The organism is Candidatus Kosakonia sp. 282A-S69 (genome assembly GCF_029433855.1).
GTDB classification, from domain to species: domain Bacteria; phylum Pseudomonadota; class Gammaproteobacteria; order Enterobacterales; family Enterobacteriaceae; genus Kosakonia; species Kosakonia cowanii_A.
The window spans coordinates 1143938-1201047 of record NZ_JAROAU010000003.1 but is presented as its reverse complement, the minus strand read 5'-3'; the positions used below and the strand labels follow the sequence as shown (position 1 = coordinate 1201047).

Here is a 57110-nt window from a genome sequence, read left to right as displayed (position 1 = left end):
GCGGCCTGCTGTTCGGTTTTGGTATTGTGCTGGCGGGCGGGTGTGAAACCGGCTGGATGTACCGTGCCGTCGAAGGTCAGGTGCACTACTGGTGGGTCGGTCTGGGTAACGTAATTGGCTCAACTCTCCTTGCCTACTTCTGGGACGATCTCGCCCCGACGCTTGCCACCCGCTGGGACAAAATCAATCTGCTTAACACCTTCGGGCCGCTCGGCGGTCTGCTGGTCACCTATCTTCTGTTACTGGCCGCGTTTCTCTTTGTCATCGGCTGGGAGAAGCACTTCTTCCGCCGTCAGAAACCAGCCGTCAACCCTGCGAAGGAGCCTGCATGAGCATTGTGCCTGATTACCGTCTCGATATGAGCGGCGAACCCTGCCCCTACCCGGCGGTAGCAACGCTTGAAGCGCTGCCGCAGTTGAAAAAAGGGGAGATCCTCGAAGTGATCAGCGACTGTCCGCAGTCGATTAACAACATTCCGCTGGATGCGCGCAACCACGGCTATACGGTGCTGGATATTCAGCAGGATGGGCCAACCCTCCGCTATCTGATCCAGAAGTAGCCCATTTTTGCGCCGCAGCACGCGGCGCAAGCAATAAAAAAACCAGGCGGGATCGCTCCGGCCTGGTTTTTTTATCTCTGCGGCTGTGAACTACAGCTGCATATTCATAATGTCCTGGTAAGCAGCAACCAGTTTGTTACGCACCTGGATGCCCATCTGCAGCGAGATCGATGATTTCTGCAAATCGGTCATCACATCATTAAGCGCCACGCCCGGCTCGCCAAGCGTAAATTTCTCCGCCTGTACACGTGCGGCGTTCTGCGTGTCGCTGATGCGATCCAGCGCCGCGTGCAGTTGCCCGGCGAAGCTGATAGACGGTTCGCTCTCCACGCTCTGAGCACGCGCAATACCTGCAGTTGCCTGCAGCTGACTGACAACGCTCTCAATGCCCTGTATAGCCATTGTTATTCCCCGGATGGATTGATACCTGACAAGGCTAACAGTTTGTCAATGAGATGATGGCGGTAAATAGCATCAAAAAACCAGGTTATTTGAGGCATAGAAAAATCCATTTCATCAAATAATGACATCGCCATCTTAATGGTCATTTGTCGAGTTTGCCGACCCGGGAGTCCGTTTTGTTTCTCAACTCACATAACAACATCCACCCAGAGTCACGAGGTGCACAATGAGTGCGACTGCAACAACTGCACCGCAGAATAAGTCTCTTGAGTGGCTGAACCGCTTACGCGCGAACCCAAAAATTCCGTTGATGGTGGCCGCTGCCGCAGCCTGCGCCATTGTTGTCGCTATGGTGCTGTGGGCGAAATCGCCGGATTACCGCACCCTTTATAGCAACCTGTCCGATCAGGACGGCGGTGCCATCGTTACGCAGTTAACGCAGATGAATATCCCCTACCGCTTTGCTGAGGGTAGCGGCGCGATTGAAGTGCCCGCTGACAAGGTGCACGAGCTGCGCCTGCGTCTCGCCCAGCAGGGTCTGCCGAAAGGCGGCGCGGCGGGTTTTGAACTGCTGGATCAAGAGAAGTTCGGCATTAGCCAGTTCAGCGAGCAGGTTAACTACCAGCGCGCGCTGGAAGGCGAACTGGCCCGCACGATTGAAACACTCGGTCCGGTGAAAAGCGCGCGTATCCACCTGGCGATGCCAAAACCGTCACTGTTCGTGCGTGAGCAGAAATCCCCGTCAGCGTCAGTCACCGTGAATTTACAGCCGGGTCGTGCGCTGGATGATGGTCAGATCAGCGCGATCGTTCACTTGGTCTCCAGCGCCGTTGCAGGCCTGCCGCCGGGCAACGTGACCGTTGTCGATCAGAGCGGTCGCCTGCTGACACAGTCTGGCGTTGCCGGTCGCGATCTGAATGACGCGCAGCTGAAATACACCGCTGATGTTGAAAGCCGTATTCAGCGTCGTATCGAAGCGATCCTCGGCCCTATCGTCGGGAACGGTAATGTTCATGCGCAGGTAACTGCCCAGCTCGATTTCGCCAGCAAAGAGCAGACCGAAGAGCAGTACGCGCCAAACGGCGGCGATCCGGCGCAAGCCGTGCTGCGTTCTCGCCAGGTTAACAGCAGCGAGCAGATTGGTGGTCAGTATCCGGGCGGCGTGCCAGGCGCGCTCTCCAACCAGCCGGCTCCGGCTAACTCTGCGCCGATTACCACGCCGCAGAATGGTCAGAACGGTCAGCAGAATGCGCAGGGCCAGCAGCAAGGTCAGCAGACGACATCGACGAATACCGCCTCAAGCGGCCCGCGTAACACAACGCATAATGAAACGAACAACTATGAAGTTGATCGCACCATTCGTCACACCAAGATGAATGTCGGCGATGTGCAGCGTCTCTCCGTCGCCGTCGTGGTGAACTACCGCACGCTGGCCGATGGTAAAACTGCCGCGCTGACCGCCGATCAGCTGAAACAGATTGAAGATTTGACCCGTGAAGCGATGGGTTACACCGAGAAACGCGGTGACACGCTGAACGTAGTGAACTCGCCGTTCAACATGACCGATGATGTCGGTGGTGAGCTTCCGTTCTGGCAACAGCAGTCGTTTATCGACCAGCTGATGACCGCAGGTCGCTGGTTACTGGTACTGATTGTCGCCTTCATCCTGTGGCGTAAAGCGGTTCGTCCGCAGCTGGTTCGCCGCCAGGAAGAAGCGAAAGCGGTGCAGGAAGCGGCACAAGCGCGTAACGAAATTGAAGAGTCCGTGGAAGTACGCCTCAGCAAAGATGAGCAACAGCAGCAGCGCCGCAGTAATCAGCGTCTGAGCGCCGAGGTCATGAGCCAGCGTATTCGCGAAATGTCAGATAACGATCCGCGCGTCGTGGCGCTGGTCATTCGCCAGTGGATGAGTAACGAACATGAGCAATAATCTTACCGGAACGGACAAGAGCGTCATTCTGCTGATGACCATTGGTGAAGATCGCGCGGCTGAGGTGTTCAAGCACCTCTCCGCCCGCGAAGTCCAGCACTTAAGTACCGCGATGGCCAGCGTGCGTCAGATCTCCAACAAACAGTTGATGGACGTATTGCAGGAGTTTGAGAACGAAGCGGAACAGTTCGCGGCGCTGAACGTCAACGCCAACGACTACCTGCGCTCCGTGCTGGTGAAAGCGCTCGGCGAAGAGCGCGCCTCCAGCCTGCTGGAAGATATTCTCGAAACGCGCGATACCACCAGCGGCATCGAAACGCTCAACTTTATGGAGCCGCAGAGCGCCGCCGACCTTATCCGCGACGAGCATCCGCAGATTATCGCCACCATCCTTGTGCACCTCAAACGGTCGCAGGCGGCAGATATTCTTGCCCTGTTTGATGAGCGTATGCGTCACGATGTGATGCTGCGTATCGCCACCTTCGGCGGCGTACAGCCTGCCGCGCTGGCGGAGCTGACCGAAGTGCTGAACAACCTGCTCGACGGCCAGAACCTCAAGCGCAGCAAAATGGGCGGCGTGAGAACCGCGGCGGAGATCATCAACCTGATGAAGACGCAGCAGGAAGAAGCGGTTATTACCGCAGTACGCGAATTCGACGGCGAGCTGGCACAGAAGATCATCGACGAGATGTTCCTGTTCGAAAACCTGGTGGATGTCGACGACCGCTCTATCCAGCGCCTGCTGCAGGAAGTGGATTCCGAATCGCTGCTTATCGCCCTCAAAGGCGCCGAGCCACCGTTGCGCGAGAAGTTCCTGCGCAACATGTCGCAGCGTGCGGCAGATATCCTGCGCGACGACCTGGCCAACCGCGGTCCGGTTCGCCTCTCGCAGGTGGAAAACGAACAGAAAGCTATCCTGCTCATCGTTCGCCGTCTGGCGGAAACCGGCGAGATGGTAATTGGCAGCGGCGAGGATACCTATGTCTAATGATTTGCCGTGGAAACGCTGGACGCCGGATGACCTGGCGTTCCCGCAGGCAGCTGAATTCGCTCCCCTGCTGAAGCAGGAAAAGACCGCCTCGCCCTATGAGAGCGAAGAGACAGAGCAGGATGAACTGAGCGCTGAGCAGCTGCAACAGCAGCAGCTGGCGCAGATCCAGATGCAGGCGCACGAAAGCGGCTACAACGCCGGTCTCGCCGAAGGACGCAAAGCGGGTTATGACGCGGCGTTCCAGGAGGGGCTTGCGCAGGGTATGGAGCAGGGTCTTAACCAGGCGCGTCAGCAGCAGGCCCCCATCCACGCGCGCATGCAGCAGCTGGTGAGTGAATTCCAGTACACGCTGGATGCCCTCGACAGCGTCATCGCCTCCCGCCTGATGCAGATGGCGCTGGAAGCGGCACGCCAGGTGCTCGGCCATGCGCCGGTGGTGGACAACAGTGCGCTGATCAAACAGATCCAGCTGCTATTGCAACAAGAGCCGCTGTTCAGTGGCAAACCGCAACTGCGCGTTCACCCGGACGATCTGCAGCGCGTCGAAGAGATGCTTGGCGCGACGCTCAGCCTGCATGGCTGGCGTCTTCGCGCCGATCCGACCCTGCATCAGGGCGGCTGCAAAGTCTCCGCCGATGAGGGCGATTTAGATGCCAGCGTCGCCACACGCTGGCAGGAACTGTGCCGTCTGGCGGCACCCGGAGTCGTGTAATGACCGCACGTTTAACCCGCTGGCTGACCACGCTGGATAATTTCGAACACAAAATGACGCAGCTCCCTTCCGTGCGTCGTTATGGTCGGCTGACCCGCGCTACCGGTCTGGTGCTGGAAGCGACCGGGTTACAGCTGCCGCTCGGCGCGACGTGCATTATTGAGCGTCAGGATGGTCTGGAGACCCGTGAAGTCGAGAGCGAAGTCGTCGGCTTTAACGGCCAGCGCCTGTTTCTGATGCCATTAGAAGAGGTGGAAGGTATTCTGCCCGGCGCGCGCGTCTATGCCCGCAGCGCGTTCGGCGATGGTTTACAAAGCGGGAAGCAACTCCCGCTCGGCCCTGCCCTGCTCGGTCGCGTGCTCGATGGCGGTGGCAAACCTCTCGATGGCCTGCCCGCGCCCGATACCGGCGAAACCGGGGCGCTGATCACGCAACCTTTTAACCCCCTGCAACGTACCCCGATTGAACATGTGCTTGATACCGGCGTGCGCGCCATCAATGCGCTGTTAACGGTCGGCCGCGGGCAGCGTATGGGTCTCTTCGCCGGTTCCGGCGTCGGTAAAAGCGTGCTGTTAGGCATGATGGCCCGTTACACCCAGGCTGACGTGATTGTCGTCGGCCTTATCGGGGAACGTGGCCGTGAAGTAAAAGACTTTATTGAGAACATCCTTGGCGCTGAAGGTCGCGCACGTTCAGTGGTGATCGCTGCGCCTGCGGATGTCTCTCCTTTATTACGTATGCAGGGCGCGGCGTATGCCACGCGTATTGCGGAAGACTTCCGCGATCGCGGCCAGCATGTGCTGCTGATCATGGACTCCCTGACCCGTTATGCGATGGCACAGCGTGAGATCGCGCTGGCAATTGGTGAGCCACCGGCCACCAAAGGCTACCCGCCTTCAGTCTTCGCTAAACTGCCCGCGCTGGTAGAGCGCGCGGGTAACGGTATTCATGGCGGCGGTTCAATCACCGCGTTTTACACCGTGCTTACCGAAGGGGATGACCAGCAGGACCCGATCGCCGACTCCGCGCGCGCCATCCTTGATGGTCATATCGTCCTGTCCCGCCGCCTGGCGGAAGCCGGACACTATCCGGCGATTGATATCGAAGCGTCCATCAGCCGTGCGATGACCGCCTTGATCTCTGAGCAACATTACGCGCGCGTGCGCAACTTTAAGCAGTTGTTGTCAAGCTTCCAGCGTAACCGCGATCTGGTGAGCGTCGGCGCTTACGCGCGCGGCAGCGATCCGATGCTGGATAAAGCCATAACGCTCTGGCCACAGCTGGAAGCGTTTCTGCAACAGGGCATTTTCGAACGTGCCGGGTGGGAAGATTCAATGCAGGCTTTAGAGCTTATCTTCCCGGGTGTCTGAGGTAGTGGAGAGCTGACTTATGACGCAAAACAGCGCATTAACGACGCTAAAGGATCTGGCGGAGAAAGAGGTTGACGACGCCGCACTGAAACTGGGTGAGATGCGACGCGCCTGCCAGCAGGCTGAAGAGCAGTTGAAAATGTTGATCGATTATCAGCATGAGTACCGCAACAGCCTGAACAACACCATGAGCCAGGGGATTGATAACCAGCGCTGGCAGAACTACCAGCAGTTTATTCAGACCCTGGAGAAAGCGATTGAACAACATCGCCTGCAGCTGAAGCACTGGAACGAAAAAGTGGATTTCGCGCTCGGCTGCTGGCGAGAGAAGAAGCAGCGTTTACAAGCCTGGCAAACCCTACAGGATCGCCAGAGTGCCGCGGCGTTACTCGCGGAAAACCGTCTTGATCAGAAAAAAATGGATGAGTTTGCACAACGAGCGTCATCGAGGAAAACAGAATGATCACTCTGCCAAAACTGGTAGTTACCCAAACCGACGATGTCGCAACCGGCGCATCTGCGGGTAAAGCAGGCGCTGATGGCGCCCAGGATTTTCTCGGTCTGCTGACCGGTGCGCTCTCGGGCATGCAAAGCCAGGGTAGCGACGCCTCGGTGACGCTTGCCGATCTGCAGGCGGCCGCCCTGAGCGGGAAGCTGCCAAAAGGCGCCCTCACCCCTGCTGCTGCCGGTGCGGCTGGCGCTGATCCACGCGCGCAAACCCCGGCGCAGAAGCTGGCGGATCTGCTGGCGCGCCAGGATGCGAAAGCGGATGTCATTGCCAGCGCCCAGAGCGACGAAGAGATTGCGAAGCTCTTCTCCGGCCTGACGCCGGCGGCAAAAACCGATGTGCTCGCCGCGTTAAGCAAAACGGTGAAAGCCAGCGATGTTAAAGCGGACAGCGACACGCAGAATGAAGATTTAGCCGGGCTGAGCGCCCTGATGGCGATGCTGCCGCATCAGCAGGCAGCGCAGCTCAGCCCAGCGGCCAAGCCGGCTGCGGCGACAACCGCGATTGATGCTGGCGCGAGTGCGAAAAATGCGCTGGCAGGCCGCACGCTCAGCAACGCCGTAGAGAGCGATCAGCCGCGCGGCAATGGAAAAACTGATCCCGCCGCCAACGGCGTACCGTTTAAAGCGGCGGATGATGGCCAGCAAAACGCGCCAGTCGCGTCGACTTTCACCGTTAAACGCGAGCATGAAACCGCGGCGCTGCAGACCACCAACACCACCGCCAGCATGGCTCCGGTGTCGAGTGCCGTCAGCGGCGCGCAGGCCAGCGCACCGGTGGCTGCTTCGGTTATCAGCGCCCCGCTGGGGAGCCATGAGTGGCAGCAGAATGTTAGCCAGCATGTGACGCTCTATACCCGTCAGGGCCAGCAGAGCGCGGAGCTGCATCTGCATCCGGAAGATCTGGGCCAGGTGCAAATCTCGATTAAGCTTGAAGATAACCAGGCGCAGCTGCAGATGGTGTCCGCGCACAGCCACGTACGTCAGGCGCTGGAAGCGGCACTGCCGATGCTGCGTACTTCGCTTGCGGAGAACGGCATCCAGCTTGGCCAGAGTTATATCAGTAGCGAAAGCTTCGCAGGCCAGCAGCAGCAGGCCTCTCAGCAGCAGCAACAGCCCTCGCGCGCTGGCAATAATGGCACGTTTGGCGGCGAGGAAGATGACGCTATCGTCGCGCCAGCCAGCCTGCAATCCGCCGCTCGCGGCACTGGCGCAGTCGATATCTTCGCCTAAACGGCAGAGGTAGCATGATTATCCCCGTCTTTTCCACCCTTTGACCGGAGCAGGACACGGGATAATCATCGCATAAGCTGTTAACAGGAAGCCCGTATCAGATGACTGACTCCGCTATCACCAAAAAACGCAAGCGCTCTATCTGGATCCCGCTGCTGGTTTTAATCACACTCGCGGCATGCGCCGCTGCTGGCTATAGTTACTGGCGTATGCAGCAAAAACCTGCGGCTGATGCCAAGGTAGAAGCGCCGCCGCCGCCGGCACCGGTCTTTTTCGCACTCGACACCTTTACGGTGAACCTGGGCGACGCCGATCGTGTGCTGTATGTCGGCATTACGCTGCGTCTGAAAGATGACGCTACGCGTGCAAGGCTGAGCGAATATCTGCCGGAAGTGCGCAGCCGCTTGCTGATGCTCTTCTCACGTCAGGATGCCGCACAACTTGCGACCAACGAAGGCAAGCAGAACCTTGCTAACGCGATTAAAGAGACAATCGCAACGCCACTAGTGCCAGGACAACCGAAGCAGGAAGTCACTGACGTTCTTTATACAGCTTTCATTTTGCGGTAAAGACATGGGCGATAGTATTCTTTCTCAGGCAGAAATCGATGCGCTGCTCAACGGCGACAGCGATAACAGCGATGATCCGAAACCGGGTCAAACGGGCGATAGCGATATTCGCCCCTATGACCCGAATACCCAGCGCCGCGTCGTTCGTGAACGTCTGCAGGCGCTGGAGATCATCAACGAACGTTTCGCGCGTCAGTTCCGTATGGGGTTGTTCAACCTGCTGCGTCGTAGTCCGGACATCACCGTCGGCGCGATCCGCATTCAGCCCTACCATGAGTTTGCGCGTAATTTACCCGTACCGACTAACCTTAACTTGATCCACTTAAAACCCCTGCGCGGAACCGGCCTGTTTGTTTTCTCGCCGAGCCTGGTGTTTATCGCAGTGGATAACTTGTTTGGTGGCGACGGGCGTTTTCCGACTAAGGTAGAAGGCCGCGAATTTACGCACACCGAACAGCGCGTGATCAACCGTATGCTGAAGCTGGCGCTTGAAGGCTACAGCGACGCATGGAAAGCGATTCACCCGCTGGATGTTGAGTATGTGCGTTCTGAGATGCAGGTGAAGTTTACCAACATCACCACGTCGCCCAACGATATCGTTGTGAATACGCCGTTCCATGTTGAGATCGGTAACCTGACAGGTGAGTTTAATATCTGTCTGCCATTCAGCATGATTGAACCGCTGCGCGAAACGCTGGTGAACCCGCCGCTGGAGAACTCACGTAATGAGGACCAGAACTGGCGTGACAACCTGGTGCGTCAGGTTCAGCACTCTGAGCTGAATTTGATTGCTAATTTCGCCGACATTCCCCTGCGCCTGTCGCAGATACTTAAGCTCAAACCCGGCGATGTGCTGCCGATTGATAAACCCGATCGCATTATCGCTCATGTGGACGGCGTACCGGTGCTTACCAGCCAGTACGGCACGGTCAACGGACAATATGCGTTACGTGTAGAGCACTTGATAAACCCGATTTTGAATTCGCTGAATGAGGAACAGCCCAAATGAGTGATATGAACAATCCGTCCGATGACAACAACGGAGCACTGGACGATCTGTGGGCTGACGCGTTGAACGAACAAAAAAACCCGCCGGCAACCAAGAGCGCGGCCGATGCCGTGTTCCAGCAGCTCGGTGGCGGTGAAGTGGGCGGCAATCTGCAGGATATCGATCTGATTATGGATATCCCGGTGAAGCTGACCGTCGAACTGGGCCGTACCCGGATGACCATTAAAGAGCTGCTGCGCCTGACGCAGGGTTCGGTGGTTGCCCTGGACGGTCTGGCGGGCGAGCCGCTGGATATCCTGATCAACGGTTACTTGATTGCACAGGGTGAAGTGGTGGTGGTCGCCGACAAATATGGCGTGCGCATTACCGATATCATCACCCCGTCCGAGCGTATGCGTCGTTTGAGCCGCTGAGGCACGTATGAAGACACAGGCCACGGTTTCGCAACCGTCCGCCGTTTCCGGCTCGCCACTTATTCAAGTGAGTGGCGCGCTGTTTGGCATCATCGCCGTGATTCTGCTCGCGGCGTGGCTGGCCAAACGCTTCGGCTTTGGCGGCAAGACCGCCAGCAGCCGGGGGTTAAAAGTCACCGCCAGCACCGCGGTCGGCACACGTGAACGCGTGGTGATCGTCGATGTTGAAGATGCACGTCTGGTTCTGGGCGTGACGCCCACCCACATCAATTTGTTGCACAAACTTCCTCCCGCCCCCGTCGACAGTGACGCTGTGAACGAGAAAAACGTCGATTTTCAGGCCGTGATGAAGAATCTGCTTAAGCGTTCCGGGAGATCGTGATGCGCCGTTTGTTATCTATCGCTGCCGCCGGGTTGTGGCTGGCGGCGCCTGCCGCATTTGCCCAGTTGCCGGGCGTGATAAGCCAGCCGCTGGCGGGTGGCGGTCAATCCTGGTCGCTGCCGGTGCAGACGCTGGTATTTATCACCTCGCTCACCTTCCTGCCCGCCATTCTGCTGATGATGACCAGCTTCACCCGTATCATCATCGTGTTTGGCCTGCTGCGTAACGCCCTCGGGACGCCCTCCGCGCCGCCGAACCAGGTGCTGCTCGGGCTGGCGCTGTTTCTGACCTTTTTTATTATGTCGCCGGTGATCGATAAGATTTATACCGACGCCTATCAGCCCTTCAGCGAGAACAAAATTTCTGTAGATGTGGCGCTGGAGCGCGGTACGCAGCCGCTGCGCGAATTTATGCTGCGCCAGACCCGTCAGGCTGACCTGGCGCTCTTCGCCCGTCTCGCTAACAGTCCGCCGATCGAAGGCCCGGAAGCAGTGCCGATGCGTATTCTGCTGCCGGCGTACGTCACCAGCGAGCTGAAAACCGCATTCCAGATTGGCTTTACCATCTTTATTCCGTTTTTGATTATCGACCTGGTGATCGCAAGCGTCCTGATGGCGCTCGGCATGATGATGGTGCCGCCCGCAACCATTGCGTTGCCGTTTAAATTAATGCTGTTTGTACTGGTGGATGGCTGGCAGTTGCTGGTCGGTTCGCTGGCGCAAAGCTTTTACAGTTAGGAGCGGTAATGACACCCGAATCGGTCATGATGATGGGCACCGAGGCGATGAAAGTCGCCCTTGCCCTCGCCGCTCCGCTGCTGCTGATTGCTCTGATCACAGGTCTTGTGATCAGCATTTTGCAGGCGGCAACGCAGATCAACGAAATGACGCTGTCGTTTATTCCGAAGATCATCGCCGTGTTTGTCACCATCGTAGTAGCCGGGCCGTGGATGCTGAATCTGCTGCTTGATTACATGCGAACCCTGTTCAACAACATTCCTTACATCATCGGATAATCCGGCCTATGTTGAACGTCACCAGCGACCAGTGGCTGCACTGGATCAGTATGTACTTCTGGCCGCTGCTGCGCGTGATGGCGTTGATCATGACCGCGCCGATCCTGAGCGAATCGCGCATTCCCCGCCGCGTTAAAGTCGGGCTGGGGATTGTGATCACCATTGTTATCGCCCCGACGCTGCCGGATACGCCCGATATCGGTATCTTCTCGCCTGCGGCGCTGTGGGTGGGGATGCAACAAATCCTGATTGGTATTGCGCTCGGCTTTACCATGCAGTTTGCCTTCGCCACCATTCGTCTCGCCGGTGAACTGATTGGTCTGCAGATGGGGCTGTCGTTCGCCACCTTTGTCGACCCGACCAGCCACTTAAACATGCCGGTGCTGGCGCGCATTCTCGATATGCTGGCGCTGCTGCTGTTTATGACCTTCAACGGCCATTTGTGGTTGATTTCAATGCTGGTTGACACCTTTCACACCCTGCCGATCGGCGGAAATCCGGTTAACAGCAATGCATATCTGGCGCTGACGCGCGCGGCGGGGATGATTTTCCTCAATGGCTTAATGCTGGCGCTGCCGATTATTACCCTGTTATTGACCATTAACCTCTCCCTGGGTTTGCTGAACCGGATGGCACCGCAATTGTCGGTGTTTGTCATCGGTTTCCCTGTCACTTTGAGCGTCGGTATTCTGCTCATTTCGGCGATGATGCCGCTGATCGCTCCCTTCTGCGAACGTCTCTTCAGTGAGATTTTCGATCTCCTGGCGGATATCGTCAGCGAACTGCCGCAGAGATAGTACCCTTTCGCTTAGCAGTGTCATCCTGAGGATAATCCTAAAGTGAAATTTTAAAAACACTCACCAGGATAACCCTGGCGCGGCTTATTTGTTTTTAGCATTCTCACAGAACGCAACATTTACTTTACTTTAAGATGATTCCTGGCAAATTATACGTAACTTTACGGGATAGTGGATTCGCCTGAGGTCTTCCCATGCACTTCAGTAATATATTCCTGTATGGCTTCTGAAGCTTCTGGCGGGTGGTGAATTATCGTTACGCATTGAGTGAGGGTATGCCATGTCAACGATTATTATGGATTTATGCAGTTATACCCGGTTGGGATTAACAGGGTATCTGACAAGCCGGGGAGTAAAAAAACGAGATATCAACGACGTGCAATCTGTTGATGAACTCGAATTAGCTTGCGCCACATTTCAACCTTCCGTGGTGTTTATTAATGAAGACTGCTTTATTCATGATCCAAGCAGCAGTCAGCATATAAAGCAGGTCATTAATCAGCATCCACGCACACTGTTTATCGTCTTTATGGCCATCGCCAATATCCATTTTGATGAGTACCTGTTAGTCCGTAAGAACCTGTTAATTAGCTCAAAATCGATTAAACCTGAGTCTCTGGACAATATTTTGGGCGATTATTTGAGCAAAGAGAAAAAAAGTATCGGTACTATCAACCTGCCAACACTTTCACTGAGTCGGACAGAATCCAGCATGTTAAAAATGTGGATGTCAGGACAAGATACTATTCAAATATCCGATCAGATGAATATTAAAGCGAAAACAGTATCGTCACACAAAGGAAATATTAAAAGGAAAATTAAAACGCACAATAAACAAGTCATCTATCATGTAGTGCGGCTAACAGATAATGTTACCAACGGTATATTTGTGAATATGCGGTAATAAAAAATTCTTATATCTACCCTCCGCAATGGAGGGCGATAAATTATTCAGCCAGCTCGACAAACACCCCATCGGGATGATCTTTTTCATTAAAGAACCAGATACCGAGCGGGTAATCTTCAAGAGAAACCAGGTACATTGTACCTTCGTTAAACGCTTCAACAGCCAGGACAACACCCGGACGGCGTGGACCTCCGTCCGTTTTAACCGTCACCCGATCGTTAACCTTCATAATCACTCCTCCAGTCACATTTACGCCAGTGTAGATCAAAACGCGCGGGCTGGCAGCGTTGTGCCCCAGGACTGCCCTTTTTTTCTAGCGTCTATACTTAAGCTCAGCACGCAACCATGAGGTGATAGCATGAAAACGGTGAGAGAGTACGACGAGACAGCCAAGCGTGACGTGCAGGTAGATATCGATGCACTCCTGTCGGCCATCAATGAGATCAGTGAAAGCGAAGTCCAGCGCATCGATGACGGTGAAGGTCAGCGCGTAAGCGTCGATGGGCGAGAATATCATACCTGGCGGGAGTTGGCGGAAGCCTTTGAACTGGATGTGCATGACTTCAGCATTACTGAAGCGAACCGCTAAAGAAATACCCCGGTCGGGTAACGGCCGGGGAAACTTGCTTACGCAAGAAGCACTTACAAAATTCGCACATCAGGGGAATCTGATGTAGAGCCCACTCTATCGGCTATTATTTGCCCTGACAAGATATATCGATAAAACAGGCAGTTAGCCAGAGAGCCCTCCCCTTCATTGCGTATGTAGCGCCCTATTGTTCTCAAGGAGCCAATGATGCCGAGCCTGGACGATCCGTTACTGATTTTTACCGACGTGGATGGCACTCTGATGGATAGCCATACCGGCGAATGGCAGGCCGCTGCCGGCTGGCTGAGCCGTTTACGTGAACATGGCATTCCGGTCATTTTATGCAGCAGCAAAACCGCCGCCGAGATGGTGGCTCTGCAAAAGATGTTGAACCTGCAGGGCCTGCCGTTTATTGCGGAAAATGGCGCGGTCGTGCAGCTGGATGCGTCCTGGCATGAGGATGAGAGTTACCCGCGTCTGGTGAGCGGAGCGCCTCATGAGGAGATTGCCCGCGTGCTGGACGAGTTGCGTAAAACGCACGGCTGGAAATTTACCCCCTTTTCTGAGCTCGATGAGAGCGTACTGGCCGAAGTGACCGGCCTGCCGCCTGCGCAGGCGGCGCTGGCCAAGTTACAGGAAGCCTCCGAGACGCTAATCTGGCGTGACAGCGATGCGCAGATGGCGGCGTTTGACGATGCGCTGTCGCAGCTCGGTTTACGCTTCGTGCAGGGGGCGCGTTTCTGGCACGTGCTCGATGAGCGCGGCGGCAAAGATCAGGCGGTCAACTGGCTGACGCGACGCTATCACCACTATGCGGGTAAAAGCTTCACGACCATTGGGTTAGGCGATGGCCCGAACGATGCGCCGCTGCTCGACAGCGTTGATTACGCGATTGTTGTCCGCGGCCTCAACCGCGAAGGCGTAGCGCTACGTCGCGACACACCTGAACGGGTTTACCACACCGAGCTTGAGGGCGCGGCGGGCTGGCGCGAGGGATTAAATCAGCTATTTGGCACCTCATCTTCGGCGCAAACCTGATCACGGCCATTGTGCTTGGCACGGTAGAGACGCCTGTCAGCAATGGATTGCAGGTATTCAAAATCATAACTCTCCGACTCACTCGCCTCGCTGACACCCAGCGAGGCGCTGATACGAATAGTCGTGTGCTTGTGAATGAGGATCTCTTTACTGGCGATACGCTGGCGAATGCGTTCGGCTATTTCGGCGGCTTCACCCAGCGTACGACCCGGCAGGAGAATACAGAACTCCTCCCCGCCGACGCGCCCGGCAACCTGCTGCTCATCAAGGCTACTGCTGATTAATCCTGCGGTATGCGACAGCACCAAATCCCCGGCCTGATGACCAAAGCGATCGTTAATCTCTTTAAAGTGATCGAGATCGAGCTGGATCACCGCGAAGGGAAGATTTTGCGTACGGGCAAGCTGGGAAAGGGTTTTTGCCCGTTCAAACAGCACGCCGCGATTGCAGAGTCGCGTGAGCGGATCGTACCAGGCCTGCCACTGCAGGGTGTTCTGCATGGCGTACATATTCTTAACCATCCGGCGAATCACCCCCCAGGCCACCAGCAGCATGGTCATAAATAACACCCATAAAATGGCCATTGCTATGCTGATACGCCCAAAATCGCCGGTGATCCCTTCGCGCAGGGTGTGGATACGCACCAGCACGCCGCCGAAATGTTTCAGCTTTTGCCAGCTAACGTAGCGCGCGCCGAGGCGCAGGCCGCCCAGGGTATCATGTTGCATTTCAGCGCTGAGCCGCGCGCGCTCTTCACCGTCAAAGGCGTGCTGTGCGTTTTCAAAGGGGGAAGTGCTGGTGAGCAGCTTCAGATGGCTGTCATAGAGCAGATAATCGCCCTTCTCGTCCTGCTTAGTGTCGGGGTTGGCATGCAGCAGTTGATCATGGAGTGCTTCGATGGGAAAACTGACGCCCAGCACCCCCAGCCAGTACCCCTGATAATCAAGTGGCACGCTGGCAGTCACGAAACCTTCATGTTCGCTACCCGGCGTCGTATCGCTAAACCAGCGCACGCCGCGCCCCCGGTTTTCCCGCAGCCGCTGCCCGGCGAACCACGGTCGCATCAGCAGACGGTAATAGGCAGGAAGGATTGCTTGCTCATCGGCCTGCGTATTGGTGGTGACAAAAAAACCGGCGCGGGAGACGTACCAGGCATTACGCGGCAACATCTGCGCATGGCTGGAGAGACGAAACAGATACCCCAACTCCATCGCTGCGGTCAGTTCATTGTGCAGATTGGGATTGTCGCGGGTCAGCAGGTCGGTTTGCGCGACAAAATAGTCCGAAACCCCATAAACCGGCAGCGTGCGCGGGTTATCGCGACCGATTTGCCACTGCGGTAGCGCGCGTTTGATATCAAACTCACCGTGGCGTTTTCGCAGGATATTAAGTTCGAGCGGCGTTTGCAGTGCCGCCTGCATGGTGTGGCGGAAAAAGAGCAATCGTTCGACGCCGACCTGCATCTGCATATCCAGCGCATTGCTGACATTTTCCAGGGCGCTACGCTGGCTTGTCGCGTAGGCATTCTCCAGCACAATCACTTCACGCCAGGTCAATACCGTCGAGCAGACCATGACGACCACAAAGCAGAGGTTAACCACCCAGGTGGGATCGAAATAGCGTCCGGCACCTTTATCTTGCCCGGGAAGAGTATTAAACGTGGAGTGGCGCACAGGGGCTCCCTGAAAAGTTTGGTTAACAACTGTTGTCGCGCGCCGGCTGCCAAGAAAAACGCCCAGCAGAGCCGGGCGTTTCGTTGGTTATGCTTCTTCGTGAATGCGCAGCCCTTTGCCGGGCATTAACTCATCTTCACGAAAGGCTTCCCGTTTGACCCCATAGCCGTCATACCACCGACACTCCACCATACCGCTGGCGTAGCCGGTGACAATCATGCGCGGACCACCCTTTTTAGCCTGAACCTCATCACTGACCACAAAGACCATACTTGCCTCCTGAATCAGAGTGAAACGTTTTCACCATAGACGAAGTTCTTCAGTTTTGCGTAATAGGAGCTGCTTATTTCGCGCCACGCAGGCGGCTAATCCCTTTCACCGCCGCGATAACGATCGCGCCGATAGCGAAACCGATAACCAGATTCGCCGCCATCGGCACCAGCGCCGCTACCAGCGCATTTTGCGTACTGGCGAAGTGCTCAATCGCGTGGTGCAACGCAGGAATGCCATGAACCACAATGCCGCCACCGACCAGGAACATGGCCAGCGTGCCCACTACCGACAGGATCTTCATCAGCCACGGCGCAATAAACAGCAGCCCTTTACCGATCCCCTGCGCCAGCGCGCCCTTCTTCTCGACCAGCCAGTAGCCCATATCATCCAGTTTGACGATAATCCCCACCAGGCCGTATACGCCGATAGTGACCAGCAGCGCAATACCAGAGAGGATCAACACCTGGTTGAGCAGCGGTGCGTCTGCCACGATACCCAATGTGATGGCGACAATTTCCGCCGAGAGGATAAAGTCGGTGCGAACGGCGCCTTTGATCTTATCTTTTTCGAACTGCTGCGGGTTCTGTGCCGCCAGCGCTTCCAGCCGTTTTTGCCGCGCCTCCGGGCTCTCTTTATGCTTTCTCGCTTCGAAGGTATGCAGCACTTTCTCTACCCCTTCGAAACATAAATAGGCTCCGCCCAGCATCAGCAATGGTGTAATCGCCCACGGAATAAAGGCGCTGATCAGCAGCGCCAGCGGCACCAGAATCACTTTATTGAGTAGTGAGCCGCGCGCTACGCCCCAGACCACCGGCAACTCACGGTTGGCGCGCACACCGGTAACCTGTTGTGCGTTAAGGGAGAGATCGTCCCCCAGTACGCCTGCGGTCTTTTTCGCCGCCAGTTTTCCCATTACCGAAATATCGTCCAGCAAAGTGGCGATATCGTCGAGGAGGGTTAATAGACTACTTCCTGCCAAAATGTCTTCCTTTTTGATTAAGCTGCGCAAACCGCCCAGCGAGTATCGAACGCGTTACAGTATGCGGTAAAAGATAGCAGGCGGAAATAACCTTGTTGAGCGGGAGAACATAATGTCAACAAATATTTAACACGTTGAGTGTGATTAACCCCTCGCCAGACAAATACTTTTATCGTTAACTATAAGCCTCTTATCCTTTCCCGTGGTGGGTTATGCGTTTCAGGCAGGTTTTACCGCTGATTGGCGCGCTTTTTGCGCTCTACATTATCTGGGGTTCCACATACTTTGTTATCCGCATCGGCGTTGAGAGCTGGCCGCCGTTTATGCTGGCCGGCACGCGCTTCTTCTGCGCCGGCACGCTGTTGACGGGAGTGCTACTGGTTACCGGCCACAAGCTGCCGCCGCTGCGTCCTATGCTTAACGCGGCGCTGATTGGCGTGCTGCTGCTGGCCGTCGGCAATGGTTTTGTTACCGTCGCCGAGCACCAGAATGTCCCCTCCGGCATCGCTGCGGTGGTGGTCGCGACCGTTCCGCTCTTCACTCTCTGCTTCAGCCGCTTTTTTGGCATCGCCACCCGTAAGCTGGAGTGGCTGGGCATCGCCATTGGCCTGGTCGGCATCGTATTGCTTAACAGCGGCGGTAACTTAAGCGGCAATCCGTGGGGCGCCGGGCTGATTTTGATTGGCTCGCTCAGTTGGGCGTTTGGCTCCGTTTACGGATCGCGCATCGAACTGCCGACCGGTATGATGGCAGGCGCGATCGAGATGCTGGCCGCCGGGATCGTACTGCTCGCCGCCTCCGCGTTCAGCGGCGAACGGCTGAGCGCCGTGCCGCCTGTCGAGGGCTTCTTCGCCGTCGGCTACCTGGCGCTGTTCGGCTCGATTATCGCCATCAATGCCTATATGTATCTGATCCGCAACGTGTCGCCCGCCGTCGCCACCAGTTATGCTTACGTCAACCCGGTGGTGGCTGTGCTGCTCGGCACTACGTTTGCGGATGAACACCTCTCCTCAATCGAGTGGCTGGCGTTGGGGGTGATCATTTTTGCGGTGGTGCTGGTCACGCTCGGCAAGTATCTCCTGCCAGCGCGTCCGGTGGTCACCGCCTGCGAGGCAGAAAAATAACGCCCACTGCTTATAGCCGCGATTAAAAAAGAACTCTTCCCCCGGTAAGTGGGGGAAGAGTTCCTTCCATCATTCGTGACGACGACTCTGTAGTCCAACCAGCAGGCTACCTTTCAAGGAAATGTATCATTAACTCCATGCCAAACCGGCTTGCGCCTAATACATCACACGTCAGCGAAACGTATCCGTCAAAATCGGTCTCTTCATGATTGTAGAGAAGGTTGAGTGCAATCTTCATGATCATCAATCCATTGGTAAAGTGAGTCATACCATCCAGGAAACTGTCTATCGAAATTTTTCCGCGAATATAATCAGCTACTTGCAGTAAAAGTTCTTTCAGTTCGTTGCTCATCTCCACGCTTTCTGTCGCCCCTTTATCGCCGAATAATGAGCGTGTATGCTCCCAAAATTCATGACTGCGACTTTGCTGTTTAATCAGTACAGCAAGTTCATCTGCAGATAAATCCTCGGGTAAAAATGTCCGGGCCTCCGACAGTAAAGCGTCGTTGCCCTGTAATTTAGGGCTATAAAATACCGGATAAGCCGTTACCTTTTTATCCAGGAAATAGGCCAGCGCCTTGCCGACGGGCACCTTACCCAGCGCACCAAAATGACTATAAAAGTTAATTTCGCTTATGCTGGATAAATCAACGGCAGAACTTTCGCATCTTGCTAAACCGCGAATAGTATCCGCCAGCTCCTGCGCATCCATACTATTCACCGCACCGGGTCCTCCCATAGCTTTAATTGCGAGTGTGCTCCCCTCTACAGAAAATGCCCCCTCTGATCCCAGTAACGCCGACACGCGCATTTTTTTCAGGGAAATTTCACCGGCAGAAACAACGTTGCGGCGCAATACTTCGGCGGGGATTTCGCTGGCGTGAATAATGGTATTTTTATCGGCTAATGAAGCATCAAGCCGCGCAGGATTGAAGATAACAAACTCACCGTCCCCCAGGCTGTACATCACATGACCGGCATTTGATTTACCTCTTCGCATAAAGGTCACAAGGTGCCCCTCCGGCACAGCCATCATCTCCACCTCTGTTTTAATACTCACCGGTGAAGTGAGCACATCCTCGATGGCACCCAACTGGCCATAAACAGGCGCGGGATTTTCAATCACTGGCTGAAGCGCCCGCATTAATGCCCGGGCCTGTTCGGGTGCCAATTTAGCGGACTTTGCCAGTAAATCGGTTAAACCGCTGAGGCTGTCCGTACCAGCAGGGATAGTGCTGGCCAGGTCGCGTAATGGCACTTTGTCCGCGAGGAGCAGCCCTGTCGGCCTGGCCGCGTAGATCTGCACTCTTTCTCCGTCTGCACTACGTTTGAACTGCGTCCCTGCAAAGTCGCCGAGCTGCTCAGCCAGTAGAATGCGGGGGTCGTTGCTAAGCGCCTCATCAAGAATACTGTTATTTATGCCAGCAAAACGCCCATTACCGACGCTGACCATGACATGAAAAGGCTGCGTCGGGGTGGTCATCACGGCTGCGTTAGCCTTACAGAAAAACAGCATTTCCCCTTTATCCAGGCGCAGCAACTCTTCGAGAGAGGTCATCAGCCGTGGCGTTTCGAGTAAGCCTGAAGCTTCGGTGAGCGCCGCCCCCTCTCTTTCCGTACCCTTTATGCTTTGACGGAGTAAACTCGCTGTTTCTTTATTGAGTAATTCACTATTTTCAAATATTCCCACCGCGTAATCTGTTGCATCGTCAGTAGTGACTGTTTTCCACTGGCTACGGCGCACCGATGACATGACTTTATTTTCTGCCTCGGGCCCGGGTACCATCGTTTTTACTCCATCTGCGTTTTTGCCTACTATTGACTCTGCCGCTAACGAATCGGGGTAATACCATTCAGGGCGCCTAAGCACTTTCGCATTGGGAATAATAGCTTGAGGCCCATGACTGGTATATTCGCTGTGTACACCAAACATCTTATGCGCTTTTGCGCGGGATCTATAATCAGCGTATTTGATAAGACTAGAACCGTTTATATTTGCGTATTTTTGCGCCCACAGCTCTTCCGGAAGAATAACAGGGCCATTGAACTCATCATATTTATTTGAGAAGTTGCCTGCCGTGAGATCAAAAACATAGTCGCGATTATTTTTAGTCCCGATAACAACGAAGTGATTCGTTGGCATTTTATCCATGCGGTTAACAAAAATAGCAATACCCCGGTAGCGAATGTTTTCAAAGCCTTTTTCGAGCATGAAATTGCCTACTTGAGCCATTAAATATTTGCCCCGATCGGTAGGATTGTTCATCGCGAGTTTGATAGCGTTGCGGGTGTAAAGCTCTTTTAGTAAAACTTGCGCATCCACCCCTTCGGTTTCTGTTGCAGCAAGGGTATTAAAGGAGATTTTTTTATCAGGTAGGTTATCGCGCAAAGGTTGTATCCCCATCTCAGGCTGGACTGTGACACCTTTAGTATCAGGGGCCACGACCCATTCTCCCCCTTCAAGGCTCATAATCTGTCCAGGATTTCCTGAATCACGGGGATCAACAGTACGCCATGCTTTGGTTGCCGGGCTCCAGCGCACTTCAGAGACACCTTTTGCGGTTTCTATATAATAAACTCGCGACCGGGTTTTCGGGTCGAAACTTATATAAATCTCACCGCCCCGCAAGGTCTGCTTTTGCATATCTTTCAGCGCCACATTCATGCGAATAAACTCTTCGCCAATCGTTTGAGCAGCAGACTTAGCGGGAATAATATTATGAAAGATCATGGCAGCACGAACTTTAGATACTATATAGCCGGTGAGATCGCGTAGCATAAGCGCATCAACTAAATCGAATACCGTGTTAATACTTATTTTCCCCAATTCGATAGTGTTTATAATGCCCTGTTTTCCCATCTCACGAATCATATATCTATATAAGTGTTTGCCGGTTAAACCTCTCGCTCCCCCTTCGCGCGAGATAGTGACGATCCCTTTTGCATTTTTTATCAGCGCGCTGATTTTTGTACCTGCCTGCGTCGCCACGCACACCACGCTAAAAATGTCGGCCATAAGAGCAAACCCATCCGGTTGGTATTCATCATCAGTGAGAAAACCATTTATATCGGAATAGAAAGGGATGAAAAGACATGCAATACGATGCAGCACAGATGGCTTATAAAGATCGGCTTTAAGCTTATTGGCCGAACGGTTGAGCGCATCTTTCATACTAATATTCAGCGTAACAACAAGATTATCTTTGGGATACTTTTCATGGTTGTAAAAATTGTACTCAGTACCACCAAAATGAGCGTGCTCGAAGGGGTTAGGATATTCCGTTTCACCCTCTTTCTTGTAAAGGATGTTATCGATTAGCTCCTCTTTTTCTTTCGCCGCGCGTCGCGCGCCGTCCCAATAAATCTTTTCATTTTCGCGACCAAAATGCTTTTTGAAAAAGGCCTCGGTAAATACGCTCTCCAGCCCATGACTATGAACTTTATGGGGTTCAAGATTAGCAATTGCTTGTAGCCACGGGTTGCTTTGCATTTGTGCATCAGTGAACCGTCGCGTGAATGTGGCATGAGGAAAAATGGAGAAAAAGACCCAGTTATTGTCTTTGAACTGAACAAACAAAAGCTCTCCAGCATGGATATTCCTGACGTTATTTTTCTTTCTGACACTGAGGCGAATTCTTTTTTTTATCGTTGCTGTAATTTCATCCAATGAAAAACCAGAAATAATTAACAACTCCCTGACTCGCTCGCTTGCTTCATAGCAACTATATTTGCTTTTATATTGAATAAATTGCTGATTGTAATCCCACTTACTCGAAAAATATTCTCTATCCAGTAATTCAGATAAAGAGACATACCCTTCTGGTATATCTTTTTCAGTCGTTAATGGGTTTAATAGATGACGGCTTTTTGCATAGGCATCGATGATCTCTTGCGCACGAAGATTCTTTAAGTGTGAAACACTCTTTTTATTCTTCTGCATCCAATGCAGCATAGCTGGAAGAAGATCATGTGCTGCAGGGTTGTCTTCCTCAACAAAGAGTTTCGGATATATCTCTTCGGTAACTTTATTCGCCCAAACAATGTCAATATAAGTCCCAGCAGCGTCGGGTATTGTTATATTTATTGTTTCCAGCAATTGCGTCAGCTCGATATAGGTCTGTTGTTGCACCAATATTGTTCTTACCGTTGCTCTGGCAATACGAAGCGTGTCAATCTGATTGCGCTCCCTTTCCCCTTCATCGAAGCGAAGGATTTGCCGAAGTTTCACCTCCTTAAGTGCCAGTTCGGCTACCGCTTCTTTTGCGGCGGTAATAATATCTGATTTATCTTTCTGCAATTCAAGTCGCTGGATAAAAGTTTTATCCCCAAGCGCTATTCCCTCTTCATACCCCTGGTATTTTTTCTTATACGACTGGATAATTTTATTATAGGCATCTCTTTTTTTCTGCATTCTGTTAATAATGGTTTGCACAACGTTTTTTTCACCCTCTTTTTTCTTCAGATCGGGGGTGAAATCCTGGCTATATCTTACATGGTAAGACATCGCAAGCGAGGCGCTGAAATACTCTCTGGGATTATTTTCTGCATCCCATATTTTCCTTTTTAACACAGCAATGTGGGCATCAATTTCCGCCAAACGTTTCTTTTCCTTCTCGAAAAAAGCCTTAAATTTGTTACATTTATCCTGTGCGTCATCAGCCAGAATATGCGCATAGCGCGCGGTAGGCAATATACTGACATCTGTAATATCAATATTGAACGCATCCCAATAGTGGGACAGGAGTTGCTGATTCCAGGATAAGTTCGCACTCTCATATGCTGTGCCTTTAAGGATGCCTTTCGCCACGCTCTGGGTGTCGAGAATCATTTTTCTGAGCATCATTATGGTGATAAGATTTTCATTTTCCGGATGCAAATAGATCTTGTGAAACTCCGTGTCGACAATCGTGACTATCTGATTAATTAAATCATCCCAGGAGACAAAATTAATCGCCGTAAGGCAGTCATGGATCTTTTGTTTCGCTGCAGATTCGAGCTTAGAGACCCCAACGCTTTTTTGGAAATCTAAAAAAGCGTTAAATTTTTCCACTTGTGTCTGATCCGCGTAATCCCAGCGACCATTAACGTCACTGATAATAACGACTTTTTTCATCCCCCACGCGGTAACAAATACGCCGCAGAGATCCGCACTTAATTTCTTGCAGGGCCAAAACCTACCGGCAAAATAGATATATAAATGGCCATGACTTTCTTTGTAAAAACTTCCCTCACGGGGTACTTCAGAGAGCGACATATTATAAGAGCCTTTTACGTCCCAGCCCCTGACATCCGATAGCAATGCAGCCGTCCCGCCTTTATAACCCGGCTCTATTTTTACTTCCCAGACCATCGATTCAGCATCACGGTAAATCGTTACAGGCATAGTTTCGTCGAGCACGATAGCAGCCTCGTTAACGCCTTTTAATGTCACAGGCCAATATTTATCGTGCAGATAGATAGAGTACTTTTGCCCATCAAAATAAATTTGACCCTGTTTTCCGTGAGCCATATAGAGATACGTATAAGCCGTGTGCGCTGGCCAACTTACCGCCTCTTCAATAAGCCGGGCTGAAGCCTCAGTTGTAATGTAGCTATTTACACCAGGATTAACATGCTTATCATCCTGAGCATAATCATCTTCCAAAAAACACCATCTATTATTCTCTTCATTAAAATACACAGGTAGTGATGGATTATGCTCATCTTTTTCTTGCTTATCAGCATAAATATATCCCTTTAAAGGGGTTGCGTTTATATCTGTATATTCGAACTGCCAGTATCGACCGCCAATAAATAAGTACAACGCTTTGTTATATCTGTATAAGCAGGTTAGTGACGATACCTGGATAACTTCCGATGCCGGTAATATCCCTTTGTCGGTAAGAGGTAACGTCTCTTTTACTTTAATCGCAAGCCGCGAATCAATTGCTGTTTCCCGTTCTGGCACAGGATAGAAAACGTTCGCAGACGGTGCCTGATGATAATCCACAGCGCGCTTTGACCGGCGTCGGGGTGAAGCTTCATCCCTTGCTGCTGAGGGTGTAGTGCGTTTTACCACCAACGCGGCTGATACAGCCGTTTCTGAGATGAATTTCGCGACTTCTTGTGCCAGCGCCTGCTCAATAGACATCCTTACTGCTGCATTAATCCCGGCGCGCGCGCCGACAAATCCTGCCGTCCACGCCGGCTCTTTCGGCAAATCAAGGATCGCTTTGCCGATACCTTCGGGTCGCTCACCCTGTGGGTTATCCGGATATGTTCCCGCTGCGCACATATCAGCGGTTGGAGAGAGTGACATCGTTAAGCGAAACGCAACTTTCGACAGCGCTGTATTGATAACGCAATCACCGCCAGACAGACCGAGGAAAGGGTCTCTTCCACTTTGCGCCCCGCCAGGCAATACGCGCACGGGTAACGATAATGGCCCGACGCCCAGACGACAACCCTCTCTGAGCACCGCTGAGATTGCCCGCCTGGTTATCTCTCTCTCAGCCCAGCACCGAATATCCTTCGGCACGCTCCGCGCGCCGGCTAATATCTCCGCTGGTGTGGGTGGACTCCCCTCCGGGGCATGCTGAAGCGCGAGTTTTAGTCTGCTTATCACTCCTTCAGCCTGCGGAGCGGATTTTTTTACCCAGTTACTGCGGCTATCCTCAATAACCTCCAGCAACGTTCGGTCAAATAAGGTGGCTGCTTCGGCTTTTTCCTGCACAGGAAAATCGCGTAAGTACTCCTGACGCAGCTCTGCCGACCAGTCGCTAATGGCGCGTATCAACATCCCACTATGCGAGAAGCTGCCCAGCAAACAGCCCGTCATATCATTGACGCTCTTTCTGACCGCGGCTTTCATCCGCTTTAACGCCACTAACCACTGTGCGACGTGGTGATTCAGTTCCATCCTGCCACTGTCGCCGCGTCTCGCCAGGCGAACAACTGCGCCCTGCATTTGTCCTCCAAGCTGGCTTAACCCTTCCGCTGTCTGACGGAGGATGTTATCGATATCTTCTGTTCTCGCCGCATCAGTGCGCTGCCGCACATCACGCAGTGTCTCAAGCAAAGCACCATGGAACAGGCCTGCCCACTCCTCTGCTGTGCGTTTCGTCAGGGGATGGAGAAGGGCTTCCAGCTGCTGCTGCGCGTGCTGTTCGAGAGATTGCCAGCGCTTTGCTTCTGCCTCTAACTCCCCGGTGAGCAGATGATTAAGTTCCGCAAATGCCCCTTCACCTGCGCGCGAGCCCGTCACTTGCAGATATTGCTCAACCGCGTCTGCCACTTTTCCTGCTGCGGTCGGTATCTGTTTAATTCGACGCTCTGTCTGTTGCATTGCGTCAAGCAGAAGCAATGCGCTATCTCTTATCGCGCGGTTGACGGCTTCGGTGGGGGTTGGCTGGCGGGAGGGCTTTTTCCTTGTGCCCGTGGTGATAAGGGTATTGCGCGCGCCAGGACTGGCCCTTTTTACCACCTGGGCAAGGTTTCTGACTCTGCTCTCAGCACCATATCCTCTCTTACCCGCCTCTTTTTTCTCACTGTCAGGTGCGACATGCTCTATGACCTGCTTCAGCCTCACAGTAAGGCTCCCAAGCAGGTTGGCCATTTGCAGAAGATGATGAACCAGCAGGTGATGATCGTTTGTTGCTTTGAGCCCCTTCGTCAGCGGATTGCCTTGTCGCACACGCTTTCGGGTGACAGGCTCAGGGGACGCAAAGACCTGATACTCCTGCATCCAGTCTGCAAGCTGCTCAGCCCTACCCATGGCGGTTCGATCCGCCCGCTTAAGTAAAACATCCATCGCGTATAACCGCGCATCACGGGCACTACTCAGTATGGTTCCGGCCTGCTGTTGCAGGCACTCGGCCAGACGCTGACGAGTCAGCCGACTTTCAGCCATCAGCGACTGTTTTAATTGAGCGAAGCGCTGATACTCCGCGCTTGCCGCATTGTTTTCAGACAGGAGTAACGCCTCCGCCTGTTGACGCTGGGTTATGTGCGACGGGAGTGCAGCGATCAATCTATTACGATACTCATCTGCCGTTGCGGCAACTTGCGCCTCCCACGCCAGATGCTCTACCTTTTCGGCGACAGTGATAGCATCCAGCGCACCGGAGAGCGCGCGCACTAAATCGAAAGCGTGATGTTCTGTTTCATGAATGGCGGGGTCGTCGCTTTGCTGTAGCGACAATAGGGTATCGAGAAAATGGTGAGCGGGGGCGAGAAGCGTGTCCGGCACCGTTTTACCCCGCGCGGCCAGGAGCTTTTTCTGTAAACGAATAATGGCGGTCGCATCCGGCTTAAATCTGTTATCTCCCTGATGCCGATACGCAATGAGATGTGGCATCTTGTGGCTCAGGGCCTCACGAAGAGCTGCTTTTAGCTGTTGAGCTTCTTCATTTTGCCGCGATAAGCGTCCGCAGGTGGGCTCACTCACTTCAGGGAGATCCTGCGCAGGAATATCTATCGCAACGTCAATAATCTCATCACAGAGTAACGCCTCCTCATTCAGATCCGCGTCGACGTCAGAGGGCAAAGCCCTCTTTTCATTATCAGCAAACAGGACATAAACTTTTTTTGATAAAAAATTGTGAAATGGCATATAACCTCCGCAACAGAAATTACTGATTATTTCAATCCACCGGGCTGCGTCTTATTCAGAGAGCGAAGCCCCTTTTCATCAGTAAATACAACATGCGTTGGTTTTAATAAAAGCGCGCCAGATGGCATGCGTCCCACACAACAAGACACCGATTAGTTTTAATCAAATAATTGAGCAGCGAGAAGATTGAATATCTTTTAAGCCACCATGATGCGCAACCTGTTTACCTGCCGTAATGAATAAAATTAATCAGGTTACTTTTTAAAGCCGAATTTATAACAGTAGTTAAGGATATTATTGATTAAACGCAGGGCCTCGCTCACCCTGGCGGGTAAAAAAAGCCCTTAACGTTATGGCAAATCATAATGCGCCATGTATTCCCTGGGTGTCGATCTGCGCGGTCTGTTGCCCCTCGCAGATCCACTCCTCCAGGCGAACGCTGAGCGCCTCATCGCTCAGTTTCAGTTTTCCGCGCAGCGCGCACTCCCAGACCACCATGACCCGCCAGCCCTGATCCAGCAGCAATGCGCAGTCGCGGGCGTCACGCGCCACGTTTTTGCCAATTTTCTCTAACCAGAATTCGGTGCGCGTGGCCGGAACTTTAAACAGATAGCAGTTGTGGTGATGCCAGAAACAGCCATGGGTGAAGATAACGCAGCGGTAAGCATCAACGATAAAATCGGGGCGTCCGGGGAGCGTGGCGTCCTGCACACGAAAGTCGAGCCCCAGCGCCTCCAGGCAGCCCGCCAGCCGTTTCTCAATGGCGGTGTCGCGCGTGGCGATGGCGCGCATATTCTTGCTGCGCGTCGCTTTATCATGCACGTCTGCCATCGTTCCCTCTCCTCAGGATGGGCGCGAGCCGTAGCGGCGCAGCACCTCTTCATCAAGACGCTGAAAATCGCCCTGTAACTCGGCGCTCAGTTTTGCCATAAAGTGTACCAGGAAATCAGCGTTATGCTCGGCCAGCGCGCGGCCTTTGGCGGTCTGCATAGTGGCTGGCAGCTTTAACAACTTGCAGCGAAAGTGGTCAAGGGCAAAGCGCTTGTCGTCCAGTTCACGTCTGGCAGCAAAGGGATCGTCGCCGTCAAACAGCGCACCGCCCATACTGCCGGAGACGGCGAAAACTCGCGCCAGCCCAATTGCACCAAGGGACTCGAGCCGGTCGGCATCCTGCACGATTTTCGCTTCGAGCGTTTGCGGAGCGATGGCTGCGCTGAAGCTGTGCGCTTCAATGGCGTGGCGCACCGCGGGTATGCTGGCTTCGGGAAAGCCGGGAAAATGGGTAGCGAGGATGGCGGCGGCTTTCTGTGCCGCCCGCTGCGAAGAGGTGTGACGCAGTGGATGATCTTTGGCAAAGCTGACAATGTCGTGGAAGTAGCAGGCGGTGAGCACCACCAGCGCATCAACCTGCTCGCCCTCCATCAGCGTTTGCGCCGTTTGCCATACGCGGCGAAAGTGGGCGAGATCGTGGGCAGCATCGGCGTGGGAAAAGTGCTGCGTCATCCAGCGGTCGAAGCGCTGCTGCCATTCGAAAAGAGACATGCATCATCCTGTGAAAACGGTGGTGCCCCGACGTCACGCTTGCATATCACGTGGACGCGTATACCAGGCAATGGCGCCCAGTATCGCACCAACCGCACTTAATGCAACGATGCCTGACACCGTGTTCAACCCGCTCTCAACGGATCGTGCCGCGCCGCTGGCAAAACCTGATGCGATATCAGCCGCGCCAACAAGCCAGAGATTGCTTGCCAGAGACCAGCAAAAATAGAGGCAGAATATCCAGAAGACCCATAGCGCCAGTTTTCCACCTGCGCTACGAACTGCGAAATCGTCCATAATCTCGTTTTCCTTTTTTGGTCGGGAATGGTGAATAAGAAACGTTCTCACTATTCAGAGTTCTCCCACATCATATCGCCTGAAAATATGAATTAAAGATATATCAACAATATTGATACTTTTAATGCATAACGAGGGAGAGAATCGGATTTTTTCAAATCAACGACAGCGCCTTTTAGTCGATTAACCTACTGATAAGAAAGAAAATACCCATTGCAATATTGTTATAGCTTTATCGTATTAGCAAAGCAGCAAAAGGAATAAGACGGCTAAGCGCAGGATTTATTTCCCGCAGTGCAGAGGCATCTACTGGCGGAATTGTTAAAGGAAGGTTATAAATTGTGCGAATGCGCTGTCGGGGAAGTAACTGTGACGAGCATCGTGGAAAGCGAAGCGCGTAAGTGGTTGAATAATGGCGGAGAGAGGGGGATTTGAACCCCCGGTAGAGTTGCCCCTACTCCGGTTTTCGAGACCGGTCCGTTCAGCCGCTCCGGCATCTCTCCGTTCAGATGGTTGCCATCATGCCAGGTAATTTGGCATTTTAACAGACCCTGTACCGTTAATTGGGTTCAAGTGGCGAGTTTGCGAGCAAAACGATGATTAAGTGGCCCTGGAAAATCCGGGACTCTGCCGATGAAGCAGATCTTCCCTGGCAAGATGCGTTAAACGTTCCCGTACTGGCGAATTTATCGCCCGATGAGCAAAGCAAACTGGTTCAGCTGGCCGACCGTTTTTTGCAGCAAAAGCGCCTGGTACCGCTGCAGGGATTCGATTTGGACGGGCTGAAAAGCGCCCGCATCAGCCTGCTTTTTTGCCTGCCCGTGCTGGAACTGGGCCTCGAATGGCTGGATGGTTTTCATGAAGTGCTGATCTACCCTGCCCCTTTTATCGTCGATGATGAGTGGGAAGATGATTTTGGCCTCGTGCATAACCAGCGCATGGTTCACTCCGGGCAGAGCTGGCAGCAGGGTCCTGTCGTGCTCAACTGGCTCGACATTCAGGACTCCTTTGACGCCTCCGGTTATAACCTGATTATTCATGAAGTGGCGCACAAGCTTGATATGCGCAATGGCGATCGCGCCAGCGGCATTCCCCTCATCCCGCTGCGCGATGTGGCGCCGTGGGAGCACGATCTACGTGCCGCAATGGAGAACATTCAGGATGAGATCGATCTGGTCGGCGAAAGCGCAGCCAGTATTGATGCCTATGCCGCCACCGATCCTGCCGAATGTTTTGCGGTGCTCTCCGAGTATTTCTTTAGTGCGCCAGAACTGTTTGCTCCACGTTTTCCCGCACTGTGGCAGCGCTTCTGCCACTTCTACCAGCAGGATCCGTTAAGCCGCCTGCGCGGTCAGCCAGGTAGCCGCGGTGAACAGGCGAATCCGGTGCATTAATTGCAGCCCTGGATGTTAATTAGCCAATTGAATCAGCATGTTAATTTTAGTGTTGACACTAAAGTACGGGGTCAGTAGTATTCGCCCCGTTCACACGATTCCTCTGTAGTTCAGTCGGTAGAACGGCGGACTGTTAATCCGTATGTCACTGGTTCGAGTCCAGTCAGAGGAGCCAGATTTAAGAAGCCCGCTTTTTTAGCGGGCTTTTTGCTTTTCGCGTTTTACTCCCCCCTCTTTCCCAAAAAACTCGTCTTATTAGGCCGCTGTGGCACTAACGTTATAAATTTGTAACAAATGTTTTTTAGACTGCTCTCCATTGTGACGCAAGCCTATGGAAATCACAGGAAAACGATATGAGCAGACCCCTTAAGTCGGTGTTCAAACAAGAGCACAGCGATGAGATCAGCAACACAAGCCACAACACCGCTTTTTCTGACGTCGTCAGCGCGTTTATCTCCCGCCGCCGCTTTCTGCAAATGGGGATGGTCGCTGGCGCTGCCGTCTCATTCCCCTCGTTACTGATGCCTGAGAACGCCTTCGCGGCAATAGCGAAACCGTCCGCCTTAGCCAAAGCGATGTCGCTCGGTTTCACCAGCATTCCCGTTTCGACCGCCGATAACGTCACGGTGCCGGAAGGCTATATCGCTCGACCTTTCTATCGCTGGGGAGATGCCGTCGGCTTAAAGGGCAATTTGCCGGAGTTTAAACTCGACGCCAGCAACACCACCGATGAGCAGGCGGCGCAGGCCGGCATGCACCATGACGGCATGGCGTGGTTTAGCCTGCCGCAGGGCGAAGAGAGCCCGACGCACGGTTTGCTGGCGCTCAATCATGAGTACATTGATAACGGCATGCTGTTTAAAGATGGTACCGCCAACTGGGATCTCGATAAGGCGCGTAAAGGACAGAACGCCATGGGCGTGTCGGTTATCGAGGTGAAAAAAGATAACGCGGGGTGGCAGGTGGTTCGCCCCTCCACGTTTGCGCGTCGCATTACTGTCAATACGCCGATGCAACTGAGCGGCCCAGCGCGTCACCAGCCGCTGATGCAAACTGCCGCAGATCCGCAGGGCGAAAAGGTGCTGGGCACCATGCAGAACTGCGCCAATGGCCGTACTCCGTGGGGCACCTATCTCACCTGTGAAGAGAACTGGTCGGATATTTTTGTGAAGAAAGCCCCGCTTAACGCGCTGGAGAAGCGCTACGGTATCAGCGACAGCGATGAGTCCTACCGCTGGAACGAAGTGGATGAGCGCTTCAGCGTCGACAAAACCCCCAATGAGCCGAACCGCTTCGGCTGGGTGGTGGAGATTGACCCCTACGATCCAACCTCCACGCCGCGCAAACATACTGCCTTAGGCCGCTTCAAGCATGAAGGTGCCGCAGTCACGCTGGCAGCAGATAACCGCGTAGTGGTCTATATGGGCGACGATCAGAAGTTTGAATACATCTATAAATTCATCTCTGATAACAAATATGACCCGAGCGATCGTCAGGCGAATATGAAACTGCTGGAGTCGGGCACGCTCTACGTCGCGAAATTTAATGAAGATGGCTCCGGCGACTGGCTGCCGCTAATCTTCGGTAAAAACGGGCTTGATCAAAGCAACGGCTTCGACAACCAGGGCGATCTGCTGATCAAAACCCGCCTTGCTGCCGATAAGGTCGGCGCAACTAAAATGGATCGCCCGGAGTGGATCGCGGTTGATACCCACGCGAAAGGCAGCGTCTACTGCACGCTCACCAACAACTCCGATCGCGGTAAAGAGGGTAAAGCACCGGTGGATGCGGCCAACCCGCGCGCCAATAACCAGTTTGGGCACATCATGCACTGGAGCGAAGAGAGCGCCGATCCGGCGTCCGCGACATTTAAATGGGATATCCTGGTGCTGGCCGGGCGCACGGACAGCGACGATGCGAAGGTAAAAGGCTCCATGCAGGGTGCGGAATTTGGCAGCCCGGACGGGCTCTCCTTCGATCATCGCGGCGTGCTCTGGATCCAGACCGATGTCTCCTCCAGCACCATCAATAAAAAAGCCTATGAAGGGATGGGAAATAACCAGATGGTGGCCACCATTCCGGGCAGCAATGATTATCGCCGCTTCCTGACCGGGCCGCGCGGGTGTGAAATTACCGGTATCGCCTTTACGCCGGATAACCGCACGCTGTTTATCAATATCCAGCACCCCGGTGAAGGGGGTGATGACATCACCGATCCTAATAATCCGCACGCCATCTCTAACTGGCCGGATTTTAAAGCCGATGGCCGACCGCGCTCCTCCACGGTGGTGATCACCAAATCCGATGGCGGCATTATCGGTACCTGATATGACATAAGAAAAAGCCCGCATTGCGCGGGCTTTTTGCGTTTCTGTGCAGGGAAAACCGCAGCTTACGCCGCGTTATTCGTTGCCCCACTCATTGAGAAAGTTGGCGATCTCATCAATGCGGCTCTCTTTGAGACCGGCTTCGCGCGCCATCTCTTGCTGCGACTCCTCGCTGATCTCTTCATTATTGGACAAGCGGTTCAGCAGCAGCTGGAAGTAGTGCGCCACCGCGTCACGCTCAGAGTCGCTCACCGGCGTCGCGGACTCCGTCGAATACTCATCGGCGATGTCATAAAATTTCAGCGGAATATCGTGGTTCATAAGGGATCCTTAAAAGCAGCAGATAACGTCAAACTTTGAGCAACTTCACCGTCGCGTCGATATCGATCTCATCTTCCGTAAAGATAAGCGTTGAGCCCTGGAAGGTGGTGATCGCCAGCTTTTTCAGCGAGCGCATCTCGCCTGGCTTGATATCAGATTTTGGCCGGATGCTGTTCATCAGCACCCCTACAGAGAGCACCGGGTTCTCTTTATCAATGCGGGTATCAGCAGGCACCTCTTCGCTGTAGACAACATAGGATTTGATCGAGGTGAGCTTTAGGCGCTCGCCGACGATAAAAATATACTTGCTGTCCGGCACCACTTTTACCGCATAGGCCGACAACCCTTTATTGTTGGTCGTGGGCTCAAACGTCACCGCCGCATCTTTTTTAATCAGCTCTGGGTTGGCGACCTTGATCACATGGAAATAGCGGTTCTCACCGTTCTCATCTTTGATAAATCCAAAACCTTTCTCTTTAAACCAGGTTGTGATTTTTCCGTTCATCGCCTTACCGCCTGTTGACTCATTGTTCTGTGCTATTTTGCCGCGCGCAGTGTAAAGCACATTGCCCGCGCAGACCACGCTTTTGGCCTGATACTCTTTTGCGCGCCTTACCACATCAGATCGTCAGGCACTTTGAAATCGGCATAGGGATCGTCTTCATCCTGCGCTTCCTGGCTCAGCGTACTGTTGAGCACAATGCTGTCGGCATCGCGCTGGGCGATTTTATCGGCCACGCTGGCGGGAATAATCGCATACTCCGGCTCGCTGCGGTTTTCCGTCACCAGACGGGCAATGGCCAGACGACCACTGATCAATTGCGCCTGCGTCACCTTATCGACCACGATTTTTTTGATCAGATTGTTATCGGTGAAGTTGAAGTTAATATCACCTCTGTTGATGGTGATGCGGTTCATCTCAATCAGCTGTTTAACCTGCGCTTTGTACTCTTTGGCAAGCGCCGCCTGCTTTTGCTGCTCGTTAAGCTGCTTGTCGCGCTCAAGCTGCGCCTTTTTGTTCTCTTCTACCGCTTCTCTCGCCTCGCGCGCCTGCACGCGGGACTTTTTCGCCGTGCGCTGCACTTTAGCCATCTTCTTGCTGTTGACCAGCCCCGCCTGCAGCAGCTGCTCCTGTAAGGTAAGTTTTGCCATTTTCGCTTCTGAATCCGTTAACAAATTTCCCGGATTATAGCGGGAATTGTTAAGGATATACCAGGCGCAGAGTCAGGTCGCTTAACCCCGTCAGGCAGGAGATGGGTGTAAAAGGGTTTTCTCACGCGGGCTGTCGCTGTAGTCTCAAGGGCGGCCTAAATTTTGCCGCATACAATGTGAGTAATCCTTTCCCTGGTTTTAATAATAAAAAATTGCACGATGTAAGGAACAGACAGGACAGCTATGGACTCCACACTCATTCCCCCCCGTCCCGATGAGCAGATCCCATCATCACACCGCGCGCGCCGTGCTGCCTGGGGCAGCTTTGCGGGCGCCGTGGTCGACTGGTTCGATTTTTTACTCTACGGCATCACCGCCGCGCTGGTGTTTAACAGCGAATTTTTTCCGCAGATCGACCCGGCAATGGGCACGCTTGCCGCCTTTGCCACCTTTGGCGTCGGCTTTCTGTTCCGCCCGCTCGGCGGTATCGTCTTTGGTCATTTTGGCGACCGCCTAGGGCGTAAGCGGATGCTGATGATGACGGTCTGGATGATGGGCATTGCCACCGCCTGCATCGGCATTCTCCCCTCTTTCGCCACCATTGGCTGGTGGGCACCGGTACTGCTGGTTACCCTGCGCGCCATTCAGGGCTTCGCCGTCGGTGGCGAATGGGGCGGCGCAGCGCTGCTGGCGGTCGAGAGCGCGCCGACCGGTAAGAAAGCCTTTTACAGCAGCGGGATTCAGGTGGGCTATGGCGTCGGCCTGCTGCTCTCCACCGGGCTGGTGTCGCTTGTCAGCACGCTGACCACCGATGAGCAGTTCCTGAGCTGGGGCTGGCGTCTGCCGTTCCTGTTCAGCATTGTGCTGGTGCTCGGCGCGCTGTGGGTGCGCAACGGCATGGAAGAGTCCGTCGAGTTCGAGCGCGCGCAGGCACAAAAGCCCGCTGCAGCGAAAAACCGCCCGCCGGTGTTTGAAGCGCTGATTCGCCACCCGGGGGCGTTTCTCAAGATTATCGCCCTGCGGCTGTGCGAACTGCTGACCATGTATATCGTCACCGCTTTTGCGCTGAACTACTCGACGCAAAACCTGGGCATGCCGCGTGAACTGTTCCTCAATATCGGGCTGCTGGTGGGCGGCGTTAGCTGCTTTACCATTCCACTCTTCGCCTGGATGGCGGATCGCTTCGGACGGCGGCGCATCTATATTACCGGCGCGCTGCTCGGTGCCATCAGCGCCTTCCCCTTCTTTATGGCGCTTGAAGCACGCTCCATTTTTGGCGTAGTGGTCTTCTCCATTTTGCTGGCGAATATCGCCCACGATATGGTGGTCTGCGTCCAGCAACCGATGTTCACCGAGATGTTTGGCGCAGGCTATCGCTACAGCGGCGCGGGCGTCGGTTATCAGGTCGCCAGCGTGGTCGGCGGCGGCTTCACGCCGTTTATCGCCGCTGCACTGTTAACGTTCTCCGGCGGCGAGTGGCACAGCGTAGCGATTTACCTGATGGTGGGCTGCTTGCTCTCCGCGATGACGGCGATATTTATCAGGCCGCAGCCGCGCTAAGCCGATAAAAAAGCCTGCGTCTGCGCAGGCTTTTTTGGCGTTAAATCTGGTAATCAATCGCCGCTTCATCCGGCTCCATCACCTGACGCTTGATCTCATCTACCGACAACCCGGCATTACAGAGTTCGATAAAGCGCCAGACATAGTTGCGCTGCAGCTGGCCGCGCTTTAACCCCAGCCAGACGGTATTGGCATCAAAAAGATGGCGGGTGTCGAGGCGCACCAGTTTCCCTGCTTCATGCTCGCCGCTGGACTGCTCCGCCACCAGCCCAACGCCGAGGCCCAGCTCAACATAGGTTTTGATCACATCAGAGTCCTGCGCGCTCAGCACCACGTCGGGAATGAGCCCCTTGCGGGCAAAAGCTTCATCAATGCGCGAACGCCCGGTAATGCCCTGCCGATAGGTAATAAGCGGCCAGCGGCAGATCTCCTCCAGCGTCAGCGGCGAAGCCTGCGCCAGCGAATGATCCTGCGGCACCAGCAGGCTGTGATGCCAGCGAAACCACGGGAAAGCGACCAGCGCGTTATCGTTGCTTAAGCGCTCACTGGCGATACCAATATCCGCACCGCCGTTATGCAGCAGGGTTTCAATCTCCTGCGGCGTCCCCTGGATAAGCTCAAGGCGAACTTCAGGAAAGAGTGCGCGGAAGGATTTAATTACCGAGGGCAGGCTGTAGCGCGCCTGCGTATGGGTAGTGGCGATGGTCAGGACGCCGGAGGTGTCATTGGTGAAGAGGTCGGCGAGCCGGCGAACATTGCTCGCCTCATTGAGGATGCGCTCGGCAATCACCAGCAGCGCTTTGCCCGGCTCGGTCATGCCCAGCAACCGCTTGCCGCGGCGAATGAAGATCTCAATCCCCAGCTCCTCTTCAAGCTCGCGGATATGTCGACTCACCCCGGACTGCGACGTATACAGCATGTTGGCGACCTCCGTCAGGTTGTAATCCCGCCGCGCCGCCTCACGGATAATTTTAAGTTGCTGGAAGTTCACCCTTCGCTCCTGGCCCATCAATCATGACGTTATTGTTAAAGTCTGCGGCCAGGCAGAACAAATAATAAAAACCAGCAACTTATACCTTTAAGGAATAAAGACTAGCTTGCCAGCTGCAGCTCGCGATTCTCCATCGTCGGGCGGCTGACCAGCGAGAGCAGAATGTCTTTCACCGCCTGTGCCTGTGGCGACATTCCGCCACGTGCAGAGACGTTCAGCGACAACGGCAGGCTCATTGATGGCGTGGTAATACGCGCCATCCAGCCGTTCGTGGCGCTACAGAGTGACCGCGCTGCGGATTCCGGCAGCACCGTTACCCCCATTCCGCTGGCGATCGCCGCCGTCAGTGTGGAAATAGACTCAATCTCGCCGATGATTTTCGCCGTCAGGCGGCGCAGAGAAAACGCTTCATCAACCCGTAAACGCACGGCGCTGTAATCGCGCGGCAGAAAGAGATTGAGTTCAGCTACCGCCGCCAGGTCGACGCTCTGCCCCGGGCAATCCCGCGTGCCGACCAGGTAGAGATCCTCTTTCAGCAGCGGCAGGCTATTAATGCCTGCACCCGGCGCGCGCTCGTAGAGCACGGCCATATCGAGCTGGCCGTTTAACAATTTGTCGTTAAGCACCGTGCCGCTGTTTTCATGCAGATAGACGGTCACTTCCGGTAACTCGGCGCGTACGGCTTGCAGCAGCGGCATGGTCACTGAGGAGGCAGCCGTACCGGGCGCGAGGCCAATCGATACCTGGCCGCGCAGCGTCTGGCCAACGTTATGCACCGCCAGCTGCGCTTGTTCACACTGGCGCAGGATAGTGCGCGCATGGGTGTAGAGGATTTTGCCCGCTTCCGTCGGCGTCACGCCGCGCTTGGTGCGGATCAGCAACTGTTGATCCATCTCGCCTTCCAGCGTCGCGACCTGCTGGCTCAGCGCAGGCTGCGCAATATGTAACACTTCAGCGGCCTGCGTCAGGCTGCCAATATCGACGATTTTTACGAAGTACTTCAGGCGTCTTAAGTTCATTTTGCCTCCTGTAAGGATTACCCATGCCAACGCGAAGAGTGATGATGCAGGAGGAGTTGCAATATGCTTGCCACATTTCCTGAGATGAATAAAAGGAGTGTTAAGCGGCTGGATAATAAGCCTTTCTAATCATTGCGTGAGAAATGCAGCTTAAAACAGCGGTTTGCTTATGCCCCATAAGGGGTAATTTGCACCAGTACGGTGCAAAACAGGGCTAAAAGCGGCGCAAACGGGCGCGGGATGAGCAGATTGTCCAATTTGTCAGCAAACGGTCATCTCATTGCAATCCACCCTTTGACAAGCCCGATGGTCATCGATAATATGCGCCCCGTTCACACGATTCCTCTGTAGTTCAGTCGGTAGAACGGCGGACTGTTAATCCGTATGTCACTGGTTCGAGTCCAGTCAGAGGAGCCAAATTTAGAAAAGCCCGCTTTTTAGCGGGCTTTTTGCTTTTCCACCGGAATGCATCTGCTTACTGCTCCCTTCTAATGTTTCTGTCATCATTGCCGATAACCTGGTGTGGCGTTAATTTCGCCGCGCTGAGCGATGTTGCTCGACAACAAAAGGATGATCGACATGGACCCAATTCAGATCGCATCATTAGCCAGCAGCCTTGATTCTTATCAGCTCGATAACCAGGTGAACACCCTGGTGCTGAAAAAGGCGCTGGATTCGCAACAAGCTATTGCAACGGATCTGATCAAACAGATCCCGCAGTTGCCTTCTAATCCGGCTATTGGTCGTAACATTAATACGACTGCCTGACGGAGTTGCCCGCCTTGTGCGGGCATTTTTCTCTCCCCTCTCCCTTGCCTCTCTCTCACGTCCGGCGTAGCCTTAAGCCGATTAAAACCAATCGGTCTAAATGATGGATGGCGATAACAGACTGACGCAAAAGCCGCGTCGTGGCCGCCCGCCGCAAAAGGCACGCGACTTTACCGACACCCGCCAGGCGCTGATCCGTTCAGGTCTTGAAGTGCTGACAGAGACCGGCTATCTCGCTGCCGGGATCGAGGCGGTAATCAAAAACATCGCTGTAACTAAGGGTTCGTTTTACCACTGCTTTACGAGCAAGGAGGCGTTCGGCATGGCGGTGCTTGACGCCTACGGCGCTTTCTTCGCCCATAAGCTCGACGCTTTCCTGCTCACTGCATCACTGACGCCTTTACAGCGGCTGGATGCCTTTGTGCACCACGCCGGGGAAGGGATGGCGAAGTATGATTTCCGCCGCGGATGCCTGGTCGGTAACCTGTTGCAGGAGACGCCGCTGTTACCCGACGCCTTTCCAGAGCAGTTGAAAACCATTTTGCGCGACTGGGAGAAGCGCGTGGCAGCGTGTCTGCGCGAGGCGCAAGCCTGTGGCGAGCTGTCGCAGGACGCATCGCCCGAGGCGCTGGCCAGCCTCTTCTGGTCCGGCTGGGAGGGCGCGGTGATGCGCGCCAAACTCTTTCGCAGCGCAGAGCCGCTCGACCACTTCTGGGCCTTCTTCCGCCAACATATTCAAATAACACCTGCAGAGCCGGCATTACGCCGAAATCCACCCCTCATGACGAGGAAAACGCAGTTATGAAAGCATTAGTTCTGGAACAACATGAGAAACAGACCCTCGCCGCGGTGCAGGAGATCGCCCTGCCGGATCTTGCCGAGGGCGAAGTGAAAGTCGATATAGACTGGTCCTGCCTCAACTACAAAGATGCGCTGGCGATCACCGGCAAAGGCAAAATCGTGCGCCAGTTCCCGATGGTGCCGGGCATCGATTTCGCTGGTCGCGTCAGTGAAAGCCGCGATGCGCGCTACACGCCAGGCCAGGCGGTGATCCTCACCGGCTGGGGCGTGGGGGAGAACCACTGGGGCGGCCTGGCAACCCAGGCCTGCGTAAAGGGCGACTGGCTGGTGCCGCTGCCGCAAAGCCTGAGCGCACGCAATGCGATGATTATCGGTACTGCCGGTTTTACCGCCATGCTCTGCGTTAACGCCCTGCAAGAAGCGGGCGTGAAACCGCAGGATGGCACGGTGCTGGTTACCGGTGCCAGCGGTGGCGTCGGCAGCACGGCGGTGGTGCTGCTGAAAGCGCTGGGCTACCACGTTGCAGCGGTGACCGGGCGCGAATCGACCCATGCGTTTCTGCGCCATCTGGGTGCGGATCAGATCCTGCCAAGAAGTGAGTTTGACGAGACGCGCCCGCTGGAGAAACAGCTCTGGGCTGGCGCGGTCGATACGGTCGGCAGCAAGGTGCTGGCAAAAGTGCTGGCGCAGACCAACTATGGTGGCTGCGTGGCGGCCTGCGGTCTGGCGGGCGGTTTCGATCTCCCTACCAGCGTAATGCCATTTATTCTGCGCAATGTGCGTCTGCAGGGCGTTGACTCGGTGATGGTGCCTGCTGAAAAGCGCAGCGCCGTCTGGGAGAAGCTGGCGAGCACGCTGCCGGAGAGCTATTACCAGCAGGCTGCAACTGAGATTGCGCTTGAACAGGTTTCCGCCACGGCCGCTGAGTTCCTCAATAACAACATACATGGCCGTACGCTGGTCAACATCCACGCATAACCCGCTTCCGGCGCGCGCTGGCGTGCCGGATCTTTTCCCCCGTTTCCTCCGAATCACTGGTCGGCAACTTTCGTTTCACAAAGTCGTGACATATTATCGGTAGAGCCGTAACGCAGATAAGGAGATAAAAATGACCAACGAGGGTGCAAATCTGACCCCGGAACAGGCGCTCGATCAGCTGGAAGCGCTGTATGACCGCTCCGTCAATGCCCTTCGCGAGGCGATTGGTGTCTATATTGAGAAAGGTGAACTTCCGGACGCAGAGGCGCGTGAAAAAGGGCTCTTCGTCTACCCGCAGTTGTCGGTGAGCTGGAACGGCAGTGCGAGTAAACCATCAAAAACCCGCGCCTATGCGCGTTTTACCCATGCGGGAAGCTACTCCACCACCGTTACCCGCCCGTCGCTGTTTCGCGCCTATCTCATCGAACAGCTCACGCTGCTGTGTCAGGATTATGGTGCGCAGATCGAGGTTGGCCTGTCGGCCCACGAAATTCCTTATCCCTATGTGATAGACGGTTCAGAGCTGACGCTGGATCGCTCAATGAGCGCTGGCCTGACACGCTTTTTCCCGACCACCGAGCTGGCGCAGATTGGTGATGAGACGGCAGATGGCCTGTTCCACCCGACCGAGCTCTACCCGCTGTCGCACTTCGACGCCCGCCGCGTCGACTTCTCGCTGGCGCGCCTGCGCCACTACACCGGTACGCCGGTCGAGCACTTCCAGCCGTTTGTGCTGTTTACTAACTACACCCGCTATGTGGATGAATTTGTGCGCTGGGGTTGCAGCCAGATCCTCGATCCCGATAGCCCCTATATCGCCCTCTCCTGCGCGGGCGGCCACTGGATCACCGCCGATACCGAAGCACCGGAACAGGCGATCTCCGATCTGGCGTGGAAAAAACATCAAATGCCCGCCTGGCATCTGGTCACTGCGGACGGCCAGGGCATTACGCTTATCAATATTGGCGTTGGCCCGTCGAATGCGAAAACCATCTGCGATCATCTGGCGGTGCTGCGCCCGGATGCCTGGCTGATGATTGGTCACTGCGGCGGCCTGCGCGAGAGCCAGCAGATTGGCGATTATGTACTGGCGCACGCCTACCTGCGTGATGATCATGTCCTTGATGCGGTTCTGCCGCCGGATATCCCGATTCCGAGCATCGCCGAAGTGCAGCGTGCGCTGTATGACGCCACCAAAGAGGTGAGCGAGATGCCCGGCGAAGAGGTGAAACAGCGCCTGCGCACCGGTACGGTGGTTACCACCGACGATCGCAACTGGGAGCTGCGCTACTCCGCTTCAGCGCTGCGCTTTAACCTGAGCCGCGCGGTGGCAATTGATATGGAGAGCGCTACCATCGCCGCGCAGGGTTATCGCTTCCGCGTGCCCTACGGTACGCTGCTCTGCGTCTCGGACAAGCCGCTCCACGGCGAGATCAAGCTGCCCGGCCAGGCGAACCGCTTCTATGAAGGAGCGATTTCCGAGCATCTGCAAATCGGTATTCGCGCCATCGATCTACTGCGCGCCGAGGGCGATCGTCTTCATTCGCGCAAGCTGCGTACCTTCAACGAACCCCCCTTCCGTTAAGCCTGCCTCCCTCACCGCCGGTTTCGGCTGGCGGTGAGAGGCGCTATGAGTCCCTCGACAGAGGGATAAATGACCAGGCAACTGATTAAGTTTGGATAGATATCCCCCCACCAGTACATAAAAATTTTATTAAGCGGATAAATATGGCAACGATAGGATTCTGCTTGGTCATTTGCTTTTTGATATTTTCTGTTGTGATTATCTTTATTGGCGTACGCAATTGAGTAATCAGCGGGCGGGAGGAAGAAATGATAAGAAAGAGAGGTAAAGAGACCACCGCGCTGATCACACATACCGAGCAGAATAAAAACCAAAGTATTGAGGGTGTGTTGCATCTTAATATCACGCTTGAATTTAGTGCTGATAATCATGTTAGGCTCACCCAGCGCGAGATTTTCGTGCGTATGCTTCATCTCGATGAGTTCAAGCCAGGGAAGAGTGTGACGATACGCTATTTAGAAGAGGAGCCGACGAAACTTGTCGTACTGGGTAATTGCAAAAACTGAAGCAACGAGGCTAATGGGAAGGCAACATTTTTTCGCCAACCTGAAGCCTGTTGAGTGGATGAGCATCCTGGTGAGCATTTCCGTCACACTACTCTTTTGCTGGTGGATCTGTTTTGGTTTTAAAGGCAGGTCGACCAGCATTCTCGCTGGCACTATCTACCTTACACGTCACCGTTGGCCTGGTGAGCTTCACTCTACGCAGATTGAATCCTGGAAAGAGACCAACACATTCTATGAAAATGGGCAGTTCGTCGATCTCTTTTTTTATCTTGGCCCATCACCTACTCGCCATTACGCCAAGGCTCTGCTCTCTCCACTCCAGCTACATGTTTTGCGGCGCGGGTTGCCGATCGTAGTGAAAAAAGGCAAATGGAAACTCACTGCAATGATGCAGATCGGTGAGCGTGAGAATGCTGGTTAACATTGGGTAAATAAGCATTTTAAAAGGAATAGCGGTGTTTAAAAATTGGCTTACAAATATGTCAGCGTTTGAGATGGCCTTTCTTCTGATTTGCATTGCTACGCCCATCGTCTTTATCATCGCTATTTTTTATACTTTCCGGGGAAGCGCCAGGGAAATGAAAACGATGAAAGTGTTTCTCACTCGCGAGAAATGGCGCGGAAAACTGCACAACACACGCATTGTTTCCTGGCAGCAAACGAACATGTTTTATGGCAACAATCTCTTTGTTGACATCGTTTTTCATCTCGATAATCCACCCCAATTACACGCGGCAAAAGCACTGATTACACCCGCGCAGCTGCACCTGCTCAGAAAAGATCTGCCGATCGTGGTGAAAAAAGGGAAGAAGAACAATATCGCAGTGATGCAGCTTGGCGCATGGAACGCTGAGCAGGAAATTGAGTAATGTAAGTGAGGTTTCCGAAAGCCGGAAAGCAAAAAGCCTGCTCGTAAGCAGGCTTCTTAAATTTGGCTCCTCTGACTGGACTCGAACCAGTGACATACGGATTAACAGTCCGCCGTTCTACCGACTGAACTACAGAGGAATCGTGTGAACGGGGCGAATATTAGCGGTGCCCCTGCGCCATGTCAAAGCCTGATTTCACATTTTGGCGCGTTTGCCGAATTATTCTCCATTTTGCGCAGAAATGGCGCGTTCCGTCGGCGTTTTCTGCGGCTTCGGATACTTCCACAGCCAGCGACCGCTGACCATTCGCCAGTAGAAGAGCGCGCCGCGCACCGCCCAGTCAAGGAACATTCCCAGCCAGACGCCGATCACGCCCATCCCTAACACAATACCGAGCGTATAACCTGCCACGACGCGACAGCCCCACATGCCGAGCATTGAAACCCACATTGCGAAACGCGCATCACGTGCGCCTTTCAGCCCGGCGGGCAGCACCCATGACGCAGCCCAGATTGGCATAAACGCGGCGTTAAGCCACAAAAGCACCTTAACGACCTCTTTTACATCCTCTTCATGGGTGTAAAACGCCGCGAACCAGCCGGCAAACGGCGCAGTTCCCCAGGCAATCGCAGTGAGTAACAGCGTCGATAGCCAGAACACATGGCGCAACTGGCGTTCGGCCTGGGCTATCTGCCCTTTGCCGAGGCGTTTACCGGTAATGATCGTCGAGGCTGAGCCGAGCGCGTTACCGGGCAGGTTAATCAGTGCCGCCACGGAGAAGGCGATAAAGTTCCCGGCGATGACATTGGTGCCCATTCCGGCGACGAACATCTGCGTCAACAGTTTGCCGCCGTTAAACAGTACTGATTCGATGCTGGCGGGAATACCGATGCCCATTACTTCCCAGATGATGTTGAAGTTAAGCTTCTCGACATAACTTTTAAGCGGGATGCGCAGCGACGGGTTAAAGCCAATCATCAGCACCCAGATAATCGCCACCGCGCCGATATAGCGCGAGATGGTCAACCCAAGACCGGCACCAGCAAAGCCCATCCCCTGCCAGCCGAACAGACCGTAGATCAGCGCGCTACTGATGATGATATTGAGAATGTTCATGCCGCCATTAATCAGCAGTGGGATTTTCGTATTCCCTGCGCCGCGCAGCGCGCCGCTGCCAATCAGCGCAATCGCCGCCGCCGGGTAGCTCAGCACCGTCAACTCAAGGTAGGTGAGCGCCAGATCTTTCACCGGCTGGGTCGCCGCCCCGGCAATCACATCGATAATTTCGCGGCCGAAGTAGTGGATCACTGCCGCCAGCACGATGGCAAACAGCGTCATGATCATCAGCGATTGCCGCGTTGCCGACCTCGCCCGCTCGGCGTCGAGCTTGCCTAGGCTGAAGGCCACCACCACCGTAGTACCAAGATCGATAGCGGCAAAGAAGGCCATCACCACCATGTTAAAGCTGTCAGCAAGGCCCACGCCCGCCATCGCCTCTTTGCCCAGCCAGCTCACGAGGAAGGTGCTGAGCACACCCATCATCAGCACACAGGTGTTTTCGAGAAAGATGGGCACCGCAAGCGGGGTGATTTCTCGCCAGAAGAGCACACGGTAGCTTCTACGCTTTCTATACCAGGGGGTACGCATGACGGCCTGGCGAAGGGGGGTGACGACGTTCAAAATGGTCCTTGCCGTAAAAGATGAAATTACATTTCAAATGATGGGGGAGAAATGGTGATCCTGCAAAGCAATTCAGCAGATATTGGTGTCAATACATGCAAATCGCTGACGTAATCAGCAGTTGACGCCCCTCCCCTGAAATGGGGTTTGACAAAAGATTTTTCGCCGCTAAGATAAGCCTCCACACTATTCCTCTGTAGTTCAGTCGGTAGAACGGCGGACTGTTAATCCGTATGTCACTGGTTCGAGTCCAGTCAGAGGAGCCACATTTAAGAAGCCCGCTCAGGGAAACCCGAGCGGGCTTTTTGCATTCTGCGTAGCCGGTTAACGCAGGTGCCCATCTATATCGCCGAGCGCCGCAATCTGATCTTCACGGAAACCCGCTTCGCGCAATGGCTGCAGGACGTCAGCCATCAGATCCGGTACATAGCCGATCAGCACCTCGCCCGCATCGCGCAGCACCACCTCGTCAAGTGCCGCTGGAAGCAACAGTGACGCCGCCTGCCCAACCGGGACGCTGACGCCGTTTGCCTCAACGGTCAACGGCGCACCGAGGTTAGTGAGAATACGCGCGCTGTTGAAATGAAAACGTTGCGGCTGGCTGAACGACCAGCGCTCCAGCGCAAAATAGGGGCCAGCGCAGCAGAAGAGCCGCGTCAGATTTGGCGCTTCGAGCACTAAACCGGGCTGCGGCTGGCAGCGCAGCTCCGGGCGCAGCTCCTGTAACAGCGCATCAATATTGCGCTCCCACTCCTGCTGGCTCAGGCGCGAGCCATCCTCCATTCGCCACGGCATAGCGTGCTGCTGAATATCCGAAGTCTGCTCGATTTCATAAATCAGCGTATCGGGGCCGAAACTGTGCAGCATGCCGCCGGGCACATAAAAGGTATCACCCGCTTTCACCGGCACGCGGTGCATCACTGCATCGTAATCCTCGGCCAGCAGTGCCGCTTTCAACCGGGCATTATCGACGCCCTCGCGCACGCCCAACAAACAGGTGGCATCTTCCGCTGCCCAGAGAATATACCAGGCTTCGGTTTTACCGTTCGGCTGCTGCTCAAGAGCCTGCGCGACCTTATCATTGGCATGCAGGTGCACCGGCAACATTCCGCTGCCGTCGATAAACTTACTCAGCAGCGGGAAGTACGGGCCGCGCCAGTCGGGTGCCACCATCTCATCCGGGTAGCGCTCCACCAGCTCACGCAGGCTACAGCCCGCATATTCGCCGTTGATTACCGAGGCGATCATGCCGTCAACGTCGCTGATCTCCCAGGTTTCCGCGACGCGTGAATCGGGCAGATCCGCTTTGCCCAACTGCTGCTTGATGCGTTGCCCGCCGAAGATATGCGTGGCAACAGGCACACTGAGCGCCAGGGGATAAGCTTTCATCACGCCTCCTTGCCTGTCAGATAATGGCGACGCCACCGGTGACGGCAATGGTCGCACCAGAGATATAACTCGCTTCATCGCTGGCGAGCATCACGTAGGATGAGGCGAGTTCTGCGGGCTGCCCCATACGCGCAAGCGGGACCTCACTGCCGAAGCTCTCAACCTGTTCCGGCGGCATGGTCGCCGGGATAAGCGGCGTCCAGATGGGGCCTGGCGCCACGGCATTTGAGCGAATGCCCTTTTCAGCCAGCAGCGCCGCAAGGCTACCGGAGAAGTTGATAATTGCCGCTTTGGTCGCCGAGTAAGCAATCAGTTTCGGCTTCGGCTGATCGGCATTCACCGAGGCCGTGTTGATGATCGACCCACCCGCCGGCATATGCGGAACAGCTGCCTTGCAGATATAGAACATGGCGTAGAGGTTGGTCTTCATGGTGCGGTCAAATTCGTCGTCGCTGATCTCATCAAGCGACTCGCGCGTCATCTGGTAGGCGGCGTTATTTACTACGATGTCGATCTTGCCGAAATGCTCCACCGTCTGCGCGACAATATGTCGGCAATGTTCAGCATTCGTGATGTCTCCCGCAATCAGCACGGCTTTTTGCCCTGCCTTTTCCACCCACTGTGCGGTCTCTTTCGCATCATCGTGCTCATCCAGATAGGAGATCACCACGTCTGCGCCTTCGCGCGCATAGGCGATGGCAACAGCCCGGCCGATGCCAGAGTCGCCGCCGGTGATAATGGCGGTTTTACCTTTCAGACGCCCCGAGCCCTGATAATCCGCTTCACCGTGATCGGGTTTCGGTTCCATCTGTAAAAAACTGCCGGGCCACTGTTGTTGTTGCGCGTGCTGAGGATTTTGTGGACGGTCTGTCATACCTTATCTCCTTGTGTGAGGGTGAACGGTCTGCAAAAGCGAAGCGTTTCACCGCGCGGAAATGACGTAATGTCGTTACTAATAACGCTAATAAGTGTAGCAGCCGTCACAAAATCGCAAGGTCGATTCCCTTGCGTAACAGTTTGAGAGAAAAGCGTTTCAAGCGAAGCGGGGAGGAATATGGCGTCTTATATGAGACAAAGCGAGTAATGCGCTGCTTTTTAACGGACAGGGAGAATCCAGAGAAAGTAAGGGGTTTATCTGTATAAAAATCAATTATCTGAGGAAACATTTACCGCTTTTTATCTTTCGCTTATGCGGCAAAACAGCGCCCTGCCGGCGTGAATATGGCAGAGCGCAATGGCTTAGCTGCGCCAGCCCATCGCCGGCGCAACGTGTTGCAAAATTGACTCAATAACGTGGGCGTTATAGTCAACGCCAAGCTGATTCGGCACCGTGAGTAACAGCGTGTCCGCTTCGGCAATCGCCTCATCTCGCTTAAGTTGTTCAATCAATTTGTCCGGCTCTGCGGCATAGCTGCGACCGAAAATCGCGCGCGTCTTCTCGTCGAGAAAACCGATTTTGTCATCGTCGTCACGGCTGCCGCCAAAGTAAGCGCGATCGCGATCGTTCATCAGAGCAAAAATGCTGCGGCTGACAGAGACGCGCGGCGTACGTGTATGACCGGCGGCTTTCCACGCTTCCCGGTAAGCGCGGATCTGCTGCGCCTGCTGAATGTGGAATGGCTCGCCCGTCTCATCATCCTTCAGCGTCGAACTTTGCAGATTCATCCCCAGTTTTGCCGCCCACACCGCGGTGGCATTGGAGCCTGCGCCCCACCAGATACGCTCACGCAAACCTTCTGCATAAGGCTCAAGGCGCAACAAACCCGGCGGGTTGGGGAACATCGGTTGCGGGTTGGGCTTAGCAAAACCTTCGCCGCGCAGCGCATCGAGCAGCACTTCAGTATGACGTCGCGCCATGTCGGACTCATTTTCGCCTTCGGCGGGCTGGTAGCCGAAATAGCGCCAGCCATCAATCACCTGCTCCGGCGAACCGCGGCTGATGCCAAGCTGCAAACGCCCACCGGCAATCAGATCCGCCGCGCTGGCGCTCTCCGCCATATAGAGCGGGTTTTCATAGCGCATATCGATGACGCCGGTACCAATTTCGATACGGCTCGTTTTCGCACCAATGGCGGCAAGCAGCGGGAATGGCGAGGCGAGCTGACGGGCGAAATGGTGCACCCGGAAGTAAGCGCCATCTGCGCCCAGCTCTTCTGCGGCGACCGCCAGATCGATAGATTGCAGCAGCGCGTCAGCCGCAGAGCGGGTGCCGGACTGCGGCGAGGGGGTCCAGTGACCAAATGATAAAAAGCCGATCTTCTTCATGGCGTCGTCCTTCGTTCAGGGAATCGTGAGTGCCCCCTACTCTACGCTTTACGCCACAAGATGAAATAACATTGATTTAACAATAACATTCAAATTAATTGAGCAATTGCCCTGCCCGCTTTCACATCCGTTCGATGCCTTGCATTTCACTATTGTTACCTGCCGGTGCGCCGATTTTAACCGGCATACCTGAACGTCTTTCAAGCACCATCGACACTTGGCCTGCATCGACGCCTGCCTCTTTTACCATTCTGTTGAGTACCGGCGTGGCGGGTAGCGGCACTTTTTTTGTCGACTCAAACTCTGCGCGGTTGCGCGACAGCGGCTCGTGCACCTCAACCCAGCTGCTGCCGTCCGGCTCACGGCTGACTTTCACCGGCTCATCGATAATCTGCACCCGGGTGCCAACCGGCACGTTATCAAACAGGTATTTAATATCCTGATTGCGCAGGCGGATGCAGCCCTGGCTGACGCGCAGGCCGATACCGAAATCCGCATTGGTGCCATGAATGGCATACAGCTTACCGATATAAATGGCATAGAGACCCATCGGATTATCCGGCCCGGCAGGCACAAACGCTGGCAGGGTTTTGCCCTCGCTGGCGTAGGCTTTGCGGGTGTTGGCCGTCGGTGTCCAGGTGGGGCCCGCCTGTTTGCGCTCGACGGCAGTGACCCAGTTACGCGGCGTTTCCCGTCCGGCCTGGCCAATACCAATCGGCAGGATCTCGACGGTATTGCTCTCTTTTGGGTAGTAATAGAGCCGCATTTCCGCGACGTTAACGACAATGCCCTCCCGCACGGTGTCAGGAAGGATGATCTGCTGCGGGATCACCAGCTGCGAACCCGCTTTCGGCAGATAAGGGTCGGCGTCGGGATTGGCTTCCAGCATGTTGCTCAGCCCCTGGCCATATTTCGCGGCAAAGGCTTCCAGCGGAAAGGTGTTGCCCTGCGGCACAGTAATGGTTTGCGGGTTACCCACCAGCCGGCTGCCTTCCGGCGGCAGCGGATAGGTAACCGCCAGCGCAGGCTGGGCCGGCAGTAACAGCAGAGAAGCGCAAAACAGGGTAACAGGACGCAACATAACCTTTCCTCAGGCGAAGCGGATATCTGCTAATGATAGTCGCTGGGAGAGCACGACACTGATCTTGAGAACAAAAAACCCCGCCGAAGCGGGGTTTAAAACTTAGCCTTTACTGCGGCTGGCGATGATCTCTTCTGCCACATTGCGCGGTGCTTCGGCGTAGTGATGGAACTCCATGCTGTAGGTGGCACGCCCCTGCGACATCGATCGCAGCGTGGTGGCGTAGCCAAACATCTCCGCCAGCGGGACGTCGGCGCGGATGATCTGGCTACCGAAGCGCTCTTCCATCCCCTGCACCATGCCGCGACGTGAGGAGAGATCGCCCATAATATTCCCGGCGTACTCCTCCGGCGTCTCCACTTCGACATGCATCACCGGTTCAAGGATCGCCGGATCTGCTCTGCGCGCCCCCTCTTTGAAGCCGAAGATCGCCGCCATGCGGAAAGCCATCTCAGAGGAGTCAACATCGTGATAGGAGCCGAAAGTCAGCGTCGCTTTCACATCCACCACCGGGTAGCCCGCCAGCACGCCGCTATTTATCGCTTCGCGCAGCCCCTTCTCCACGGAAGGGATGTACTCACGCGGCACCACGCCGCCTTTGGTCGCATCTTCAAACACAAAGCCGCTTCCCGCCGCCAGCGGCTCCAGCGTCAGCACCACATGACCATACTGCCCTTTACCACCGGACTGGCGCACGAACTTACCTTCAATCTCTTTAACGGTTTTGCGCAGCGTTTCGCGATAAGTAACCTGCGGGCGACCAATGTTCGCCTCCACGCCAAATTCGCGCTTCATGCGGTCAACGATAATCTCAAGATGCAACTCCCCCATTCCGGAGATGATGGTTTGCCCGGACTCCTCATCCGTATGCAGGCGGAACGACGGATCTTCTGCCGCCAGCCGTTGCAGCGCGATACCCATCTTCTCCTGGTCCGCTTTGGTCTTCGGCTCAATGGCGAGCGAGATCACCGGCTCCGGGAACTCCATGCGCTCAAGGGTGATGACCTTGTCCGGATCGCTCAGGGTGTCACCGGTAGTCACATCTTTCAGCCCGACACAGGCGGCGATATCGCCAGCGCGGAGCTCATCCACTTCGTGACGGTCATTGGCATGCATCTGCACAATACGCCCGATGCGCTCTTTTTTGCCTTTCACCGGGTTGTAGACCGCATCCCCTTTTTTCAGCACGCCGGAGTAGACGCGAATAAAGGTCAGCTGGCCGACATAGGGGTCGGTCATCAGTTTGAAGGCGAGCGCCGAGAAGGGCTCATCATCATTCGCATGGCGCTCCGCCGGCTGGCCTTTCTCATCCACGCCCTGAATTGCCGGAATATCCAGCGGCGAGGGCATCAATTCCACCACCGCGTCGAGCATGCGCTGTACACCTTTATTCTTGAAGGCGCTGCCGCACAGCATCGGCTGGATTTCACCGGCGATGGTGCGCTGGCGCAGACCGGCAATAATTTCAGCTTCGTCCAGCTCGCCGGTTTCGAGATACTTATCCATCAGGGCGTCGTTCGCTTCCGCTGCCGCAGAGACCATTTTTTCCCGCCACTCTTGCGCGGTGGCCAGCAACGCTTCCGGCACCGGCGCATAGCTGAAGGACATGCCTTGCGTGGCATCATCCCAGATGATTTCGCGCATTTTGATCAGATCGATTACCCCCGTAAAGTGCTCTTCAGCACCAATCGGAATGACAATCGGCACCGGGTTGGCTTTCAGGCGGTCAATCATCATCTGCACCACGCGGAAGAAGTCAGCGCCGGGGCGGTCCATTTTGTTCACGAACGCCAGGCGCGGGACGTGATACTTATTGGCCTGCCGCCAGACGGTTTCTGACTGCGGCTGTACGCCACCCACCGAGTCGTAAACCATTACCGCGCCGTCCAGCACGCGCATTGAGCGCTCCACTTCGATGGTGAAATCGACGTGTCCTGGGGTGTCGATAATGTTGATGCGGTGCGGCTCAACATTGCGATCCATACCGGGCCAGAAGCAGCTTACCGCCGCGGAGGTAATGGTGATGCCGCGCTCCTGCTCCTGCGCCATCCAGTCGGTGGTTGCCGCGCCATCGTGTACTTCCCCCAGCTTATGGCTCATCCCGGTGTAAAACAGGATGCGCTCGGTGGTGGTGGTTTTACCGGCATCGATATGCGCGGAGATACCGATGTTGCGATAACGTTCGAGAGGAATGGGTCGGGGCATGATGCGTCCTTAGTCTGTTGACTGTCAGTTGGCGGCCCGAATGAGCCGCAGAGGTTTAACGGCGTTTAGCATAGTACAACTGTACGAGTATATTCGAACTATTTTTACTATTCTTTCGATTGGTGAATCCGGGGAGGCGCTCATGGCGTCAGGCGGGCAGTTTGCGTATAGTAGCGCCGCTGAGTCAGCCGCAGCCCCATCGTTACTACAGGAAAAGTATGATCGCTAACCACCCTGAACGTGAGCAGTTTCGCCTGGAAAATGTGCTTTTTGCGCTCGGCAACCCGCTGCGCCTGGCCATAATCAGGCGCCTCGCCGACGGCAGTGAAATGAGCTGCAATACGCTGCGTCCGCAGGAGGTGGCGAAATCGACCATGACCCATCACTGGCGCGTGCTGCGCGACAGCGGCGTGGTATGGCAGCGCCCGCAGGGGCGGGAGAATATGATTTCACTGCGCCGCGAAGATCTGGATATCTGTTTCCCGGGCTTGCTGGATACGCTGTTGCAGGTGATGCAGCGCGAGGAGTGAGCGGCGTTTGCCGGATGGCGGCATTACTGCCCTATCCGGCCTACGGAATAGAGACCGGTTTGTTGCATCTGCGCTGTTGCCGGATGGCGGCATAAATGCCTTATCCGGCCTATGCAAACCAAAAGAATGATGTTTTGTAGGCCGGATAAGCGCAGCGCGCCCCGGCAACGCTCACTGCACAGGCGGCAACACAATATTGCTGCCTGCCAGCGTGCCCATCTGGTTGTAAATCGCGCAGGCGGCATCCACCAGCGGCATCGCCAGCGCCGCGCCGCTGCCCTCGCCTAAGCGCATCTCCATGGAGAGATAGGGTTCAAGACCGAGCGCCGCGAGTGCAATACGCGCTCCTTTCTCGGCGGAGAGATGCGAGGGGATCAAATAGGGTTTCACCTGCGGCGCTATCCGGCATGCCGCCAGCGCTGAGGCGTAAGAGAGAAAGCCATCCAGCACCACCGGCAGCCCGCACGAAGCCGCGCCGAGCATCACGCCGGTCATCCCCAGCAGATCGTAGCCGCCCACTTTTGCCAGCACGTCCAGCCCGTCTGCCGCATCCGGCTGATTAACGGCAAGCGCCCTGCTCACCACCTGCACTTTATGATCCCGCAATGATTCCGGCAGATTAGCCCCCAGCCCCACCACCGCTTGCGGCGCACTTCCCGTTAACACGCTGACCACCGCCGCAGCTGGGGTGGTGTTCGCCATTCCCAGTTCGCCGACGCCAAACAGTTTCACCCCTTGCTCAGCAAGCTGGCGGGTATAATCCATTGTCGAGAGCAAAACGGCTTCCGCCTGCGCCGCCCCCATTGCCGGGCCGGTCGCAATGTTGCCGCTACCGCGCGCCACTTTCATATTGATAAGCCCAGGGATCGGCGCCGCGTCAATCCCGACATCCAGCACATGCACCTTCGCCCCGGCCTGCGCTGCCAGCACGCACACGCCAGTGTTGGCCTGCACCATATTCGCAGCCTGAATAGCGGTTACCGCTTTCGGCGAAACCGTTACCCCTTCATGCCAGACGCCATGATCGGCGCAGAGCACAATCAGCGCCTTCTCCTCTACCCGCAGTGCCCCCTGAAGGCCGGGCATCCCCGCCAGTTGCACCGCCAGCGCCTCAAGCCGCCCGAGGCTGCCAACCGGCTTAAGTAACCCATCCAGATGCCGCTGCGCGCACGCCATCGCCCCTTCGTCGGGTGCCGGAATGGCGGCTAATATTGTCGCGAATGTCTGCATTACGTCTCTCGTTAAGGGGTCAGAGCAGCGCGAACAGGAAGATAACTTCGCCAAGCTCAATCGCCGCGCCAAGGGTGTCGCCGGTCTGCCCGCCGAGGGTGCGCTTGAGCAGCCAGCCGAGCAGGAACACCGCCACCATGGTGACCAGCAGCGCCAACACGCCTTGCGCGCCAAGCAACGCCATGGTTAACAGTGCGGTGATGATTAAGGTGACGAGTGTATCTCTACCGGAAACCTTGCCTATAAACAGATTGCCCAGCCCTTCGTTGCGGGCGTAGCGGTGACCGAACATCAGCAGCACTGAGCAGCCGCGCCCGACGGCGCAGGCCGCCGCCAGCGCCGCTATCATGGGCGCATCGCGCAGCTGTAGCTCGCTGAGCACAAGGATTTTTGCCACCAGCACAAACACCAGCGCCAGCCCACCGTGCGTGCCGAGACGGCTGTCGCGCATGATCTCCAGCATCCGCTCGCGTCGGCGGGCAGAGAAAATGCCGTCGCAAGTGTCTGCCAGACCATCGAGATGGAAACCACCGGTCAGCAGTGCCAGCGCCAGCACGCTCAACAGCGCCGCCAGTGGCGCACCGCACCAGGTGTGTAACATGATGAAAAGAAAGCCGCTCAGGCCGCCAAGCAGCAGGCCAACCAGCGGAAAAGTGGTGATCCCACGCACATAATCCGCGCCATCCAGCCCCTGTACCCAGCGGCCCGGTACCGGAATGCGGCTGATAAACGATAATGTGGCGAAGAACAACTTGATCATTTTATTTTTACTCCAATTCCCGAAACCACCAGCCAGACCTCATCGGCGGCCTGCGCCAGCCGCTGATTGACACGCCCGGCAATATCACGAAAGTGCCGCGCCAGACGGTTTTCCGGCACGATCCCCATTCCAACTTCATTCGTTACCATCACCACCCGGGCGGGACAGGCGTTGCAGGCAGCGAGCAGTACCTCGATCTCCTGTTGCACCTGCATCTCCAGCGCGGCGTAATCCCATTTCCCGATATCGTCGTTGCCGCCAAAGGCGAAGAGCAGATTAGTCACCAGCGTCGTGATGCACTCCAGCACGATCGCTTCTTCCGGATCGTTGTGCGCGGCGATGATATTGCTTAACTGCTGCCAGCGCTCTTCCGTGCGCCAGTGCGCCGGGCGGCTCTGGCGATGGTGGGCGATACGCGCCGCCATCTCTTCATCAAAAATTTGTGCGGTGGCGATATACAACACGCGCGGTGCGGGGCTGACTAACGATTCGGCATGACGGCTTTTGCCGCTGCGCGCGCCGCCGGTGACAAGCGTTAACATGCTGGCTCCTGATGATGTTTGAGCATCCTGGTTTACGATCTGCGCGGCGCATTTTATCACTCTGCAAAGAGAGAAAGGCCTGGTTTTTATGGGTGATTTAGAAAAAGGGGGAAGGAAAAGGGGAAGTGGAGTGGAAAAAGATGACGGTGAGAGACAAGGCTCTCACCGTGCAGACGCTTACTCGGCTTTGTGTTCGACCGATTTCAGCTCGCCCATGGTTTTCAGTTTTTTGGAGATTTCGCGGCGCTCTTTCGACAGCTCGGCGTTTTTGATGATGTAGTCATCAACGCGATCTTCGTAGTCGGTACGCATGCTGGCGATAATGCCCTGAATGGCTTCAACGCTCATGCCCGGCTTGATGTAGTCGCTGAGGTTGTCCAGCAGCAGAACGCGTTTCTGGTTATCACGGATCTTTTTCTCAACGTCCTGAATTTCGCGCTGCAGTTTGTTTTTGCGACGGAACAGACGCACAAATTCCAGAACGTCCTGGAATGAAGGCTTGGTTGTTTCCATTTTGACACCCCTGATTAATTGAGATTCGGATTCGTTAAGGCCATCACCTGAGAGGCAAACCTACCCAAAGCAGTGGCATATGACAATAAGTTTTCCTGCTGGCTATCATAACCGCAAATATAGCTGAATCGAAACAACCTGGCAGCCCGAGGGCGTTATTAGCCGTTTATTTGCGCAGCGCCCGGCAGATCAAATGCGATAACAACTCCAGCTGGCGCGCCAGCTCCATGCTGAGCCAGACATAGCCGTGAATCGAGGTTTCCGTGACCGCATCGCCCTGATGTTCGCCAATCAACTGCCGCAGTTCAGCGACGATATCGTTAAGTTTTTCCGTGTTTGCCAGTATCGGCTGCGGGTTACCCTCATAGAGCGCGTGGGCGATGGTGAGCAGCGTCTGCTGCGTCATCTGCTGTGTCTCCTGCAGCGTGCTGGCGTTAATCATCACAAAATGGCTGGCACGTGAACTCCAGTGCGCGTTGATTTGCAGCTCCAGCATGCAGACCATATTGCGGCTGACGGTCTGGATCGCCTCAAAGATCGCTTTCTGGATATGGGTCTCTTTACAGGCGGGTGTAATCAGCCCGCGCATCTTCACCACGTCGTTGAGGATTTTTTGCAGCTGTTTTTCCAGCCGCGGGCGCTCCACCAGGTTGCGTGAAAACCCGCCCTGGTAGACGCGGTTGAAGGCCGTAACATAGTTTGCCATCTGGATGCGCCAGTGCAAAAAAGCGCGCTGCGGCCAGATGCCGGTAAAGAGCATGGCGAGGAGCGAACCGATAATCACATCGCCACCGCGCCACAGCGCTGTATGCATATCGCCGCTAGGCCCCCCCACGACGACCGCAAGCGTGATACCAATCAGCAACGCCTGGTAAGGCTTTTTGCCGAGCGCCAGCCAGCCGCAGAGAAACATGGCGGCGGCGCACCACAGCAGCATCAGTGGCAACGAGTAGAGCTCCAGCCTTAACGCCACCAGCCCCAGCACCGCGCCGAAAATGGTGCCGCCGATACGCTCAAAGGCGCGAGGCACAACGTTGCCCCAGAAGGAGATTGGCCCCATCAGCACCACCAGCGTGATCAACGGCCAGGTGCCCTCCGGAACATTAAGCAGGCGGATGAGCAAAAAGGTGAAGATAAACGCCAGCGCGATGCGCACGCCGTGCACGATGCGGTAGTGGCGATAAAGTCGTATTTCAAAAGGGCTGAGGGATTTGTCGCGACGCACAGCCAGGCTCCGGGTTAAAAAGAGAGGCGCAATTGTAGCGGTATTTTTCCGCACCGATGCCCTGTCAGGACAAAAAAAGGGGCCGCCAGTATCACTCTCGCGGCCTTTTTTACCCTGCCCTGCATTAGTGGGCGTTCGGTTCGACGGGGATATACATCTCAATATCCCAGAAACCGTCGCGCTTGCCGTCGTTCTGGTAGATCTCAAAACAGGGACCTGCGGCAATCTGCACCGAGGTATCACCCAACAGCTCATCGAAAAAGAGATTCCAGCTGCTTTCAAACTCTTCGTTATGCACCCGCGCGCCCATCACCGCGTAGTGGCCGCCGGGAATATCGGTGGTGATAACGCCTGCGCTGTTAACAGGCACCTGGAAATCGCGCTCGACGGTGATGGCAACATCACAGCGCAGCTTTTCCGGCGGCACGTCGTCCGGATTATCGTAATAGACGCTCACCCACTCCAGCGGCTGGAGCTGGTTATTCTCAACCCACAGCAGCAGCTGCTGGAAGCCCTGC

56 protein-coding genes and 5 tRNA genes (2 of these 61 running past the window's edge) are annotated in these 57110 nt (G+C 55.1%); 32 read left to right on the top strand and 29 right to left on the bottom strand.

Going from position 1 to position 57110, the window contains the following annotated elements; translation table 11 throughout:
- Positions 1-332, top strand: the end of a protein-coding gene (gene yedE / locus PU683_RS11335; protein ID WP_277171540.1) for a selenium metabolism membrane protein YedE/FdhT. It extends 880 nt beyond the left edge of the window; 332 of the gene's 1212 nt are visible here — the last part of the coding sequence; its start codon lies off the left edge, out of view; the stop codon is at positions 330-332.
- On the top strand, positions 329-559 hold the full coding sequence (gene yedF, locus PU683_RS11330) for a sulfurtransferase-like selenium metabolism protein YedF (RefSeq protein WP_277171539.1): 231 nt from the start codon (positions 329-331) through the stop codon (positions 557-559). The genes yedE and yedF overlap by 4 nt, the downstream gene beginning before the upstream one ends.
- 90 nt (positions 560-649) lie before the next feature.
- On the opposite strand, the gene fliE is transcribed toward yedF, so the two are convergent.
- Positions 650-961 (bottom strand): flagellar hook-basal body complex protein FliE, encoded by a 312-nt coding sequence (gene fliE / locus PU683_RS11325; protein WP_277171538.1) that lies wholly within the window; start codon positions 959-961, stop codon positions 650-652.
- 226 nt (positions 962-1187) lie between these two features.
- Between fliE and fliF the strand changes: the two genes are divergently transcribed.
- From fliF to rcsA, 14 genes are all read left to right on the top strand, one after another.
- Positions 1188-2891 (top strand): flagellar basal-body MS-ring/collar protein FliF, encoded by a 1704-nt coding sequence (gene fliF, locus PU683_RS11320; protein WP_277171537.1) that lies wholly within the window; start codon positions 1188-1190, stop codon positions 2889-2891.
- Positions 2881-3879 carry a flagellar motor switch protein FliG gene (gene fliG / locus PU683_RS11315; RefSeq protein ID WP_023479131.1) on the top strand — a complete coding sequence of 333 codons (999 nt, stop codon included), beginning with the start codon at positions 2881-2883 and terminating at the stop codon, positions 3877-3879. The genes fliF and fliG overlap by 11 nt, the downstream gene beginning before the upstream one ends.
- A complete protein-coding gene (gene fliH, locus PU683_RS11310; RefSeq protein WP_277171536.1) occupies positions 3872-4594 on the top strand; it encodes a flagellar assembly protein FliH in 723 nt (240 codons plus the stop codon). Before fliG ends, fliH begins: the two co-directional genes overlap by 8 nt.
- Positions 4594-5964, top strand: a complete 1371-nt coding sequence (gene fliI, locus PU683_RS11305) for a flagellar protein export ATPase FliI (protein ID WP_277171535.1) — start codon at positions 4594-4596, stop codon at positions 5962-5964. The genes fliH and fliI overlap by 1 nt, the downstream gene beginning before the upstream one ends.
- 19 nt (positions 5965-5983) lie before the next feature.
- A complete protein-coding gene (fliJ, locus tag PU683_RS11300; protein WP_042712910.1) occupies positions 5984-6427 on the top strand; it encodes a flagellar export protein FliJ in 444 nt (147 codons plus the stop codon).
- On the top strand, positions 6424-7704 hold the full coding sequence (gene fliK / locus PU683_RS11295) for a flagellar hook length control protein FliK (protein ID WP_277171534.1): 1281 nt from the start codon (positions 6424-6426) through the stop codon (positions 7702-7704). Before fliJ ends, fliK begins: the two co-directional genes overlap by 4 nt.
- Positions 7705-7805: 101 nt before the next feature.
- On the top strand, positions 7806-8273 hold the full coding sequence (gene fliL, locus PU683_RS11290) for a flagellar basal body-associated protein FliL (RefSeq protein WP_042712913.1): 468 nt from the start codon (positions 7806-7808) through the stop codon (positions 8271-8273).
- 4 nt (positions 8274-8277) lie between these two features.
- Positions 8278-9282, top strand: coding sequence for a flagellar motor switch protein FliM (gene fliM, locus PU683_RS11285; protein ID WP_277171533.1), 1005 nt, complete (start codon positions 8278-8280; stop codon positions 9280-9282).
- On the top strand, positions 9279-9695 hold the full coding sequence (fliN, locus tag PU683_RS11280; protein ID WP_023479148.1) for a flagellar motor switch protein FliN: 417 nt from the start codon (positions 9279-9281) through the stop codon (positions 9693-9695). Before fliM ends, fliN begins: the two co-directional genes overlap by 4 nt.
- A 7-nt stretch (positions 9696-9702) precedes the next feature.
- Positions 9703-10077 (top strand): flagellar biosynthetic protein FliO, encoded by a 375-nt coding sequence (gene fliO / locus PU683_RS11275; RefSeq protein ID WP_277171532.1) that lies wholly within the window; start codon positions 9703-9705, stop codon positions 10075-10077.
- Positions 10077-10814: a flagellar type III secretion system pore protein FliP gene (gene fliP, locus PU683_RS11270; protein WP_277171531.1), complete on the top strand. Its 738-nt coding sequence runs from the start codon at positions 10077-10079 to the stop codon at positions 10812-10814. The genes fliO and fliP overlap by 1 nt, the downstream gene beginning before the upstream one ends.
- A gap of 8 nt (positions 10815-10822) precedes the next feature.
- Entirely contained in the window at positions 10823-11092 is a 270-nt protein-coding gene (gene fliQ, locus PU683_RS11265; protein ID WP_187799245.1) for a flagellar biosynthesis protein FliQ, read from the top strand.
- 8 nt (positions 11093-11100) lie between these two features.
- Positions 11101-11889, top strand: a complete 789-nt coding sequence (fliR, locus tag PU683_RS11260) for a flagellar biosynthetic protein FliR (protein ID WP_277171530.1) — start codon at positions 11101-11103, stop codon at positions 11887-11889.
- Between the two features lie 280 nt (positions 11890-12169).
- Positions 12170-12793: a transcriptional regulator RcsA gene (gene rcsA / locus PU683_RS11255; protein WP_076770094.1), complete on the top strand. Its 624-nt coding sequence runs from the start codon at positions 12170-12172 to the stop codon at positions 12791-12793.
- 43 nt (positions 12794-12836) lie between these two features.
- On the opposite strand, the gene dsrB is transcribed toward rcsA, so the two are convergent.
- Entirely contained in the window at positions 12837-13025 is a 189-nt protein-coding gene (gene dsrB, locus PU683_RS11250; protein ID WP_023479212.1) for a protein DsrB, read from the bottom strand.
- Between the two features lie 129 nt (positions 13026-13154).
- On the opposite strand from dsrB, the gene yodD reads away from it, so the two are divergent.
- The gene (gene yodD / locus PU683_RS11245; RefSeq protein ID WP_277171529.1) at positions 13155-13385 is read left to right on the top strand and encodes a YodD family peroxide/acid resistance protein; all 231 of its coding nucleotides are present in this window, start codon (positions 13155-13157) and stop codon (positions 13383-13385) included.
- A gap of 207 nt (positions 13386-13592) precedes the next feature.
- Complete coding sequence (locus PU683_RS11240; RefSeq protein ID WP_277174274.1) at positions 13593-14423, top strand: mannosyl-3-phosphoglycerate phosphatase-related protein; 831 nt, start codon at positions 13593-13595, stop codon at positions 14421-14423.
- Here PU683_RS11240 and dgcQ read toward each other — a convergent pair.
- From dgcQ to PU683_RS11225, 3 genes are all read right to left on the bottom strand, one after another.
- A complete protein-coding gene (gene dgcQ, locus PU683_RS11235) occupies positions 14387-16096 on the bottom strand; it encodes a cellulose biosynthesis regulator diguanylate cyclase DgcQ (RefSeq protein ID WP_277171528.1) in 1710 nt (569 codons plus the stop codon). The two genes, PU683_RS11240 and dgcQ, sit on opposite strands and share 37 nt — an antisense overlap.
- 87 nt (positions 16097-16183) lie before the next feature.
- The gene (locus PU683_RS11230; protein ID WP_277171527.1) at positions 16184-16366 is read right to left on the bottom strand and encodes a YodC family protein; all 183 of its coding nucleotides are present in this window, start codon (positions 16364-16366) and stop codon (positions 16184-16186) included.
- 73 nt (positions 16367-16439) lie between these two features.
- Positions 16440-17348 (bottom strand): DUF808 domain-containing protein, encoded by a 909-nt coding sequence (locus PU683_RS11225; RefSeq protein ID WP_277171526.1) that lies wholly within the window; start codon positions 17346-17348, stop codon positions 16440-16442.
- 212 nt (positions 17349-17560) lie between these two features.
- Between PU683_RS11225 and yedA the strand changes: the two genes are divergently transcribed.
- Positions 17561-18472 carry a drug/metabolite exporter YedA gene (gene yedA / locus PU683_RS11220; protein ID WP_277171525.1) on the top strand — a complete coding sequence of 304 codons (912 nt, stop codon included), beginning with the start codon at positions 17561-17563 and terminating at the stop codon, positions 18470-18472.
- A gap of 106 nt (positions 18473-18578) precedes the next feature.
- Here yedA and PU683_RS11215 read toward each other — a convergent pair whose 3' ends face one another.
- The 5 genes from PU683_RS11215 to PU683_RS11195 form a co-directional block, all read right to left on the bottom strand.
- Entirely contained in the window at positions 18579-27062 is an 8484-nt protein-coding gene (locus PU683_RS11215) for a hypothetical protein (RefSeq protein ID WP_277171524.1), read from the bottom strand.
- Between the two features lie 360 nt (positions 27063-27422).
- Positions 27423-27893, bottom strand: a complete 471-nt coding sequence (locus PU683_RS11210; RefSeq protein ID WP_277171523.1) for a very short patch repair endonuclease — start codon at positions 27891-27893, stop codon at positions 27423-27425.
- A 12-nt stretch (positions 27894-27905) separates the two neighbouring features.
- Positions 27906-28604 carry a phosphohydrolase gene (locus PU683_RS11205; RefSeq protein WP_277171522.1) on the bottom strand — a complete coding sequence of 233 codons (699 nt, stop codon included), beginning with the start codon at positions 28602-28604 and terminating at the stop codon, positions 27906-27908.
- A gap of 33 nt (positions 28605-28637) precedes the next feature.
- Positions 28638-28901 carry a cell division protein DrpB gene (gene drpB, locus PU683_RS11200; RefSeq protein WP_277171521.1) on the bottom strand — a complete coding sequence of 88 codons (264 nt, stop codon included), beginning with the start codon at positions 28899-28901 and terminating at the stop codon, positions 28638-28640.
- A 413-nt stretch (positions 28902-29314) separates the two neighbouring features.
- Positions 29315-29404 (bottom strand) — tRNA-Ser (locus PU683_RS11195).
- Between the two features lie 93 nt (positions 29405-29497).
- On the opposite strand from PU683_RS11195, the gene mtfA reads away from it, so the two are divergent.
- The 3 genes from mtfA to PU683_RS11180 all read left to right on the top strand — a co-directional run bounded on the left by mtfA (position 29498) and on the right by PU683_RS11180 (position 32622).
- Positions 29498-30295: a DgsA anti-repressor MtfA gene (mtfA, locus tag PU683_RS11190; RefSeq protein WP_277171520.1), complete on the top strand. Its 798-nt coding sequence runs from the start codon at positions 29498-29500 to the stop codon at positions 30293-30295.
- A 99-nt stretch (positions 30296-30394) separates the two neighbouring features.
- Positions 30395-30470 (top strand) — tRNA-Asn (locus PU683_RS11185).
- Positions 30471-30648: 178 nt separating this feature from the next.
- Positions 30649-32622 carry a PhoX family protein gene (locus PU683_RS11180; RefSeq protein ID WP_277171519.1) on the top strand — a complete coding sequence of 658 codons (1974 nt, stop codon included), beginning with the start codon at positions 30649-30651 and terminating at the stop codon, positions 32620-32622.
- Between the two features lie 75 nt (positions 32623-32697).
- On the opposite strand, the gene PU683_RS11175 is transcribed toward PU683_RS11180, so the two are convergent.
- From PU683_RS11175 to PU683_RS11165, 3 genes are all read right to left on the bottom strand, one after another.
- Positions 32698-32943 carry a DUF2543 family protein gene (locus PU683_RS11175; protein WP_277171518.1) on the bottom strand — a complete coding sequence of 82 codons (246 nt, stop codon included), beginning with the start codon at positions 32941-32943 and terminating at the stop codon, positions 32698-32700.
- Positions 32944-32971: 28 nt separating this feature from the next.
- Positions 32972-33448 (bottom strand): cold-shock protein, encoded by a 477-nt coding sequence (locus PU683_RS11170; protein ID WP_277171517.1) that lies wholly within the window; start codon positions 33446-33448, stop codon positions 32972-32974.
- A gap of 107 nt (positions 33449-33555) precedes the next feature.
- Positions 33556-34095 (bottom strand): DUF2058 domain-containing protein, encoded by a 540-nt coding sequence (locus PU683_RS11165; RefSeq protein ID WP_277171516.1) that lies wholly within the window; start codon positions 34093-34095, stop codon positions 33556-33558.
- Positions 34096-34338: 243 nt separating this feature from the next.
- On the opposite strand from PU683_RS11165, the gene shiA reads away from it, so the two are divergent.
- Positions 34339-35655, top strand: a complete 1317-nt coding sequence (gene shiA / locus PU683_RS11160) for a shikimate transporter (protein ID WP_277171515.1) — start codon at positions 34339-34341, stop codon at positions 35653-35655.
- Between the two features lie 40 nt (positions 35656-35695).
- Here shiA and cbl read toward each other — a convergent pair whose 3' ends face one another.
- Positions 35696-36646 carry an HTH-type transcriptional regulator Cbl gene (gene cbl / locus PU683_RS11155; protein ID WP_277171514.1) on the bottom strand — a complete coding sequence of 317 codons (951 nt, stop codon included), beginning with the start codon at positions 36644-36646 and terminating at the stop codon, positions 35696-35698.
- A 101-nt stretch (positions 36647-36747) separates the two neighbouring features.
- Positions 36748-37665, bottom strand: a complete 918-nt coding sequence (gene nac, locus PU683_RS11150) for a nitrogen assimilation transcriptional regulator NAC (RefSeq protein ID WP_277171513.1) — start codon at positions 37663-37665, stop codon at positions 36748-36750.
- Between the two features lie 341 nt (positions 37666-38006).
- Here nac and PU683_RS11145 point away from each other — a divergent pair.
- From PU683_RS11145 to PU683_RS11125, 5 genes are all read left to right on the top strand, one after another.
- A tRNA-Asn gene (locus tag PU683_RS11145) sits at positions 38007-38082 on the top strand.
- 162 nt (positions 38083-38244) lie between these two features.
- Positions 38245-38433 (top strand): YjfB family protein, encoded by a 189-nt coding sequence (locus PU683_RS11140; RefSeq protein WP_277171512.1) that lies wholly within the window; start codon positions 38245-38247, stop codon positions 38431-38433.
- A gap of 103 nt (positions 38434-38536) precedes the next feature.
- Positions 38537-39238, top strand: coding sequence for an acrylate utilization transcriptional regulator AcuR (acuR, locus tag PU683_RS11135; protein ID WP_277174273.1), 702 nt, complete (start codon positions 38537-38539; stop codon positions 39236-39238).
- Entirely contained in the window at positions 39235-40212 is a 978-nt protein-coding gene (gene acuI, locus PU683_RS11130; RefSeq protein WP_277171511.1) for an acrylyl-CoA reductase (NADPH), read from the top strand. The genes acuR and acuI overlap by 4 nt, the downstream gene beginning before the upstream one ends.
- 130 nt (positions 40213-40342) lie before the next feature.
- Positions 40343-41797, top strand: a complete 1455-nt coding sequence (locus PU683_RS11125) for an AMP nucleosidase (RefSeq protein WP_277171510.1) — start codon at positions 40343-40345, stop codon at positions 41795-41797.
- Positions 41798-41808: 11 nt separating this feature from the next.
- On the opposite strand, the gene PU683_RS11120 is transcribed toward PU683_RS11125, so the two are convergent.
- A complete protein-coding gene (locus tag PU683_RS11120) occupies positions 41809-42168 on the bottom strand; it encodes a hypothetical protein (RefSeq protein WP_277171509.1) in 360 nt (119 codons plus the stop codon).
- A gap of 106 nt (positions 42169-42274) precedes the next feature.
- On the opposite strand from PU683_RS11120, the gene PU683_RS11115 reads away from it, so the two are divergent.
- Together PU683_RS11115 and PU683_RS11110 are read left to right on the top strand one after the other, a co-directional pair.
- On the top strand, positions 42275-42724 hold the full coding sequence (locus PU683_RS11115; protein WP_277171508.1) for a hypothetical protein: 450 nt from the start codon (positions 42275-42277) through the stop codon (positions 42722-42724).
- Between the two features lie 34 nt (positions 42725-42758).
- Entirely contained in the window at positions 42759-43172 is a 414-nt protein-coding gene (locus PU683_RS11110; RefSeq protein WP_277171507.1) for a hypothetical protein, read from the top strand.
- 63 nt (positions 43173-43235) lie between these two features.
- Here PU683_RS11110 and PU683_RS11105 read toward each other — a convergent pair.
- Positions 43236-43311, bottom strand: a tRNA-Asn gene (locus PU683_RS11105).
- Positions 43312-43391: 80 nt separating this feature from the next.
- A complete protein-coding gene (locus tag PU683_RS11100) occupies positions 43392-44879 on the bottom strand; it encodes an EmmdR/YeeO family multidrug/toxin efflux MATE transporter (protein WP_277174272.1) in 1488 nt (495 codons plus the stop codon).
- Positions 44880-45042: 163 nt separating this feature from the next.
- On the opposite strand from PU683_RS11100, the gene PU683_RS11095 reads away from it, so the two are divergent.
- A tRNA-Asn gene (locus tag PU683_RS11095) sits at positions 45043-45118 on the top strand.
- Between the two features lie 58 nt (positions 45119-45176).
- On the opposite strand, the gene PU683_RS11090 is transcribed toward PU683_RS11095, so the two are convergent.
- The 5 genes from PU683_RS11090 to fusA all read right to left on the bottom strand — a co-directional run bounded on the left by PU683_RS11090 (position 45177) and on the right by fusA (position 51792).
- The gene (locus PU683_RS11090) at positions 45177-46241 is read right to left on the bottom strand and encodes a class I mannose-6-phosphate isomerase (protein ID WP_277171506.1); all 1065 of its coding nucleotides are present in this window, start codon (positions 46239-46241) and stop codon (positions 45177-45179) included.
- A 16-nt stretch (positions 46242-46257) separates the two neighbouring features.
- Entirely contained in the window at positions 46258-47115 is an 858-nt protein-coding gene (locus PU683_RS11085) for a glucose 1-dehydrogenase (RefSeq protein WP_277171505.1), read from the bottom strand.
- 365 nt (positions 47116-47480) lie between these two features.
- Entirely contained in the window at positions 47481-48506 is a 1026-nt protein-coding gene (locus tag PU683_RS11080) for an LLM class flavin-dependent oxidoreductase (protein WP_277171504.1), read from the bottom strand.
- 121 nt (positions 48507-48627) lie between these two features.
- A complete protein-coding gene (ldtA, locus tag PU683_RS11075; protein WP_277174271.1) occupies positions 48628-49584 on the bottom strand; it encodes a L,D-transpeptidase in 957 nt (318 codons plus the stop codon).
- 105 nt (positions 49585-49689) lie between these two features.
- Positions 49690-51792: an elongation factor G gene (gene fusA, locus PU683_RS11070; RefSeq protein WP_277171503.1), complete on the bottom strand. Its 2103-nt coding sequence runs from the start codon at positions 51790-51792 to the stop codon at positions 49690-49692.
- Positions 51793-52010: 218 nt separating this feature from the next.
- Here fusA and PU683_RS11065 point away from each other — a divergent pair, with 218 nt between their 5' ends.
- The gene (locus PU683_RS11065) at positions 52011-52322 is read left to right on the top strand and encodes an ArsR/SmtB family transcription factor (protein ID WP_277171502.1); all 312 of its coding nucleotides are present in this window, start codon (positions 52011-52013) and stop codon (positions 52320-52322) included.
- Between the two features lie 171 nt (positions 52323-52493).
- On the opposite strand, the gene cobT is transcribed toward PU683_RS11065, so the two are convergent.
- The 6 genes from cobT to sbmC form a co-directional block, all read right to left on the bottom strand.
- On the bottom strand, positions 52494-53552 hold the full coding sequence (gene cobT, locus PU683_RS11060; RefSeq protein ID WP_277171501.1) for a nicotinate-nucleotide--dimethylbenzimidazole phosphoribosyltransferase: 1059 nt from the start codon (positions 53550-53552) through the stop codon (positions 52494-52496).
- 19 nt (positions 53553-53571) lie between these two features.
- Positions 53572-54312 carry an adenosylcobinamide-GDP ribazoletransferase gene (gene cobS, locus PU683_RS11055; RefSeq protein ID WP_277171500.1) on the bottom strand — a complete coding sequence of 247 codons (741 nt, stop codon included), beginning with the start codon at positions 54310-54312 and terminating at the stop codon, positions 53572-53574.
- Positions 54309-54854: a bifunctional adenosylcobinamide kinase/adenosylcobinamide-phosphate guanylyltransferase gene (cobU, locus tag PU683_RS11050; RefSeq protein WP_277171499.1), complete on the bottom strand. Its 546-nt coding sequence runs from the start codon at positions 54852-54854 to the stop codon at positions 54309-54311. Before cobU ends, cobS begins: the two co-directional genes overlap by 4 nt.
- Positions 54855-55031: 177 nt before the next feature.
- Positions 55032-55367 (bottom strand): DUF496 family protein, encoded by a 336-nt coding sequence (locus PU683_RS11045; protein WP_023479096.1) that lies wholly within the window; start codon positions 55365-55367, stop codon positions 55032-55034.
- Positions 55368-55533: 166 nt separating this feature from the next.
- Positions 55534-56592, bottom strand: a complete 1059-nt coding sequence (locus PU683_RS11040) for an FUSC family protein (protein ID WP_277171498.1) — start codon at positions 56590-56592, stop codon at positions 55534-55536.
- 124 nt (positions 56593-56716) lie between these two features.
- On the bottom strand, positions 56717-57110 hold the 3' portion of the coding sequence (gene sbmC / locus PU683_RS11035) for a DNA gyrase inhibitor SbmC (protein WP_277174270.1). The gene runs 80 nt beyond the window's last position; only the last 394 of its 474 coding nucleotides appear in the window; the start codon falls outside the window, past its right edge; the stop codon is at positions 56717-56719.

Coding starts and splice junctions, on each gene's coding strand:
- yedF (WP_277171539.1), top strand. CDS start 329: ATGAGCATTGTGCCTGATTACCGTCTCGATATGAGCGGCGAACCCTGC.
- fliE (WP_277171538.1), bottom strand. CDS start 961: ATGGCTATACAGGGCATTGAGAGCGTTGTCAGTCAGCTGCAGGCAACT.
- fliF (WP_277171537.1), top strand. CDS start 1,188: ATGAGTGCGACTGCAACAACTGCACCGCAGAATAAGTCTCTTGAGTGG.
- fliG (WP_023479131.1), top strand. CDS start 2,881: ATGAGCAATAATCTTACCGGAACGGACAAGAGCGTCATTCTGCTGATG.
- fliH (WP_277171536.1), top strand. CDS start 3,872: ATGTCTAATGATTTGCCGTGGAAACGCTGGACGCCGGATGACCTGGCG.
- fliI (WP_277171535.1), top strand. CDS start 4,594: ATGACCGCACGTTTAACCCGCTGGCTGACCACGCTGGATAATTTCGAA.
- fliJ (WP_042712910.1), top strand. CDS start 5,984: ATGACGCAAAACAGCGCATTAACGACGCTAAAGGATCTGGCGGAGAAA.
- fliK (WP_277171534.1), top strand. CDS start 6,424: ATGATCACTCTGCCAAAACTGGTAGTTACCCAAACCGACGATGTCGCA.
- fliL (WP_042712913.1), top strand. CDS start 7,806: ATGACTGACTCCGCTATCACCAAAAAACGCAAGCGCTCTATCTGGATC.
- fliM (WP_277171533.1), top strand. CDS start 8,278: ATGGGCGATAGTATTCTTTCTCAGGCAGAAATCGATGCGCTGCTCAAC.
- fliN (WP_023479148.1), top strand. CDS start 9,279: ATGAGTGATATGAACAATCCGTCCGATGACAACAACGGAGCACTGGAC.
- fliO (WP_277171532.1), top strand. CDS start 9,703: ATGAAGACACAGGCCACGGTTTCGCAACCGTCCGCCGTTTCCGGCTCG.
- fliP (WP_277171531.1), top strand. CDS start 10,077: ATGCGCCGTTTGTTATCTATCGCTGCCGCCGGGTTGTGGCTGGCGGCG.
- fliQ (WP_187799245.1), top strand. CDS start 10,823: ATGACACCCGAATCGGTCATGATGATGGGCACCGAGGCGATGAAAGTC.
- fliR (WP_277171530.1), top strand. CDS start 11,101: ATGTTGAACGTCACCAGCGACCAGTGGCTGCACTGGATCAGTATGTAC.
- rcsA (WP_076770094.1), top strand. CDS start 12,170: ATGTCAACGATTATTATGGATTTATGCAGTTATACCCGGTTGGGATTA.
- dsrB (WP_023479212.1), bottom strand. CDS start 13,025: ATGAAGGTTAACGATCGGGTGACGGTTAAAACGGACGGAGGTCCACGC.
- yodD (WP_277171529.1), top strand. CDS start 13,155: ATGAAAACGGTGAGAGAGTACGACGAGACAGCCAAGCGTGACGTGCAG.
- PU683_RS11240 (WP_277174274.1), top strand. CDS start 13,593: ATGCCGAGCCTGGACGATCCGTTACTGATTTTTACCGACGTGGATGGC.
- PU683_RS11230 (WP_277171527.1), bottom strand. CDS start 16,366: ATGGTCTTTGTGGTCAGTGATGAGGTTCAGGCTAAAAAGGGTGGTCCG.
- yedA (WP_277171525.1), top strand. CDS start 17,561: ATGCGTTTCAGGCAGGTTTTACCGCTGATTGGCGCGCTTTTTGCGCTC.
- PU683_RS11215 (WP_277171524.1), bottom strand. CDS start 27,062: ATGCCATTTCACAATTTTTTATCAAAAAAAGTTTATGTCCTGTTTGCT.
- PU683_RS11210 (WP_277171523.1), bottom strand. CDS start 27,893: ATGGCAGACGTGCATGATAAAGCGACGCGCAGCAAGAATATGCGCGCC.
- PU683_RS11205 (WP_277171522.1), bottom strand. CDS start 28,604: ATGTCTCTTTTCGAATGGCAGCAGCGCTTCGACCGCTGGATGACGCAG.
- drpB (WP_277171521.1), bottom strand. CDS start 28,901: ATGGACGATTTCGCAGTTCGTAGCGCAGGTGGAAAACTGGCGCTATGG.
- mtfA (WP_277171520.1), top strand. CDS start 29,498: ATGATTAAGTGGCCCTGGAAAATCCGGGACTCTGCCGATGAAGCAGAT.
- PU683_RS11180 (WP_277171519.1), top strand. CDS start 30,649: ATGAGCAGACCCCTTAAGTCGGTGTTCAAACAAGAGCACAGCGATGAG.
- PU683_RS11175 (WP_277171518.1), bottom strand. CDS start 32,943: ATGAACCACGATATTCCGCTGAAATTTTATGACATCGCCGATGAGTAT.
- PU683_RS11170 (WP_277171517.1), bottom strand. CDS start 33,448: ATGAACGGAAAAATCACAACCTGGTTTAAAGAGAAAGGTTTTGGATTT.
- PU683_RS11165 (WP_277171516.1), bottom strand. CDS start 34,095: ATGGCAAAACTTACCTTACAGGAGCAGCTGCTGCAGGCGGGGCTGGTC.
- shiA (WP_277171515.1), top strand. CDS start 34,339: ATGGACTCCACACTCATTCCCCCCCGTCCCGATGAGCAGATCCCATCA.
- nac (WP_277171513.1), bottom strand. CDS start 37,665: ATGAACTTAAGACGCCTGAAGTACTTCGTAAAAATCGTCGATATTGGC.
- PU683_RS11140 (WP_277171512.1), top strand. CDS start 38,245: ATGGACCCAATTCAGATCGCATCATTAGCCAGCAGCCTTGATTCTTAT.
- acuR (WP_277174273.1), top strand. CDS start 38,537: ATGGATGGCGATAACAGACTGACGCAAAAGCCGCGTCGTGGCCGCCCG.
- acuI (WP_277171511.1), top strand. CDS start 39,235: ATGAAAGCATTAGTTCTGGAACAACATGAGAAACAGACCCTCGCCGCG.
- PU683_RS11125 (WP_277171510.1), top strand. CDS start 40,343: ATGACCAACGAGGGTGCAAATCTGACCCCGGAACAGGCGCTCGATCAG.
- PU683_RS11120 (WP_277171509.1), bottom strand. CDS start 42,168: ATGATTATCAGCACTAAATTCAAGCGTGATATTAAGATGCAACACACC.
- PU683_RS11090 (WP_277171506.1), bottom strand. CDS start 46,241: ATGAAAGCTTATCCCCTGGCGCTCAGTGTGCCTGTTGCCACGCATATC.
- PU683_RS11085 (WP_277171505.1), bottom strand. CDS start 47,115: ATGACAGACCGTCCACAAAATCCTCAGCACGCGCAACAACAACAGTGG.
- PU683_RS11080 (WP_277171504.1), bottom strand. CDS start 48,506: ATGAAGAAGATCGGCTTTTTATCATTTGGTCACTGGACCCCCTCGCCG.
- fusA (WP_277171503.1), bottom strand. CDS start 51,792: ATGCCCCGACCCATTCCTCTCGAACGTTATCGCAACATCGGTATCTCC.
- PU683_RS11065 (WP_277171502.1), top strand. CDS start 52,011: ATGATCGCTAACCACCCTGAACGTGAGCAGTTTCGCCTGGAAAATGTG.
- cobT (WP_277171501.1), bottom strand. CDS start 53,552: ATGCAGACATTCGCGACAATATTAGCCGCCATTCCGGCACCCGACGAA.
- cobS (WP_277171500.1), bottom strand. CDS start 54,312: ATGATCAAGTTGTTCTTCGCCACATTATCGTTTATCAGCCGCATTCCG.
- cobU (WP_277171499.1), bottom strand. CDS start 54,854: ATGTTAACGCTTGTCACCGGCGGCGCGCGCAGCGGCAAAAGCCGTCAT.
- PU683_RS11045 (WP_023479096.1), bottom strand. CDS start 55,367: ATGGAAACAACCAAGCCTTCATTCCAGGACGTTCTGGAATTTGTGCGT.